52 protein-coding genes and 1 pseudogene (2 of these 53 cut by a window edge) are annotated in these 57,268 nt (G+C 60.9%); 32 read left to right on the forward strand and 21 right to left on the reverse strand.

What is annotated here, in order from left to right:
- Window positions 1-319: the 3' portion of a PaaI family thioesterase gene (locus HU743_RS11345; protein WP_186648684.1), read on the forward strand. The gene continues 95 nt to the left of window position 1, outside the view; 319 of the gene's 414 nt are visible here — the last part of the coding sequence; its start codon lies off the left edge, out of view; the stop codon is at window positions 317-319.
- A 72-nt stretch (window positions 320-391) separates the two neighbouring features.
- On the opposite strand, the gene HU743_RS11350 is transcribed toward HU743_RS11345, so the two are convergent.
- From HU743_RS11350 to HU743_RS11380, 7 genes and pseudogenes are all read right to left on the reverse strand, one after another.
- Window positions 392-1,045, reverse strand: coding sequence for a DUF2931 family protein (locus tag HU743_RS11350; protein WP_186648685.1), 654 nt, complete (start codon window positions 1,043-1,045; stop codon window positions 392-394).
- A pseudogene (locus tag HU743_RS11355) lies at window positions 1,045-2,584 on the reverse strand (DUF2235 domain-containing protein). The gene HU743_RS11350 and the pseudogene HU743_RS11355 overlap by 1 nt, the downstream one beginning before the upstream one ends.
- A gap of 138 nt (window positions 2,585-2,722) precedes the next feature.
- Window positions 2,723-3,082: a DUF6124 family protein gene (locus tag HU743_RS11360; RefSeq protein ID WP_186648686.1), complete on the reverse strand. Its 360-nt coding sequence runs from the start codon at window positions 3,080-3,082 to the stop codon at window positions 2,723-2,725.
- A gap of 503 nt (window positions 3,083-3,585) precedes the next feature.
- Window positions 3,586-4,284: an arsenical resistance protein ArsH gene (arsH, locus tag HU743_RS11365; protein WP_186648688.1), complete on the reverse strand. Its 699-nt coding sequence runs from the start codon at window positions 4,282-4,284 to the stop codon at window positions 3,586-3,588.
- A gap of 9 nt (window positions 4,285-4,293) precedes the next feature.
- Complete coding sequence (locus HU743_RS11370) at window positions 4,294-4,764, reverse strand: arsenate reductase ArsC (RefSeq protein ID WP_186621398.1); 471 nt, start codon at window positions 4,762-4,764, stop codon at window positions 4,294-4,296.
- Window positions 4,765-4,790: 26 nt separating this feature from the next.
- Window positions 4,791-5,138 (reverse strand): metalloregulator ArsR/SmtB family transcription factor, encoded by a 348-nt coding sequence (locus HU743_RS11375; protein WP_186648690.1) that lies wholly within the window; start codon window positions 5,136-5,138, stop codon window positions 4,791-4,793.
- Between the two features lie 186 nt (window positions 5,139-5,324).
- Entirely contained in the window at window positions 5,325-6,209 is an 885-nt protein-coding gene (locus HU743_RS11380; RefSeq protein ID WP_186547830.1) for a LysR family transcriptional regulator, read from the reverse strand.
- A 132-nt stretch (window positions 6,210-6,341) separates the two neighbouring features.
- Here HU743_RS11380 and HU743_RS11385 point away from each other — a divergent pair, with 132 nt between their 5' ends.
- Both HU743_RS11385 and HU743_RS11390 read left to right on the forward strand, forming a co-directional pair.
- Complete coding sequence (locus HU743_RS11385) at window positions 6,342-8,006, forward strand: GMC family oxidoreductase N-terminal domain-containing protein (RefSeq protein WP_186648691.1); 1,665 nt, start codon at window positions 6,342-6,344, stop codon at window positions 8,004-8,006.
- Between the two features lie 132 nt (window positions 8,007-8,138).
- On the forward strand, window positions 8,139-9,761 hold the full coding sequence (locus HU743_RS11390) for an MFS transporter (protein WP_186547835.1): 1,623 nt from the start codon (window positions 8,139-8,141) through the stop codon (window positions 9,759-9,761).
- A gap of 56 nt (window positions 9,762-9,817) precedes the next feature.
- On the opposite strand, the gene HU743_RS11395 is transcribed toward HU743_RS11390, so the two are convergent.
- Window positions 9,818-10,186 carry a DUF427 domain-containing protein gene (locus HU743_RS11395; RefSeq protein WP_186648692.1) on the reverse strand — a complete coding sequence of 123 codons (369 nt, stop codon included), beginning with the start codon at window positions 10,184-10,186 and terminating at the stop codon, window positions 9,818-9,820.
- 186 nt (window positions 10,187-10,372) lie between these two features.
- Between HU743_RS11395 and HU743_RS11400 the strand changes: the two genes are divergently transcribed.
- Entirely contained in the window at window positions 10,373-12,316 is a 1,944-nt protein-coding gene (locus HU743_RS11400; RefSeq protein ID WP_186648693.1) for a DNA topoisomerase III, read from the forward strand.
- 542 nt (window positions 12,317-12,858) lie between these two features.
- Entirely contained in the window at window positions 12,859-13,188 is a 330-nt protein-coding gene (locus HU743_RS11405; RefSeq protein WP_186648694.1) for a hypothetical protein, read from the forward strand.
- Between the two features lie 190 nt (window positions 13,189-13,378).
- Here HU743_RS11405 and cynR read toward each other — a convergent pair whose 3' ends face one another.
- Complete coding sequence (gene cynR, locus HU743_RS11410) at window positions 13,379-14,251, reverse strand: transcriptional regulator CynR (protein ID WP_186648695.1); 873 nt, start codon at window positions 14,249-14,251, stop codon at window positions 13,379-13,381.
- Window positions 14,252-14,371: 120 nt separating this feature from the next.
- On the opposite strand from cynR, the gene cynS reads away from it, so the two are divergent.
- Window positions 14,372-14,839 (forward strand): cyanase, encoded by a 468-nt coding sequence (cynS, locus tag HU743_RS11415; RefSeq protein ID WP_186648696.1) that lies wholly within the window; start codon window positions 14,372-14,374, stop codon window positions 14,837-14,839.
- A gap of 64 nt (window positions 14,840-14,903) precedes the next feature.
- Window positions 14,904-15,563, forward strand: coding sequence for a carbonic anhydrase (locus tag HU743_RS11420; protein WP_186623488.1), 660 nt, complete (start codon window positions 14,904-14,906; stop codon window positions 15,561-15,563).
- Window positions 15,564-15,668: 105 nt separating this feature from the next.
- Here HU743_RS11420 and HU743_RS11425 read toward each other — a convergent pair whose 3' ends face one another.
- From HU743_RS11425 to ppk2, 3 genes are all read right to left on the reverse strand, one after another.
- Complete coding sequence (locus tag HU743_RS11425; protein ID WP_186648698.1) at window positions 15,669-17,171, reverse strand: aldehyde dehydrogenase family protein; 1,503 nt, start codon at window positions 17,169-17,171, stop codon at window positions 15,669-15,671.
- Window positions 17,172-17,348: 177 nt separating this feature from the next.
- Entirely contained in the window at window positions 17,349-18,257 is a 909-nt protein-coding gene (glsB, locus tag HU743_RS11430; RefSeq protein ID WP_186547856.1) for a glutaminase B, read from the reverse strand.
- Between the two features lie 159 nt (window positions 18,258-18,416).
- Window positions 18,417-19,232, reverse strand: coding sequence for a polyphosphate kinase 2 (gene ppk2, locus HU743_RS11435; RefSeq protein WP_186648700.1), 816 nt, complete (start codon window positions 19,230-19,232; stop codon window positions 18,417-18,419).
- 188 nt (window positions 19,233-19,420) lie between these two features.
- On the opposite strand from ppk2, the gene HU743_RS11440 reads away from it, so the two are divergent.
- From HU743_RS11440 to HU743_RS11455, 4 genes are all read left to right on the forward strand, one after another.
- Window positions 19,421-21,547, forward strand: coding sequence for a TonB-dependent receptor (locus tag HU743_RS11440; RefSeq protein WP_186648701.1), 2,127 nt, complete (start codon window positions 19,421-19,423; stop codon window positions 21,545-21,547).
- A gap of 69 nt (window positions 21,548-21,616) precedes the next feature.
- A complete protein-coding gene (locus HU743_RS11445; protein ID WP_186648703.1) occupies window positions 21,617-22,669 on the forward strand; it encodes an alpha/beta fold hydrolase in 1,053 nt (350 codons plus the stop codon).
- A gap of 90 nt (window positions 22,670-22,759) precedes the next feature.
- Window positions 22,760-23,266: a peptide-methionine (S)-S-oxide reductase MsrA gene (gene msrA / locus HU743_RS11450; protein ID WP_186547864.1), complete on the forward strand. Its 507-nt coding sequence runs from the start codon at window positions 22,760-22,762 to the stop codon at window positions 23,264-23,266.
- A 139-nt stretch (window positions 23,267-23,405) separates the two neighbouring features.
- Window positions 23,406-25,790 (forward strand): DUF3772 domain-containing protein, encoded by a 2,385-nt coding sequence (locus HU743_RS11455; protein WP_186648705.1) that lies wholly within the window; start codon window positions 23,406-23,408, stop codon window positions 25,788-25,790.
- A gap of 54 nt (window positions 25,791-25,844) precedes the next feature.
- Here HU743_RS11455 and HU743_RS11460 read toward each other — a convergent pair whose 3' ends face one another.
- Complete coding sequence (locus HU743_RS11460) at window positions 25,845-26,855, reverse strand: LacI family DNA-binding transcriptional regulator (protein ID WP_186648706.1); 1,011 nt, start codon at window positions 26,853-26,855, stop codon at window positions 25,845-25,847.
- A 179-nt stretch (window positions 26,856-27,034) separates the two neighbouring features.
- On the opposite strand from HU743_RS11460, the gene HU743_RS11465 reads away from it, so the two are divergent.
- Genes HU743_RS11465 through HU743_RS11475 form a run of 3 tightly spaced genes read left to right on the forward strand, consistent with a single transcriptional unit; the run spans window position 27,035 to window position 30,578 of the window.
- Window positions 27,035-28,228 carry a Gfo/Idh/MocA family oxidoreductase gene (locus HU743_RS11465; protein ID WP_186648707.1) on the forward strand — a complete coding sequence of 398 codons (1,194 nt, stop codon included), beginning with the start codon at window positions 27,035-27,037 and terminating at the stop codon, window positions 28,226-28,228.
- The gene (locus HU743_RS11470) at window positions 28,215-29,297 is read left to right on the forward strand and encodes a sugar phosphate isomerase/epimerase family protein (protein WP_186648708.1); all 1,083 of its coding nucleotides are present in this window, start codon (window positions 28,215-28,217) and stop codon (window positions 29,295-29,297) included. Before HU743_RS11465 ends, HU743_RS11470 begins: the two co-directional genes overlap by 14 nt.
- A 42-nt stretch (window positions 29,298-29,339) precedes the next feature.
- On the forward strand, window positions 29,340-30,578 hold the full coding sequence (locus HU743_RS11475; RefSeq protein ID WP_186648709.1) for a nucleoside permease: 1,239 nt from the start codon (window positions 29,340-29,342) through the stop codon (window positions 30,576-30,578).
- 79 nt (window positions 30,579-30,657) lie between these two features.
- Here the strand turns inward: HU743_RS11475 and HU743_RS11480 are convergent, their stop codons facing one another.
- The gene (locus tag HU743_RS11480) at window positions 30,658-30,954 is read right to left on the reverse strand and encodes a hypothetical protein (RefSeq protein WP_186547875.1); all 297 of its coding nucleotides are present in this window, start codon (window positions 30,952-30,954) and stop codon (window positions 30,658-30,660) included.
- A gap of 1,029 nt (window positions 30,955-31,983) precedes the next feature.
- Between HU743_RS11480 and HU743_RS11485 the strand changes: the two genes are divergently transcribed.
- Together HU743_RS11485 and HU743_RS11490 are read left to right on the forward strand one after the other, a co-directional pair.
- Window positions 31,984-32,820 (forward strand): AraC family transcriptional regulator, encoded by an 837-nt coding sequence (locus HU743_RS11485; RefSeq protein WP_186648713.1) that lies wholly within the window; start codon window positions 31,984-31,986, stop codon window positions 32,818-32,820.
- A 54-nt stretch (window positions 32,821-32,874) separates the two neighbouring features.
- The gene (locus HU743_RS11490) at window positions 32,875-33,471 is read left to right on the forward strand and encodes a LysE family translocator (protein ID WP_186648714.1); all 597 of its coding nucleotides are present in this window, start codon (window positions 32,875-32,877) and stop codon (window positions 33,469-33,471) included.
- On the opposite strand, the gene HU743_RS11495 is transcribed toward HU743_RS11490, so the two are convergent.
- Window positions 33,468-34,238, reverse strand: a complete 771-nt coding sequence (locus HU743_RS11495; protein ID WP_186547881.1) for an AraC family transcriptional regulator — start codon at window positions 34,236-34,238, stop codon at window positions 33,468-33,470. The two genes, HU743_RS11490 and HU743_RS11495, sit on opposite strands and share 4 nt — an antisense overlap.
- A 220-nt stretch (window positions 34,239-34,458) precedes the next feature.
- Here HU743_RS11495 and HU743_RS11500 point away from each other — a divergent pair, with 220 nt between their 5' ends.
- The 7 genes from HU743_RS11500 to HU743_RS11530 all read left to right on the forward strand — a co-directional run bounded on the left by HU743_RS11500 (window position 34,459) and on the right by HU743_RS11530 (window position 42,922).
- Window positions 34,459-36,081: an APC family permease gene (locus tag HU743_RS11500; protein WP_186648715.1), complete on the forward strand. Its 1,623-nt coding sequence runs from the start codon at window positions 34,459-34,461 to the stop codon at window positions 36,079-36,081.
- A gap of 22 nt (window positions 36,082-36,103) precedes the next feature.
- The gene (locus HU743_RS11505; RefSeq protein ID WP_186648716.1) at window positions 36,104-37,030 is read left to right on the forward strand and encodes a 4-hydroxyproline epimerase; all 927 of its coding nucleotides are present in this window, start codon (window positions 36,104-36,106) and stop codon (window positions 37,028-37,030) included.
- A gap of 54 nt (window positions 37,031-37,084) precedes the next feature.
- Window positions 37,085-38,032, forward strand: coding sequence for a dihydrodipicolinate synthase family protein (locus HU743_RS11510; protein ID WP_186648717.1), 948 nt, complete (start codon window positions 37,085-37,087; stop codon window positions 38,030-38,032).
- 62 nt (window positions 38,033-38,094) lie between these two features.
- Window positions 38,095-39,687 (forward strand): aldehyde dehydrogenase (NADP(+)), encoded by a 1,593-nt coding sequence (locus HU743_RS11515; protein ID WP_186648718.1) that lies wholly within the window; start codon window positions 38,095-38,097, stop codon window positions 39,685-39,687.
- Window positions 39,677-40,942: an FAD-dependent oxidoreductase gene (locus HU743_RS11520; RefSeq protein ID WP_186648720.1), complete on the forward strand. Its 1,266-nt coding sequence runs from the start codon at window positions 39,677-39,679 to the stop codon at window positions 40,940-40,942. Before HU743_RS11515 ends, HU743_RS11520 begins: the two co-directional genes overlap by 11 nt.
- A 105-nt stretch (window positions 40,943-41,047) precedes the next feature.
- Window positions 41,048-42,097, forward strand: coding sequence for an NAD(P)-dependent alcohol dehydrogenase (locus tag HU743_RS11525; RefSeq protein WP_186648722.1), 1,050 nt, complete (start codon window positions 41,048-41,050; stop codon window positions 42,095-42,097).
- A gap of 126 nt (window positions 42,098-42,223) precedes the next feature.
- Window positions 42,224-42,922, forward strand: a complete 699-nt coding sequence (locus HU743_RS11530) for a tRNA (adenine(22)-N(1))-methyltransferase TrmK (RefSeq protein WP_346656521.1) — start codon at window positions 42,224-42,226, stop codon at window positions 42,920-42,922.
- A gap of 234 nt (window positions 42,923-43,156) precedes the next feature.
- Here HU743_RS11530 and ycaC read toward each other — a convergent pair whose 3' ends face one another.
- Window positions 43,157-43,786 (reverse strand): isochorismate family cysteine hydrolase YcaC, encoded by a 630-nt coding sequence (gene ycaC, locus HU743_RS11535; RefSeq protein ID WP_186648724.1) that lies wholly within the window; start codon window positions 43,784-43,786, stop codon window positions 43,157-43,159.
- Between the two features lie 646 nt (window positions 43,787-44,432).
- Between ycaC and HU743_RS11540 the strand changes: the two genes are divergently transcribed.
- The 6 genes from HU743_RS11540 (at window position 44,433) to HU743_RS11565 (ending at window position 50,501) form a co-directional block, all read left to right on the forward strand.
- Complete coding sequence (locus HU743_RS11540; protein ID WP_186648725.1) at window positions 44,433-44,642, forward strand: 4-oxalocrotonate tautomerase family protein; 210 nt, start codon at window positions 44,433-44,435, stop codon at window positions 44,640-44,642.
- Between the two features lie 26 nt (window positions 44,643-44,668).
- Window positions 44,669-45,379 (forward strand): SDR family NAD(P)-dependent oxidoreductase, encoded by a 711-nt coding sequence (locus HU743_RS11545; RefSeq protein WP_186648726.1) that lies wholly within the window; start codon window positions 44,669-44,671, stop codon window positions 45,377-45,379.
- A gap of 94 nt (window positions 45,380-45,473) precedes the next feature.
- Window positions 45,474-46,403 (forward strand): LysR family transcriptional regulator, encoded by a 930-nt coding sequence (locus HU743_RS11550; RefSeq protein ID WP_186632663.1) that lies wholly within the window; start codon window positions 45,474-45,476, stop codon window positions 46,401-46,403.
- Between the two features lie 90 nt (window positions 46,404-46,493).
- Window positions 46,494-47,000, forward strand: a complete 507-nt coding sequence (locus HU743_RS11555; RefSeq protein WP_186648727.1) for a sigma-70 family RNA polymerase sigma factor — start codon at window positions 46,494-46,496, stop codon at window positions 46,998-47,000.
- Window positions 46,997-47,965 carry a FecR domain-containing protein gene (locus HU743_RS11560; RefSeq protein WP_186648728.1) on the forward strand — a complete coding sequence of 323 codons (969 nt, stop codon included), beginning with the start codon at window positions 46,997-46,999 and terminating at the stop codon, window positions 47,963-47,965. The genes HU743_RS11555 and HU743_RS11560 overlap by 4 nt, the downstream gene beginning before the upstream one ends.
- 100 nt (window positions 47,966-48,065) lie before the next feature.
- On the forward strand, window positions 48,066-50,501 hold the full coding sequence (locus HU743_RS11565; RefSeq protein WP_186648729.1) for a TonB-dependent siderophore receptor: 2,436 nt from the start codon (window positions 48,066-48,068) through the stop codon (window positions 50,499-50,501).
- Window positions 50,502-50,525: 24 nt separating this feature from the next.
- On the opposite strand, the gene HU743_RS11570 is transcribed toward HU743_RS11565, so the two are convergent.
- A complete protein-coding gene (locus tag HU743_RS11570; RefSeq protein WP_186648730.1) occupies window positions 50,526-51,443 on the reverse strand; it encodes an AraC family transcriptional regulator in 918 nt (305 codons plus the stop codon).
- A 161-nt stretch (window positions 51,444-51,604) separates the two neighbouring features.
- A complete protein-coding gene (locus HU743_RS11575; RefSeq protein WP_186648731.1) occupies window positions 51,605-52,369 on the reverse strand; it encodes an SDR family oxidoreductase in 765 nt (254 codons plus the stop codon).
- 259 nt (window positions 52,370-52,628) lie between these two features.
- Here HU743_RS11575 and HU743_RS11580 point away from each other — a divergent pair, with 259 nt between their 5' ends.
- Window positions 52,629-53,510, forward strand: a complete 882-nt coding sequence (locus HU743_RS11580) for an AraC family transcriptional regulator (protein WP_186648746.1) — start codon at window positions 52,629-52,631, stop codon at window positions 53,508-53,510.
- Between the two features lie 115 nt (window positions 53,511-53,625).
- Window positions 53,626-54,363, forward strand: a complete 738-nt coding sequence (locus HU743_RS11585) for an SDR family oxidoreductase (RefSeq protein ID WP_186648733.1) — start codon at window positions 53,626-53,628, stop codon at window positions 54,361-54,363.
- Between the two features lie 805 nt (window positions 54,364-55,168).
- Here the strand turns inward: HU743_RS11585 and HU743_RS11590 are convergent.
- Window positions 55,169-55,864, reverse strand: a complete 696-nt coding sequence (locus tag HU743_RS11590; protein WP_186547921.1) for a B3/4 domain-containing protein — start codon at window positions 55,862-55,864, stop codon at window positions 55,169-55,171.
- 46 nt (window positions 55,865-55,910) lie between these two features.
- Between HU743_RS11590 and HU743_RS11595 the strand changes: the two genes are divergently transcribed.
- Window positions 55,911-56,537: an XRE family transcriptional regulator gene (locus tag HU743_RS11595; RefSeq protein ID WP_186648734.1), complete on the forward strand. Its 627-nt coding sequence runs from the start codon at window positions 55,911-55,913 to the stop codon at window positions 56,535-56,537.
- A 160-nt stretch (window positions 56,538-56,697) separates the two neighbouring features.
- Here the strand turns inward: HU743_RS11595 and HU743_RS27360 are convergent, their stop codons facing one another.
- Both HU743_RS27360 and HU743_RS11600 read right to left on the reverse strand, forming a co-directional pair.
- Window positions 56,698-56,826 (reverse strand): hypothetical protein, encoded by a 129-nt coding sequence (locus tag HU743_RS27360; protein WP_264082156.1) that lies wholly within the window; start codon window positions 56,824-56,826, stop codon window positions 56,698-56,700.
- Window positions 56,827-57,016: 190 nt separating this feature from the next.
- Window positions 57,017-57,268, reverse strand: partial view of a Gfo/Idh/MocA family oxidoreductase gene (locus HU743_RS11600; protein WP_186648735.1) — the end only. 675 nt of this gene lie beyond the right edge of the window; the window shows 252 of its 927 coding nt (coding positions 676-927); its start codon lies off the right edge, out of view — the gene reads right to left on this strand; the stop codon is at window positions 57,017-57,019.

A 57,268-nucleotide genomic window follows, 5' to 3' on the forward strand; every position in this document is an offset into this window, starting at 1 on the left:
GTTGCAATTGGAGCTGGGATTGCTGACCGACTCACGACATGCCAATGGCCGGGGCACCTTGCATGGCGGTGTACTGGCGACATTAGCGGATGTCGGTATGGGCTACGCCATGGCCTTTTCCAGCGACCCTCCGCAGCCATTGATCACGGCGAGCATGACGCTTGATTATCTTGGCGCAGTACAAATCGATGAGTGGCTGGTGGTGCGTCTTGAGTTTTCCAAAAAAGGACGTCAACTGGCGTTTGCCGCCGTCAGTTTGCATGTCGGCGAGCGAACAGTTGCGCGCGCCAGTGCGGTGTTTGCTGTGCCCGTGAGTTGAAAGGATTGTTCATCAAGGTGCTTGTGATTGATGAGCACGACGATGTCAGAATCATTTCCCTGCTGCAGAGGGCTACCAACTTCCGTAGGGGATACCGAATTTGTCGATGTACCGCTTGGACTTTTCACTGACCGGATATGCATATCGCCCTTGAGTTTCGCCCTGACTTGGCCCCAACGGTTCGATTTCGGCCTGAGCTCTGGCGACTTTCACCGGATGATGACAGGAGTCTCTTACCCAGACCTGGACGACACCACCGGGAGCCAGGCCCAAGTAAACCGAAGATATGTAGGTAGCTCTTTTCTCCGGAGTTTTCGAGCAGCGTTGGCTGACTGAGGTCACCATTAATTGTCGGGCCTCTTCGGGTATATCGATCCAAACACTATAGGTCTGGGGCTCTACGATGGATTGCCACCGAACGAAGATTCGTTTAGGAAGATCAGCGCCTACCACCGCTTTCGCGGAGCTGCCCAAGCCGTGCCAGCCTCGCGCAGATTCTGTTCCGTCCTCTGGTTGCCCGCCTGAGGCGGATCCTTCGCCGGTGTGCAGGAGCGTCTTTCCTTTGATGTCTTCGACAGAGGTGTCCTCAACCCAGACTTTCATGTAGCGAGGCTCGGTAAAGCCAAGTTCCCACCATGGCGATTTGGGATCGTTTTTTGCCGAAAGCGGGTCGGCATAACAACCAGCCACAAACAATGTGCAAAGTAAGGTTGCGAATAATTTCATTACCAAAGCGTCCAGTCAGGTACGTGCGGGTGTTTTACTCGTATTGCATCTGCCGTAGGAGCGTTGATATATACCGCGCGCAATCCGCCGCCATCTCTTCGTCCAAGTGGGTGGTTCCAGTTGGCGGAAGTATGAATGTACTTGAGTTTGAGCATTTGCTCCTCTTGCAGCGTGGTGCTGTAGTCGCCAGAGACAAATCGATCGCACAAGGGTCTCAGCTCCGCCGGAATGGCAAACGCGGGAGTCTCAGGAATATCATTGAAACGCACTCCCTTGGTCTTTGCCTGTTGATGCATCACGCGCAGGCAAACTCTTGCCAGCATTCCGCTCACCGGTCGTTTTAGCTGCACGGCGGCATAGACCCTCTTTACGCGTGGGCCTAATCGATCCTGTGGATTGATCGGCATAATGAGTGCGGGTGGTGTCACGATCTCCAACATTTCAGAGGGCCAGCCTTTGCTTAGCCACTGACTCCTCACCTTCATCGCATCCTGGTAGATCGATGTTGTGACGACGTCAGTATTCATGGACACCTCCAGAGTTTGCATCGGACTGATGAGCACGCACTCTTCAGCGTCATCCAAGTAACCGCCTCCTATGTCGGAATGCACTCCGGGCAGGACAATTTCTGGATGATCCACCCCCACGCGATTGAGAGCGAAGTTAGCTCTGCATTCGTCACGCGCGACCAGCTGGACAACATTAGTAAAAAAACGTCGGTCGAGGTAAAGCCTGATACCTGTTGCGACAGCGCTTTTGATGTTGCCCAAATTGGACCAGCCAGCAATTGACGGAACCGTGTCGAACAGACCGATGAAGCCCATATTGATGTCGCGTTGGTATTGATCAATGAAGGACGAACTGAAGAGATCAGAATTGCTGCGCAAGATTTCGCCCAAAGGGCCTTGTTTGCCACGCACGATTTCATTGGCAAAGTGCCTGGCGGCTGCCGCGCCACGGCTGAAACCGAAGGTGTCGAAGGTCAACGAGATAATTTCACTACCCGGATTTTCGTTTAACACTTCATTGATACGTTGTTCGATGAATACAAACGAAGATTGAACGCGCCCGGCGACGCCTGTCTGGCCACGCCCGGCGCCAGCTCCCAAGGCGCTGTCTTTTTCGCCTGATCGGGTGCCGATGCCTTCGACGTACACCATACGAAATGCCTGCTTTCGCAGCCCCTCGCCTTCAGCTACTTCAGGAGCGTCATACAAATCACTGAGTCTTTTTACATTACTCACGTCATTACCGTAACTGCTATCCGGATCGCTCATATACGGCTTGCAGCTGGCATCAATGTCTTTGGGAGCAATCGGATGCTGCGCACCACACAACAACCCCGCAGCCGAGTTATTCGCATTATTGCCGGTCCCATCAAAGAACACCCCAATCCTCAGCGCGATGCCAATTTTCTCAGGCGCGCGCGGGTTCTCTCCCATGTTTCTCATACTCCGCCCAACGCTGGGCATGAATATCGACGGGTTTGGCTTCTTCGTAGCGGTAGTTTTTCGGCGGGTTTGGAACGTAACCACTCAATCCTTGATTCCTTGTTCTGATCCTTGAAGAACGGCGCGAAGGGTGACAGCCGGGGCCGGGTGGTGCAAGCCGTGGCTGTGTGCCAGCCGTGGCAGCGGCGTGGGTTGCGACGAGGGTTCGCCCTCGTCGCGTTAGCGGTTATTTGGCGATTACGACGTTATCCAGTGCCTGATTCACGGCGATTTCGCCAAGCATCACGACCTGGGCGATGCCCAGCAGGGTTTTGCGGCGCGGGTTGTCGAGCAGCGCGGCGAAGTCGTAGAGCATGGTGGTGGCCGAGCCGAGTGATTCACTGGCGTTGGCGAGCAGTGATTCGGTGTCGTATTGCGGGTTGGCGAGGAACATCGGTTCCGGGGCGCTGGTGCTGGCGAGGATGTCTGCGGGGCCGAGGTGATGGTCGAGGGCGCGTTCGGCGGCTTCGTGAAGTTTTTTTGAATCGAGGGATTCGTAGGGGGATGCCGGATCTGTTTCTGGCGGGTTGGGCGTGACTTTGAACATGGTGAAACTCCTAGTTAATAAAAAGGAGCCTTCACATTCGCTACCAAACGAAGGTGGCGGCCATACGCGGGTTGGTAGACCGGTAACTAGGACCCGGCACACCCGAAGGTGTCCTGCGCATGGCCACCATTAAGCGACGACCTGAAGCAGGTCTGCGAACAATGCGCGATGCGACTAGTTATGGCGGGCTACCAAACCCGATCACTGTTTTTCAGCGACCGACAGACGATAGAACCCGCGCCCTAGACGCACAAGCCGGCGGATTCTGGCTTAGTCGTAGGTAACGGCGCAAGGCGTTGTAGCCCGTTGCTGATTACTGGCGCGCCGTTTAAACATGATGGGTGTTTTCTGTTTATCTGGCAGTGAATGGGCTGACGCATTCGCGAGCAAGCTCGCTCCCACCGGGGATCGCGGGCTGGTCTGAGATTGCAGGTGTCAGGACTGGCATCTTCGCGAGCAGGCTCGCTCCCACAGGGGAACCGAGCCTGGCTGTGGTCTGGCAGTCAAATCGACCGCTGATTGACCCGCGCCATCAACTGCTCGGCACTTTCCTTGCGCTCGGAATAGCGATCTACCAGATGCGCCTGTTGCCCTCGCAGCAACACGGTGAACTTCACCAGCTCTTCCATCACATCCACCACGCGGTCATAGAACGGCGACGGCTTCATCCGCCCCGCTTCGTCGAATTCCATGTAGGCCTTGGGCACCGAGGACTGGTTGGGGATGGTGAACATGCGCATCCAGCGGCCCAGCACGCGCAGCTGGTTGACCACGTTGAACGACTGCGAGCCGCCGCAGACTTGCATCACCGCGAGGGTTTTGCCCTGGGTCGGGCGTACGGCGCCGAGTTCCAGCGGGACCCAGTCGATCTGCGCCTTGAACACCGCCGACATGGCGCCGTGGCGTTCCGGCGCGCACCACACCTGCCCCTCTGACCACAGCACCAGATTGCGCAGTTCCTGGACTTTCGGGTGGTCGACGGGGGCGTCGTCGGGCAGGGGCAGACCGGACGGGTTGAAGATACGGGTTTCGGCGCCGAAGTGCTCAAGCAGGCGGGCGCTCTCCTCGACCAGCAAACGGCTGAATGAGCGTTCGCGGGTCGAGCCGTACAGCAGCAGGATGCGCGGTTTGTGTTCGCCCGGTGCCGATGGCTGGGTCGCGTCGAACAGGGTTGCGTCGAGGTTGGGCAAAGCGTCTGACATGGGGCCTCCTTAAAGCGTGCCGATGCGGTCGAGTTCGACCTTCAGTTGTTCGCGGCTGAGCGAGTGAAAAGGCAGATCGAGGAAGGCCTGGCAGCGTTGGCCGATGCGCATCAAGGTGGCGTGGAATGCTGCCTCGATTGCGGCCTCGTCACCGATGACATCAGACGGATCTTCGAGGCCCCAGTGCGCTTTCAGAGCCGGGCCGAAGTACACCGGGCAAGTCTCGCCAGCCGCTTTATCGCAGACGGTGATGACGATATCCGGCGGATTGTTTTCGAAGGCGTCGTTGCCTTTGCTGTGCAGACCGTCGATGGCGATGCCGTTCTTTTGCAGCGTCAACAAACTGCGCGGCAGGACTTGGCCTTTGGGAAAACTGCCGGCACTCACCGCGGTGAACCCGGCGGGCGCCAGGTGATTGAACATGGCTTCGGAAAGAATGCTGCGGCAGCTGTTGGCCGTGCACATGAACAGAACTCGCATCGATGCGCTCCGTAAAAGTTAAAGATTCAGCAACAGGCGCGTTCGCGCACGGGACGGCCATCCATGTGTTGCAGGCGCGCGGCATTGTCCTTGAGCCAATCACCGTTGGCCTTTGATGTCACCCGCAGGATCTCGCCGATCCACGCCGGCAGCTGCGGGTTGAGCCGGTAATAGACCCACTGGCCCTGACGGCGGTCGAGCAGCAAACCGTTGCTGCGCAATAGCGCGAGGTGGCGGCTGATTTTCGGCTGGCTGTCGTCGAGTGCACACATCAGCTCGCAGACGCACAGTTCGCCTTGCTCGGCGATCAGCAGAATCGCCCGGGCGCGGGTTTCGTCGGCGAGGCTTTTGAAGACTTCGGTGGGGGTGATCATGGGGATCGGCTTGCAATATGCGGGAAAACGAATATACGGATATCCATATATTAATCAACCTGAAATGCGATCCCCTGTAGGAGTGAGCCTGCTCGCGATAGCGGTGTATCAGTCAATATTTACGTGACTGATACACCGCTATCGCGAGCAGGCTCACTCCTACAGGGGGGATTTCGGTGTATCCGGTTAACCGCGTAACAGGCCCTGCTCCGCTTCGCACAGTCCCACCACATAATCCCAGACCACCCGCAGCCGTACCGACTTGTGCAGTTCGCGCCGCGTGCTGATCCAGTAACTGCGCTCGATGCTCTCGTCCGGCAGCAAAGGCACCAGATCCGGGTCAGACGCGGCCATGTAGCACGGCAATACTGCGATCCCCAATCCCGAGCGCGCCGCTTCCTGCTGGGCGATGACGCTGGTGCTGTGAAACACCACGCGCGGGCTGCGGCAGAAACTGTTGAGGAACATCAGCTCCTGACTGAACAGCAGATCATCCACATAACCGATCCATGCATGCCGCGCGAGATCTTCGCGGCTTTGCAGCGGCGGCGCCTGATCGAGATAGGCCCGACTGGCGTACAGCGCCAGGCGATAGTCGGTGAGTTTGCGCGTGACCAGCATGTCGGCGGCGGGACGCTCAAGGTGAATGCTGATCTCGGCTTCGCGGTTGAGGATGCTGACAAACCGCGGCACGGCGACCAGTTCCACCTCAAGCCCAGGGTAGCGCTCGAACAGGCCAATCATGCGGCTGGCAAGGAACTTGATGCCCAGCCCTTCAGTCACCCCGACGCGAATCTTGCCCAGTGGCGCCGTCGACTGGGTGATCTCTTCCTGCGCCAGCAACGCGACGTTTTCCATCGCTTCGGCATGTTTGAGCAGCGCCTCCCCCGCCGGGGTCATTTCGTAGCCTTGCGCATGCTGGACGAACAGTGCGGTGCCAAGGCTTTTTTCGATGGCCTCGATATGCCGGGCGACGGTGGCGTGCGTGGTATTGAGGCGACGCGCTGCCGTCAGCAAGCGACCGCTGCGTTGCAGTTCGAGAAAAAACCTCAGGTCGTTCCAGTCGAACATGGCGTGTCCTCGTCGGCTATCGTCTGGGAGCGCTGTTTGAAAACGCACAGCGGCTGCGCAAAAACTAACATTCTTTTGACGAAAGCTAACAACTAGAGTGTCCGACAATAAAAACAAAAACGAGGTCAGGGCATGCAGACGTCCCTCGATGATTACGACTACATCGTAGTCGGCGCCGGCCCCGCCGGCTGTTTGCTGGCCAATCGGCTGTCCGCAGATGCACGGCAGCGCGTGTTGCTGCTCGAAGCCGGCGGGCGCGACAACTATGCGTGGATCCACATCCCGGTGGGTTACCTGTTCTGCATCGGTAATCCACGCACCGACTGGTGCTTCAAAACCGAAGAACAACCGGGCCTCAATGGTCGCGCCTTGAGCTATCCACGCGGCAAGGTGCTCGGCGGCTGCTCATCGATCAACGGCATGATCTACATGCGCGGCCAGGCCAGCGACTACGACGGTTGGGCCGCTGCGGGCAATCCGGGCTGGGCCTGGAAGGACGTGCTGCCGCTGTTCAAACAGAGCGAAAATCACTTTGCCGGCGCCGCTGAGTTTCACGGCGCCAATGGCGAGTGGCGCGTGGAACAACAGCGCCTGTCGTGGCCGATTCTCGATGCGTTTCGCAGCGCTGCCGAACAAAGCGGCATCGCCAGCCTCGATGACTTCAATCAGGGCGACAACGAAGGCTGCGGCTACTTTCAGGTCAATCAGAAGGCTGGGGTGCGCTGGAATGCGGCGAAGGCATTCTTGAAACCCGTGCGTAGCCGGTCGAACCTGACCGTGCTGACGGGGGTTGAGGTTGATCGTGTTCTGTTGGAGAACGGCCGTGCTTCGAACGTCAGCGCTCGTCACGAAGGCCAGATCAAGCAGTTCAAGGCGCGCAAGGAGATTGTCCTGTGCGCCGGTTCCGTCGGCTCGCCGAGCATTTTGCAACGCTCGGGGATTGGCCCTCGGCCGCTGCTCGAACGCCTCGGCATCGGCGTAATCCATGAGTTACCGGGGGTGGGCAGCAACCTGCAGGATCACTTGCAACTGCGCCTGATCTACAAGCTGGAAAACGCGCGTACGTTGAACCAGATTGCCGGCAGCGTGTGGGGCAAAATGGGCATGGGCCTGCGTTATCTGTACGACCGCAGCGGGCCGCTGTCGATGGCGCCAAGTCAGTTGGGTGCGTTCGCCCGTTCCGGACCGGAGCAGTCATCGGCGAACCTGCAATATCACGTGCAGCCGCTGTCACTGGAGCGCTTTGGCGAGCCGCTGCACAGCTTTCCGGCGTTCACCGCGTCAGTGTGCGACCTGCGGCCGAAGAGTCGCGGGCGCATTGAAATCCGTTCGGCGAATCCTCAAGACGCGCCGCTGATTCAACCCAACTACCTCAGCCACCCCGAAGACTTGCGCGTAGCGGCCGATGCGATTCGCCTGACTCGCCGCATCGTCAGCGCCCCAGCCCTGCAACCGTTCAAACCGGTCGAGTATCTGCCGGGTGACAGCCTGCAAAGCGACGCACAATTGCAGGAAGCGGCGGCAAAAATCGGTACGACGATTTTTCATCCGGTCGGCACCTGCCGTATGGGCAATGACGGTGACGCAGTGGTTGACGCACAGCTACGCGTTCATGGCGTGCCCGGTTTGCGCATTGCCGATGCCTCGATCATGCCCACCATCACCTCGGGCAACACGTGTTCGCCTACGCTGATGATTGCCGAGAAGGCGGCACAACTGATCTTCAAACCTAATGCTGTAAACACTGTACCTGTGGGAGCGAGCTTGCTCGCGAAAGCGGTAGATCATTCAACATAGACATTGACTGACAGGACGCCTTCGCGAGCAAGCTCGCTCCCACAAAGATTTGCATCCCGTTCAAGGCATCGCATCACCCGGACACGCAACACCAGTGGAACAACAAAAACAATCACTGTGAGGGATACCGACATGTCAGAACACGCTCAGCCGCTGGACGCTGCAGGCAGCGCCGAGACCAGCAACGCGACGCAGAAAGTCATCTTCGCTTCATCACTCGGGACGGTGTTCGAGTGGTATGACTTCTTCCTCTACGGCGCCCTCGCGGCGGTGATCAGCAAGCAGTTCTTCGCCGGGGTCAACGACACCACGGCGTTCATCTTTGCGCTGATGGCCTTCGCCGCAGGTTTTATCGTGCGGCCATTCGGCGCGCTGGTGTTCGGCCGGTTGGGCGACATGATCGGGCGCAAATACACGTTTCTCGCGACGATCATTCTGATGGGCGTGGCGACGTTCTGCGTCGGCCTGCTACCGACTTACGCCAGCATCGGCATCGCCGCGCCCATCATTCTGGTGGTGCTGCGCATGCTCCAGGGCCTGGCCCTCGGCGGCGAATACGGCGGCGCGGCGACCTACGTGGCCGAGCACGCGCCGATCGGCAAACGCGGCTTCCACACCAGCTGGATTCAATCCACCGCCACCCTCGGCCTGTTGCTGTCGCTGCTGGTGGTGCTCGGTTGCCGCTACTTCACCGGCGATCAGTTTGAAGTCTGGGGCTGGCGCATTCCGTTCCTGCTGTCGATTGTGCTGCTGGGCATTTCCACCTGGATTCGCCTGAGCCTGCACGAGTCGCCGGCCTACCTGAAAATGAAGGAAGAAGGCAAAACCTCGAAGGCGCCGATCCGTGAATCCTTCGGCAAATGGGAAAACCTCAAGGTCGTGCTGATCGCCCTGTTCAGTATCAACGCCGGGCAAGCGGTGACCTTTTACGCGGCGCAATTTTACGTGCTGTTCTTCCTCACTCAATTCCTGAAAATGGACCCGGCGGTGGCCAACAGTCTGCTGATCGTCAGCGTGGTGATCGGTGCGCCGTTCTTCATCTTCTTCGGCTGGCTGTCGGACAAGGTCGGGCGTAAACCGGTGCTGATGCTCGGCCTGCTGCTGGCAACCGTGCTGTACTTTCCAATCTTCAAATCCCTGGCCCACTACGCCAACCCGGCGATCGACCTGGCCAGCCGCCAGGCACCCATCACCGTGCTGGCGGACCCGGCCACCTGCACCTTCCAGTTCGACCCGGTGGGCAAAGCCAAATTCGACAGTCCGTGCGACAAGGTCAAAACCTTCCTGGTCAAGCAAGGCCTGCCCTACTCCAGCGTCGCTGCGCCTGCGGGTAGCGGCGTGCAAGTGAGTGTCGGCGACGTGAAACTGGACGGTTTCGATGAGGCGGCACTGCGCGGCGCGATCACCCTGGCCGGCTATCCACAACAAGCCGATATGCAGCAGATCAACAAACCGATGATCGTCGCCCTCATCGTCGCGCTGATCATCATTTCGGCCATGTGCTACGGCCCGCTCGCGGCACTGATGGTCGAACTGTTCCCGACCCGCATCCGCTACACCTCGATGTCGCTGCCGTATCACATCGGCAATGGCTGGTTCGGCGGGTTCCTGCCGACCGTGTCGTTTGCCTTGGTGGTGTACACCGGCGATATCTTCTATGGGTTGTGGTACCCGGTGCTGATTACGGGGGTGAGCCTGGTGGTGGGGATGATCTGTTTGCGTGAGACGAAGAATATCGATCTCGACAAGAACTGAATCGGCCATAACGCAAATCTGTGGCGAGGGAGCAAGCTCCCTCGCCACAGTGATATTTAGACCTCTGCGTTGATCACTTCGAATTTCACCTGATCCGGGTAAAACGCCACGTAGTCGCGGATCGGCGCGACTGACACTTTCGGATGTTCATACGTCCACACCGCATTCGCGGCTTCATGCCCCGGCACTTGTAGCGTGAAATAATTGGCGTCGCCCTTGTACGGGCAATAGCTGGTGTGATCCGTGCGGGCGAAGTACTTTTCCTCGATGTCTTCGCGGGGGACGTAATAAACCGGCGGATAATTGGCTTCGTTGAGGATCAGCACGTGGGCGGATGCGGCAATCTGGATGCCATGGAATTTTACCAGCAGGCAACCAGTGAGTTGTTCGAGGCTGATGACAGGGTTGAGTCCGGCGCTTTTCATCGGGGGTTCTCCTGGATACGGCGAAGAGACCGATTCAGGTATAGCTGATGCGTCGGCGTCTGGCTGGGTTTACAGCCGAACGGCTCACCGCGGCCGCTGCTGTATATCCATACAGATAAAAGTTGCCCCCAGCGCGAAGTCCGGCCATTCTGTGCCCTCCCCGGACAACGATTGACGATGGTGGCTATGCGGCTGTACCTCTGTGAAAAACCCTCCCAGGCCAAAGACATTGCGGCCGTGCTCGGCGCGAGACGCCGGGGCGACGGCTGCTGGCTGGGAACGGACGTCACAGTAACCTGGTGCATCGGCCACTTGCTCGAAACCGCGCCGCCGGATGCCTATGACGCACGCTACAAACGCTGGGTGCTGGCGGATCTGCCGATCATTCCCGACAAGTGGAAAATGACCGTCAAGCCGCGCACCGCCAGTCAGTACAAAGCGGTCAAGCGCCTGCTCGGCGAGGCCAGCGAACTGATCATCGCCACCGACGCCGACCGTGAGGGCGAGATGATCGCCCGGGAGCTGGTCGAACACTGCCGTTATCGCGGGCCGATCCGCCGCTTGTGGCTGTCGGCGCTGGATGAGGCGTCGATTCGCAAGGCCCTGGCCGCGCTGAAACCGGGCGCCGAAACGTTCAGCCTGTATCACTCGGCGCTGGGGCGTTCGCGGGCGGACTGGCTGATCGGCATGAACATGAGTCGCCTGTTCACCTTGCTTGGCCGCCAGTCCGGCTATCAAGGCGTGTTGCCAGTGGGCCGGGTGCAGACGCCTACCCTGCGGCTGGTGGTCGATCGCGATCGCAGCATCGCCGATTTCGTACCGGTGCCGTTCTGGGCGATCGATGTGGAGTTGTCGCACAACGGCACGCGCTTTACCGCGCAGTGGCAAGCGCCGGCGGATGTTTGTGATGATCAGGATCGCTGCCTGAATCAGGCGTTGGCTCAACAGGCCGCGGCGGCCATGAAAAGCGCTGACAGCGCACGGGTGGTCAAGCTGAAAACCGAGCGCTTGCGCGAAGTGGCGCCGCTGCCCTTCGACCTCGGCACGTTGCAGGAAGTCTGCTCGAAGAAACTCGGCCTCGGCGCCCAGGAAACCCTCGACATCGCCCAGGCCCTCTACGAAACCTACAAAGTCATCACCTACCCGCGCAGTGATTGCGGCTTTCTGCCGCTGAGTCAGCACAGCGAGGCTCCGGCCATTCTCGCGGCGCTGCGTCAGGCTGATCCGGGCCTTGAAGCCTTGCAGGGGTATCTTGAACCGCAGCGTCGCTCGCGTGCCTGGAACGACGCCAAGGTCAGCGCTCACCACGGTATCATCCCCACTGCCGCGGCGAAAAACCTTGAACGCCTGACCGGCAAGCACCGTGCGGTCTATACATTGATTCGCGCGCGCTATCTGGCGCAGTTCCTGCCCAACCACGAATTCGATCGCACTCAGGCTGATTTCGATTGCAACGGGCAGGCGCTGCGCGCTGTGGGCAAGCAGATCATCGAACCGGGCTGGAAGCGCGCACTCCCCGAAGCCCTGGCACCGGCCAAGGGCCGCGAAGCAACGGCGCCGCAAACCTTGCCAGCCTTGAGCCAAGGCGTCGAATGCGCGGTTGAAAAGGTCAATCTCAAGGATCTATGGACGCAACCGCCCAAGCCCTACACCGAGGGCGACCTGATCAAGGCGATGAAGAACGTCGCCAGGCTGGTCGAAGATCCGCTGCTCAAACAGAAACTCAAGGACACCACCGGCATCGGCACCGAGGCCACTCGCGCATCGATCATCCAGGGCTTGCTCGACCGTGGTTATCTTCTAAAAAACGGCAAGGCACTGGCGGCGACGCCCGCCGCTTTCAGCCTGATCGATGCGGTGCCCCGCGCCATTGCCGATCCCGGCACCACGGCGATCTGGGAGCAGGCGCTGGACATGGTGCAGAGCGGTGAAATGAGTCTGGAAGAGTTCGTCACCAAACAGGCCGCGTGGATGAGCAAGCAAGTCACCCGCTGCTCCGGCCTGAGCCTGACCATCAGCGGCCCGCCTCCCGCCGGCAAGGCCGCAGCGCCATGGAAGAAAAAACGCAAGGCGACGGCAGGTAAAACCCCCGCCACGCGTAAACGCGCGGCTCGGCCGGCGACCCGATAAATCCCTCGCGGTTCCCGCTTCCCGGTGGCGAAACAGATCTTTTCTCATTCCAAAACAGCTTTGTCGGACAATATGTAGTGCTTGAAAATAATCACTACAAAACCGTTGACGGCGTCGTTTTGCTTTTGCATGATGAAGACGTTCCCCGATCGGGAGCGCTGGTAACACGCTTGAGCAAACTCGTCTGACCGCCGAGTTGTTTTTTCCGGATACACGCTGCCCACAAGGCAGATTGAAGAAGCTGACCTGGCCTGAACGTCCAGTACAAGGACGAGAAGCGCTGGCGAAAATTCTCAAGACGCTTGTGGTCGACACTGGATATGTCGTCAAGGAGCCTCCCGGTTTTCGCTGCTTCTCCTCGTTGTGACGCTATTGCGTAGCAGTTATTCAACACGACTACATGCAACAGATGCACGACCCCGTTCTTCAAACGGGCGAACGCTGACGTCCTGGTTTCGGTGCCAGGGATCAACTAACCGATGGGCTACCTGTATTAGCGAATCAACTTTGAAAGATCACCAGACTGGTCAAGGGGCATAACAATGAATCTGAACAATCAACCTACCGTCGAAGAACTGGCTCGTATGTTCGCTGCGCAGAAAGACAGCCACGACAGCCATATTCTTTGGATCAGCAAGTCGGGCCAGGTACATATCGACTGCCTGTCGCCCCACGCTGGCGAAGAAGAATTCGACCGCAACAACCAGAACCTGCTGGCCCGCCTGAAGATGTACCGCCGCGGCCACGGTTATGTCGGCAAGAAGGCTGCGGCCGACAAGGACTTCATCGGTAATGTGCTGCAAACGCTGAAACAGGCGTGGGGCTCGATGCAGAACAACAGTGAAGTTCGGGTGATTGATCGGTTTTATTGAGTTGTAACTTTGATAATGAAAGGCCTGCTTCTGAAGAGGAGCAGGCCTTTTTTTACATCTAGAGTTCAGCACATCTCTCTGTAGGAGTGAGCCTGCTCGCGATAGCGGTGTGTCAGTTATATAGCCATGTCTGAATAACCGCTATCGCGAGCAGGCTCACTCCTACAGGGGATAGCGTCGCCTGGTCGTTTTATAGCTTTAGCACCAGCTCCACAAACGCCAGCGCCGCCGCACTGTGATAATTATTGCGCCGGCGCAATAACGCAGCGCCCCGCTGCGGCGCCTCGCCTTCAACCGCGAGCCTGCGCAAGGCGCGATCTTGCGTTGCAATCGCCTGCGGTAACATCGTCGCCATCGGCGAGCAACGCACCACCTCAAGCAGCGTACTCACCGAATTCACCTCAATCCGCACCTTCGGCGTGATGCCGTTCTGGCGGAAATATTCATCCACCGATAACCGCGTGATGAAGTCCGGCGCCAGCAAGGCAAAATCAAGCTGTGCGATATCGTTCGGTGTCAGTACAGAGCGGCAGTCATACCGCGGATGCCCACGCCCGACCATGATCCCCAGCGTCTCGGTAAACGCCGGGATGCACTCAATGTCGGCGTTGCGCACCGGCGTAAAGGCAATCGCCACATCCAGCGAGTCATCCGCCAGCCCGGCCTCGATGTCGTCCATCGACAACTCGAAGATCTGCAAGTGAATCCCCGGAAACTGCGCTGCATAGTCGCGCACCAGAGGCCCGACCAGGTACGCCATGAACGTCGGCGTCATCGCCAGACGCAGCGTGCCGCGAGACAAGTCTTTCACATCGTGCAGTGCGCGCTGCCCCGCCTGCAATTCCATCAGCACTCGCCGCGCGCATTCGATGTAGGCCGCGCCAGCATCCGTCGGTTTGACCGTGCGTGATGTGCGATCAAACAGACTCACGCCCAAGGTCTCTTCCAGTTGCCGAATCTGCTGCGACAGCGTCGGCTGCGACACGTGCAGCGCTTCGGCCGCGCGAGTGAAGCCGCCGTGATCGGCAACGGCCAGCAGATAACGCAAATGTCGCAGCAGCATGGGAAACACCATCTATAGGCAAGGCTTATGCGAAGCATTGTATATCGGTCTTGGACGCTATGGATCAATCAGCCGAACATGGTTGCCACACAGCAAGCCTACCCTGAAAGGAGTGACACCATGCAACAGTCCCACGCCTACAACGACAACAGCCTGGCCCTGACCACCCGCGTTCTTGACGCCAAAGCGAAGAAAGATCTGTCGTGGCAGGATCTGACCGATGGCACAGGTCTGAGCCTCGCTTACGTCACCGCCGCCCTCCTCGGCCAGCACCCGTTGCCGGACCACGCCGCTCAGGTAGTGGGTGACAAGCTTGATCTGACCGCCGCCGATGTCGCCGCCCTGCAAATCATTCCCCTGCGTGGCAGCCTCAGCGGTGTGCCGACCGATCCGACCATCTACCGTTTCCACGAGATGATCCAGATCTACGGCACCACGCTCAAAGCGCTGGTGCATGAGCAGTTCGGCGACGGCATCATCAGCGCCATCAACTTCAAACTCGACATCAAGAAAGTCGAAGACCCGGAAGGCGGTTCCCGCGCCGTGGTCACCCTCGATGGCAAATTCCTGCCGCTGCGTCCGTTCTGATCCGCACCGGCCCGCATGCCTGGGGTATGCGGGCCCACCGATCTGCATTGAAGAGGACACACCCATGAAAGCCCTGATCGATGGTTTCCTGAAATTTCAGAAAGAAGCCTTTCCGCAACGCAGCGCACTGTTCAAACACCTGGCGACTACCCAGCAGCCCGGCACGCTGTTCATTACCTGTTCCGACAGTCGCGTGGTGCCGGAACTGCTGACCCAGCAAGAACCCGGTGAGCTGTTCGTGATCCGCAACGCTGGCAATATCGTGCCGTCCTACAGCCCGCATCCGGGTGGGGTGTCGGCGACCGTGGAATATGCGGTAGCGGTGCTGGGGGTGACCGACATTGTGATTTGCGGCCACTCGGACTGCGGCGCGATGACGGCGATTGCCCAGTGCAAGTGCATGGATCACCTGCCCGCCGTCAGCGGCTGGCTGCAACACGCCGAGTCGGCGAAGGTGATGAATGAAGCGCGCGCGCATGGCAGCGATGCGGCGAAGCTGAGTTCGATGGTGCGCGAGAATGTGATCGCCCAACTGGCGAATATCCAGACCCACCCGAGCGTGCGCCTGGCCCAGGAACAAGGCCGACTGAACCTGCATGGCTGGGTGTATGACATCGAGACCGGCTCGATCGACGCGCTGTCTGCGGATCGCCGCACGTTTGTAGCGCTGGCCGAGCAACCCGAGACTTGTGCGATCAGCGCGCAAACCAGCAACGCCGCCTGACACCTCTGTGGCGAGGGAGCTTGCTCCCGCCTGGGCGCGCAGCGGTCCTTGGTTTTTCAGGTCTGCTGCGCAGCCCAGCGGGAGCAAGCTCCCTCGCCACAGGGGTCAGCGTTTTACCGTGAGATCAGCCTGACTCATGCGGCTGCGCACGGTAAACACGCCATCGCCCGACAGAATCGCACTGCGCGCAAACAACCGCCCGCTCTCCCAATTCGAAAGCCCCAGTTCCGGCTTGTTCAGGGCGTATTGCCCATCGACCCAACGGGTGATGCCGTTGCCTACAAACGGCGCATTCACCGCGTTGTAGAAGCGCTCCTGAACCGCCGCATCCTCACTGATCAACGACACCGTAAATTGCGGGCTGTAACAGTTGAACAAGGCAATCGCCTGAGCCAGGTCGTCGACAATCATCAGGCTGACTTCCGGGGTTTCTTCCCATTCCCACTCACGGCCCAGTTGTGCCTCCGCCAGAGGTTCGGCCAATGCTTCGGTCTGATAGCCCTCGGCGCGATAAACCTCGACCGTTGCGTTCTGCCATTCGGCCGGCAGGCAATGTTCGCTGCCTTCGACGATGTGCAACTTGCAGCCCTGACCGCGAGCAGTCCCTGCGTCCTTCAACGCAGCGAGGAATAGCGGCACCAGCTCGGCCGCACGGTCGCGCTGGATCAGGCAGACATTCAGCGTGTTACAAACCTTGCGATCCAGCGAGTTGCGCACCACCGCCGCAAAGCGTGTGGCGTCGGCGTCACGGTCGGCGATCAGCCACGCGCCACCGGTGCCGTGCAGGCTCACCGCAGTGCCGGCCTGCTGGGCGATGCTGCCCAATTGACTGACCGCACGCCCCGACCCGCGCGCCACAGCCAGTGACAGACGGCGGTCGGCGAACATCGCCCAACCGGCCGCATGGTTGACGCTCTCCACCAGCGACACCGCGCCCGCCGGCAGGCCGGCATCGGCCAGCGCCGGGTTCAGTGCGTGGGTAACAATAGCCTGCGCGGTGCCCAGCGCATCGCTGCCGATACGCAATACGGCGGTGTTGCCCGTGCGCAGCACGCCAGCGGCGTCGGCAAACACGTTCGGCCGGCCCTCAAAAACAAACGCGACGATGCCCAGCGGCGAGACCACTTGCTCGACTTTCCAGCCGTCGTGCTCGACGCTGCTGATGACCTTGCCGCGCGTCGGCGACGCGTCACGCCAGGCGCGCAGGCCGGCGATCATGTCGCGGCGCATGCGGTCATCGGCGAGCAAGCGGGTGGTGGAGCGGCCACGGCCCCTGGCGCGCTCGATGTCGGCAAGATTGGCAGCTTCGATCTGCGCCCAGCCGTCAGGGCTTTCGAGACGCTCGGCGAACCGGTCGAAAAACTGGCTGATGGCTTCATCGGACACCGCCGACAACGCGGTGAAAGCTGCCGCCGCCCGCTCGATCGCCACCGACGCGGCCTGTTGATCCGCCACGGGGATCAGCAATAACGCGCCACTGACCTGCTCGACCAGCAAATGGTCACCGGGCTGAAACCGCGCCGCCAGTTCGGGGCTGACCACGGTGACGCGGTTACCGGCGAAAGGGATCGGCGTGCCAGCGACTAGACGTTCGAGCGCAAGAGACATGAAACGGATTCACCATGCAGGGGGCGGCCGGAAAATGTATAGAACGCGATCCGCCAAAGCAACAGTGAACCCTGTGGGAGCGAGCCTGCTCGCGATAGCGGTATGTCAGACGAGATGATGCCGACTGGTCCAGCGCTATCGCGAGCAGGCTCACTCCTACAGGGAGCATTGCGTGTATCAGAACACCGACCAGCCAATCCGCGAGCTGAGCAGTTCCAGCGCCGCCATGCCTGCCAGCGAATTGCCGGCCGCATTCAATTCCGGCGACCACACGCACACCGTGAACTGCCCCGGCACCACCGCAACAATCCCGCCGCCGACGCCGCTCTTGCCCGGCAAGCCGACGCGATAGGCGAAGTTGCCCGCTTCGTCGTACAAACCGCTGGTGGCCATGATCGAGTTGACCTGCTGGGTCTGCCGGCGCGTGAGGATCTGCTCGCCGCTGTGTTTGCAAAAACCATCGTTGGCCAGGAAACAAAACGCCCGGGCCAGATCGATGCAATTCATGCGCAGCGCGCAATGGCTGAAGTAGCTGCGCAGCACCGCCTCGACGTCGTTATGAAAATTGCCGAACGATTGCATCAGATAAGCCATCGCCGCATTGCGCGCACGGTGCTGGTATTCGGAGTCGGCCACTTTGCCGTCGATCATGATTTGCGGATTGCCGGAAAGACGTCTGACGAAATCACGCATCGACAGCGTCGGGGCGGCGAAGCGCGACTGGTTGATGTCGCAGATCACCAGCGCACCGGCATTGATAAACGGATTGCGCGGCCGACCACGCTCGAACTCCAGTTGCACCAGCGAGTTGAACGGCTGCCCGGACGGCTCATGCCCGAGGCGCTCCCAGATCGCCTCGCCAGAGTGGTCGATGGCCTGCACCAGGCTGAACACCTTGGAAATGCTTTGCACCGAGAACGGCGTATCCGCGTCGCCGGCGCAGTACATTTCGCCGTCATTGCCATACACGGCGATGCCCAGCTGATTGGCCGGCACAGTGCCGAGGGCAGGAATATAGTCAGCCACCTTGCCCTGCCCGATGAGGGGCCGGACAGCGTCAAGAATCTCGTTCAACAGCGCTTGCATGCCGGGTTCCGAAGTCTCGCCCCATGGGATCGCGGGGACACTGGGGCTAGACGCTGCGCCCGCCGGTCGCATCACACCGGCAAGCGCTACGCGGCCTGTTCCAGGCTGAAGTGAACCGCCGACACCCCGGGACAGCGCCATGCTAGCTGACGCCGCGCCTCAAAACTGTTGAGCAACGCGTTTATACGGATAGTCCGGTTCACGGTACTTGCCCGGTTTCTGCCGTTTCGGCAGTTCGACTTTCTCGCGCTTGACCTCTTTATAAGGTATGCGACTAAGCAGGTCGGTGATGATGTTCAGCCGCGCCCGGCGCTTGTCGTTGGAATCGGCCACCAGCCAAGGCGCCCGGTCGGTATCGGTGTACTTGAACATCTCGTCCCGCGCACGGGAGTAGTCGTACCAGCGGCTGTAGGATTTCAGATCCATTGGCGTCAGCTTCCAGATCTTGCGGCCGTCGTTGATTCGCGCTTCGAGCCGGCGGGTCTGCTCTTCGGGGCTGACCTCCAGCCAATACTTGAGCAGGATCACGCCCGAATCGACGATGGCGTTCTCCACCCAGGGAATCGATTTGAGAAACTTGTCAGCCTGTTCATCGGTGCAAAAGCCCATGACACGCTCGACACCGGCGCGGTTGTACCAGCTGCGATCGAAGATCACCACTTCCCCGCCCGCCGGCAAATGTGGCAGGTAACGCTGCACGTGCATCTGGCTTTTTTCCCGATCGGTCGGTGCCGGCAGCGCCACGACCCGGAACACTCGCGGACTCACACGTTCGGTAATTGCCTTGATCGTCCCACCCTTGCCGGCGCCGTCGCGCCCTTCAAAGACGATACACACCTTGACGCCTTCGGCGATGACCCACTCCTGCAGCTTGACCAGTTCAACGTGCAGCTTGCGCAGCTGTTCGAGGTAGTCCTTGTTTTTCAAGCGGGGACTCTCCGCCGCCTTCACAGGTTTTTGCTTATCTTTCGCCATGCAACAGCCCTCACGAAATCAACAGCGCAACGAAATTGTTTATTGACCGGACCCGTCTGATCCGTGAGGTTAGTTCAAGCCTTGCCGTTTGCCATTGCCGGGCGAAAAGGCCCCTTCGCCATGTGTTTCCTTCGTACTTTGCAACGTCGCACTGTTCATTGCCCGTTCCTGTCTGCTGGAGTTTCTCGATGCCGTCGTTCAAATCCGTGCCCACCGCCCTGCTCGGCCTCGCCCTGGCCTGCCCGGCACTGGCCGAGACTCAAGGTCTGGAGCTGGGGCAAGTGCTGATTTCGGCGGATGAACGCAACGCCACCGAGGCCTCCGTCGACGAGGCCAGGGGGCGACTGGAACAGGTGCCCGGCGCGACCAATGTGGTCGACATGCGCCAGCCGTTGCAGGGCCGCGTGGCGAGCAATCAGGATGTGCTGGCCTATCAGCCAGGCGTCTATGCGCAGTCTTCCGGTAATGAAGGCGTGAAGATTTCCGTCCGAGGCTCCGGCATCAACCGCGCGCCGGGCGCCCACGCTTCGGGGCTGTACACCCAGCTCGACGGCTTGCCGCTGAGCGGCCCCGGCGGCACGCCTTACGAACTACTCGAGCCGCTGTGGGTCGAGCACGTCGAAGTGCTGCGTGGGGCCAACGGTTTCGATCGCGGCTCACTCGCCTTGGGCGGCGCCATCGACTACGTCAGCCACACCGGCTACACCGCGTCAAAGTTGCAAGTGCGCTACGCCACCGGCAGCCATGGTTATCAGCAGCGTCAGGTCAGCTCCGGGCAAGTGCTGGGCGACTTCGACTATTACGTGTCACTGACCAACGCCAACGCCGATGGCTATCAGGACCACACCGCCAGCGACAGCAAGGGTGTGATCGCCAACTTCGGCTATCGCTTCAACCCGAACCTGGAAACGCGCTTCTATATCCGCTACCGGGAAACCGACAATGACCTCGCCGGCCGCGTGACCAAGCATTCCATCGAACACAGCCCACGGGCGGCCAACCCGGCCTATGTCGCGCGCGACGACAGCCGCAAGCAACCGGGCAGCACCTTCATCGGCAACAAGACCACGTTCTACATCGACGACGATTCGAGCATTCAGACCGGCCTCGTCTACCACGATTACCCCATGGATCTGCGCGAAGGCCCGAATCGGCTGAAGGTGGCCTACACCGATGTCAGCGGCACCTTCGACTACAAGCGTCGCGACACTCTGTTCGGCATGGAAAGCCGCAGCAACGCCGGCCTGCGGGTGACCAAACACCTGCCCAACGACGGCGCCAGCGAATTCGTGCGCATCCCCACCGGCAATACCGCCGCCCATGTGCCGGGCACACGCATGCGCAACTTCACGTACCAAGGCTCGGACACCGTCCTGCACGTTGGCAACGATCTGGAAATCGCTGACGACCTCTGGCTGACCACCGGCCTCGCCGCCATCTACACCCGCCGCGAAAGCGCCGTGACCTACCCGCAGGGCGGCGGCAAAACCAGCCTCGGCGACTGGGACTATGCACCGCGTATCGGCCTGCGCTACCAGATCACCCCGCAGGTGCAAGTGTTCGGGAACCTCAGCCGCTCCGTCGAAGCGCCGCACCCTTGGTCGCTGATCTACAGTTCGAACGTGCGTTTCCCCGCGGGTAACGGCGCCGCGACCGGCGCCCAGCGCGACCCGATCGAGCTGCAAAACCAGACCGCGACCACCCTGGAACTCGGCGGTCGTGGCGACAGCAAACTGGGTGAATGGAGCCTGGCGTGGTACTACGCCCAGGTCCGCCACGAACTGCTCTCGGTCCTGCCAGACGCCAATGCCGTCACACCTTACGAACTCAATGCCAGCCCGACCGTGCACCAAGGCATCGAAGCCAGCCTCAACAGCCAGCTCTGGCGCGCCGCTGATGGCCGCCGACTGAGCTTGCGTCAGGCCTATACCTTCAGCGACTTCCATTATCGCGACGACGATCGCTTCGGCGACAACCGGCTGCCGGGCCTGCCGATGCATTACTACCAGGGCGAGTTGCGTTACGACTGGCCGCAGGGCTTCTTTGCCGCCGTGAATACGCAGTGGGTGTCAAAGGTCGCCGTCGATTATGCAAACAGCTATTACGCCGACCCCTACGCCCTCTTCGGCGCCACGCTGGGCTACAACGCGCCAAAGGGCGATTGGCAAGGCTGGGTGGACATGCGCAACCTGACCAGCAAGCGTTATGCCGCGACAGTGACGCCGGGCTATGACGACAAGGGGATGGATGCCGCGCGATCGACGCCGGGCGAAGGGATGGGCGTTTACGTCGGGGTTTCATGGAGTTTGTTGTAAGGCTACTCTGCGGGCGGCTTAGAGCCGGTGCTAATCTGTTGCGCTTTATTCATCAAGGACGATAACCCCATGAAAAAAACTTGCGGCGCGCTGCTTCTCGTCTTGCTGACAACTCAGGCTGTCGCTGGCGTCAGTGCGATCGGCTTCCACTCCTCCACCCTGCCCGACCCGCACAACGAACGCCCGCTGGCCATGGTCGTCTGGTACCCGGGCGCCACGACCGCCGCGGCGCAGTTGATTGCCGACGATGTGGTATTTGCCGGCACGCCAGCCGTTCGCGATGCACCCGCCACTGCGGGCGAGCACCCGTTGCTCGTGCTCTCCCACGGATACCGAGGCAACTGGACCAATCAGGCCTGGCTGGCAAGCGCGTTGGCGCACCAGGGCTATATCGTCGCTGCGGTGAACCACCCCGGCACCACGACCCATGACCGCAATCCGCAGGCGGCGGCGCAGTTGGCCCAGCGCACTGTCGACCTGAGCCGGGTGATTGATGCGGTCACGGCTCAACCCGATAGATTTGGCATCGTCGCCACACACCGAATCGCTGTCGCAGGCCATTCCCTCGGCGGCTGGACCGCGATGGAAATCGCCGGCGCCCGCTTCGACCCGCAACTGTTTGCCCGGGACTGCGCTGCTCATCCGCAGCTTTCCAGTTGCAGCGTCTATCAACAGATCAACCCGGTCAGTACGCCAGCCGCGGAGGCCGCACTGGCGGGTGACTTGCGCGACAAGCGCATCACCGCGGTGGTATCGCTGGACCTGGGCCTGTCACGCGGGATGACCAACGAAAGCCTTGCCGCATTGCCAGTACCAGCGCTGGTGATTGCCGCAGGGGCGCCGTCACAGGATCTGCCAGCGGCGCTGGAATCTGCCGACCTGGTCAGACGCCTGCCCAAGGCATCCACGCGTTATGTCGAGATTGGCGATGCCAGCCATTTCAGCTTCATGTCGCTTTGCAAACCGGGCGGGGTGGACTTGCTCGAAGAGGACAGTCCGGGCGATGGCATCATTTGCCGCGATGGCGAAAATGCGCGACCGCGTGCAGTGATTCAGCAGCAGGTCACCGCGCTGATCGCCGACTTCCTGACGCAGAACGCGAACAACCCGCACACCCCTTGATCAGATTCTCTTCGCCCATGACCTTGGAATCGGCCGACCCGCCCACATAACGCTTAGTATCCCCATCGTCTCCGAGAGGAAGGACACACCATGACCACCCAAACCGAAACTGCCATTCTCGCCGGCGGCTGCTTCTGGGGCATGCAGGATCTGTTGCGCCGTTACCCCGGTGTGCTTAAAACCCGTGTCGGTTACACCGGCGGCGATGTGCCAAATGCGACGTACCGCAATCACGGCAATCATGCTGAAGCCATCGAGATCGAGTTTGACCCGGCGGTGATCAGTTACCGGCAGATTCTCGAGTTCTTCTTCCAGATTCACGATCCGAGCACTCCCAACCGACAGGGCAACGACCTCGGCCCGAGTTATCGCTCGGCTATTTATTACCTCAACGACGAGCAACGCGCTATTGCCGAAGACACCGCTGCCGACGTCGACGCATCGAAACTGTGGCCCGGCCGGGTGGTGACCGAAATCGAAGCGGCCGGCCCGTTCTGGGAAGCAGAACCGGAGCATCAGGATTACCTGGAGCGGATTCCGAATGGCTATACCTGCCACTTTATCCGGCCGAACTGGAAACTGCCGAAGCGCGGGTGACCTGGGGGTTTCGCGCGCCAAACCTGACGATCGTGTGGGAGCTGGCTTGCCAGCGAAGGCGTCAGTGAAACTTTTCCGCCTCATTCGGCCCGATCACCTAACCTCATAGGCTGTGTGATCCATTCGAGCCGCCCCGCCCATGCGCCACCCATTGAAGCCGCTGTTTTTCATCGCCCTGCTGCTGTTCCTGCCGAGCGGCTCTGCGCTGTGGGCGGCCGATCTGCCGGCGCCGTCCGTCAGCAGCGCAGCGCCGCTGCCGGTGATTTCGCAAAGTGATCTGCAAGCCCTGCAGCAACGTCTTGACGGGCTTAAACAGCAAATCTCCGCCGCGAATAATTACAACCAGCTCGAAGGGCCGCAAGATCGCGTGCAGGCCTTCATTCTCGACGTCGATCGATTGTCGGCGGCGTTGTTGCCGCAGCAGGCGCAACTGGCGGTGCAGTTGGGTGTGCTGGGGGCAGCCCCAGGAACGGAAGTGGCGGCCGAGCAGGCCGATATCGTTGCGCAGCGCGCAGCGCTGGCGGAGCAGAAGAGCAAAGTCGACGGGACGCTGAAGAACCTGGCGACGCTGAAGCAGAGCGCGGCGGATCTGATTACGCAGATTGCCGGGATTCGCCGCACGCTGCTGGAAAGCGAGCTGACCTTGAGCACCCGCAGCGTGCTGAGTCCGCACTTCTGGTCGCCGCTGGTAAATCCGACGCTGGACGACCGCCAGCGGCTGAGTTTTTTTGTCGATCAGGTGCGCACCACGGGCGCTACTGTCTGGGCCCCGGGGCAACGTTTTTTCACCTGCGTGCTGGTGCTGCTCGCGTTGCTCGTCTGGACATCCGGCCGAAGCCTGGCTGATCGCTGGCTGACCTGGGTGTGTATCCATCGCGTGCCGGAGGGACGTCTGCGCCGCAGTGCGCTGGCCTTTGCCTCGGCGATGGCAACCATCGTCACCACCGCGATTGCCCTGCAATTACTGTTCTACGCGTGTACCCGCCATGCGCCCTTGCCGCCGATGTTGGAGACGTTTTCCGAGGAGTTCGAAAAGGTCGTGTATGCCTGCGTACTGATCACCGGACTCAGCCGCGCACTGCTGTCGACCCAGCATCCGTCCTGGCGTCTGCCAGCGATTGCCGATCAGGTGGCGCTTGCCCTGCAACCCTACCCGCGCATTCTCGCCTGCACGCTGCTGGTGCTGGTGACGCTGGTGCAGGTCAGCAACGCCACGGGCATGAGCAGCCAGATCGTGATCGCCGGACGCGGGGTGATCTCGCTGGTGATGCTGGTGATTTTCACCACACTGCTGCTGCGTGTCGGCCGCGTGCGCAAGGCGCTGTTGGCGGCCAACGACCTGTCGGCTGCACACAGTACGTTCGCCGGTGTGATCTACACCGTCGCCAGCGTTTCGATGTTTATCTCGGCCATTGCGCTGCTGGCCGGCTACGTGTCGCTGGCACGCTTCATCAGTTATGAACTGGTGTGGGCGTACATCGTGCTGTCAGGTTTTTATTTACTGATCCAGTTGGTCAAGGACGCCTGCGAACATCTGTTTTCGCCCCGGCATGCCAGCGGCAAGGCGCTCAAGCAGTTGCTCGGCATGGGCGACCGGCGCCTGGAGCAGATTGCAATCCTGCTCTCCGGGGTCAGCCGCGCGGGGCTGCTGCTGATGGCGGTGATCGCGCTGTTTGTCGGCGGCATCGGCACCACGCTGGGGCAGTTGGCAACCAACATCATGGCGATCCTCGGCGGCGCCGGACTGCGCAAGCTGAACATCGTCCCTGGTCATCTGCTCAACGCCCTGCTGGCGCTGATGATCGGCATTTGGCTGATTCGCGCATTGCGCCGCTGGCTCGACAACGAGTTCCTGCCCAAGACCGACATGGACCCGGGCATGTGCGCATCACTGAGCACGCTGTTTTCCAATATCGGCTATGCCTTCGTGATTCTGCTGACCCTGTCATCACTGGGGGTGCAGTGGACCAACCTGGCATGGATCGTCAGCGCGCTGTCAGTGGGGATCGGGTTTGGCCTGCAGGAAATCGTCAAAAACTTCGTCTCAGGGCTGATTCTGCTGACCGAACGCCCGGTGAAAGTCGGCGATCTGATCAGCATCAGCGGCGTCGAGGGCGACATTCGCCGGATCAACGTGCGCGCCACGGAAATCCAGCTCAGCGACCGCTCGATCGTCATCGTGCCCAACTCGCAACTGATCTCGCAAAACCTGCGCAACGTCACTCTCGGTGGCAGTGCTCAAGGCGTAGCGTCGCTGGAACTGGTATTCCCGCTGGACATCGATCCCGAGGCTGTCAAGGACCTGCTGCTGGACACCTACCGCGAAAACGAAACCATCCTCGACAAACCGGCGCCGTTCGTGCGTTTCAGCAAGTTGTCAGCGGAGGGCATTACCTTGACCGTGACCGGCTACGTCAGCAGCCCGCGAATTGTCGGGGTGACCAAAAGCGATTTGTTGTTCGAGATACTACGGCGCCTGGGCGTGGCCGGGATTGCCTTGGCAACGCCGCCCGCGGCGGGTTGATCGAGTTTCCCATACCGTTCACTCGCAACCCCGCCCGGCCGAGTCGCTGCCCCGCTACCGAGCCGCCCCGCCGAATGGCGCCGTGCTGCTGCGCGGGGTCAGGGTAAACGGCAAGACCACATGCCGGGTCGCCAGTGCTTGCTTCTCGATCAGCGCAATCAGCATCTCGACGGCTTTCTCGCCGAAGGCCTCGGCCGGTTGCGAAATGGTGGTCAACGGCGGATCGCAGTATGCCGCCATCGGAATGTCATCGAAGCCGACCAGCGACATGTCCTCAGGAACGCGCAGCCCCGCCTGGCGGATGCGCTTCAGTGCACCGATGGCCATTTCGTCGTTTTCGCAAAACAGCGCACTGGGCCGATCGGCCAGTGCGAGCATTTTCGCAGCCCCGGCAAATCCGGCGTCGAGGCTGAAATTGCCATGGCAGACCAGCGTTTCGTCGAAAGCGATGGCGGCTTCGGCCAGCGCCGCCGCGTACCCTGCCAGTCGGTCACGGGTCAGCGGACTGTTTTTCGAGCCCTTGATCAAGCCGATACGCCGGTGCCCAAGGGCAAGCAGGTGTTCGGTCATGGCTTTGGCAGCGGCGAAGTTGTCCAGGCTGATCGTTGGATGACGTCCGCCGTGGATGACTTCGCAGGCGTTGACGATGGGTGGCAGATCGGCGTCGACTGCGACGTTTTCGAATGGATCAAAAGCGCGCAGCTGGATCACGCCGTCAGCCTGATAGGCATACACCAGCTCGGCGAATTGTCGTTCCAGCGCTTCGCGACCCTGAGTATCGCAGAGCAGCAATCGATAACCGGCGGCCTGGGCCGCTTGCTGCGCGCCGCTGATCACCCGGGCGAAAAAGGTGTTGGCGATGGTCGGCACCAGAATCACCAGGTTGCCGGTACGCCGCGAGCGAAACTGCACCGCCATCAGGTTCGGCCGATAACCCGCCTGCTCCACCGCAGCCAAAACGCGTTCACGGGTGGGCGCCAATACGCGCTCGGGCGATTTCAATGTCCTCGACACGGTCGCCACCGAAACGCCAGCCAGTCGAGCCACTTCGCGAATATTGGACAAAATCACCTCGTTGTTTCACGCCGATCAGGCGCGGAGCTTACCGCACGCGACGCCTGACCGAAACGCAGTTGCTGATTGAGCGCGATTTGACACCCGGCCATTTCAAGCCTAGATTTCGACCACGATGTAACCGGTTACATCACTCATCAAACTCAGACCCAGCGACCGAGACGACCACCATGCACACTGCCGCGAAAAAAATAAGAATGGGGTTTGTCGGAGGCGGTGAAGGTTCATTCATCGCCCGCGCCCACCGTCAGGCCGCCGGCCTCGATGGGCGCTATGAACTGGTCTGCGGTGCCTTCAGCCGCGACCGGCAGAATAATCAGCGCACAGGTGCCACGCTGGGCCTGGCCGCCGACCGCTGCTATGACGACTGGCAAAACCTGCTCACCCGCGAGGCTGCGCTTCCGGCTGAGCAACGCATGCAGTTGCTGGTCATCGTCACGCCCAATCATCTCCACGCACCGATTGCCAGCCAGGCATTGAGCGACGGTTTCCATGTATTCAGCGAGAAGCCCGCCGCGCTGAATCTGGCGCAGGTGCAAGGGCTGCATTCAGTGGTCGCCAGCAGCAAGCGAATCTACGCGCTGGCACACACCTATCTGGGCTATGCGATGGTCTGGCAAGCACGAGAGATGGTCGCCAGTGGTGTCATCGGTCGCGTGCGCAAAGTCTTCGTCGAATACCCACAGGGCTGGCTCAGCACCGACGTCGCCGGGCAAGGCAACAAGCAGGCCGGCTGGCGCGACGACCCGGCGCAATCCGGGATCGGCGGCTGCATCGGCGACATCGGCACCCATGCGTTTTCTCTGGCGGAATTCGTTGCCGGGCAGTCGATTCAGTTCATCAGCGCGATGCTCGGCTCGCATGTCGCGGGCCGGCAACTGGACGACGACGTGGCGATGCTGTTCAAAATGACCGAGGGCGCCAGCGGCGTCTTGCTCGCCAGTCAGGTGTGCGCGGGCGAAGAAAACCCGCTGAAGATTCGCGTCTATGGCGACAAGGGCGGGCTGGAATGGCGTCAGGAAGAGCCGGCCAGTTTGATTCACCGTCCGTTGAACGAGCCGATGCGCATTCTGCGTTCAGGCGTCGGCCAGCCATGGCTGTGTGCTGATGCAAGCCGGCGCATGCGCCTGCCCGCCGGGCATCCTGAAGGCTACCTCGAAGCCATGGCCAACCTGTACGGCGACCTCGCCGAGGCGATTCTTGGTAGCACCGAAGACCATCAGGCGCCGGGCGTCCCGGGCATCGAGACCGGCCTGCGCGGCATGGCCTTCATCGAAACCGCCATCGCCAATCACCTCGGCAACGAAAAGTGGAGCGAGATCCCGGGCCAACTGACAGGAGTTGCGGACCATGAACACGGTTAAGCAAAACGCTACAGGAATGAAAGGCCCGGGGATTTTCCTCGCGCAGTTCATCGCTGACGAGGCGCCCTTCGACACGCTCGGCAACATCGCCGAGTGGGCGGCTTCGCAAGGCTACAAGGCCATTCAATTACCGACCCTCGGCACTCGCTTCATCGATCTGCAGCGCGCCGCTGACAGTCAGGATTACTGCGACGAGCTCATCGCCGTCTGCGCCCGCGCAGGTGTGGTCATCAGTGAGTTGTCGACGCACCTGCAAGGGCAACTGGTGGCGGTGCACCCGGCCTTCGACAGCCTGTTCGATGACTTCGCCCCGCCCGCACTGCGCGGCAAACCGGGTGAGCGCACCGAGTGGGCCATCGAACAGTTGAAACTCGCCGCGCGCGCCAGCCAGCGTCTCGGACTCACCGCCCACGCAACCTTTTCCGGCGCCCTGCTCTGGCCTTACGTCTATCCGTGGCCGCAGCGTCCGGCGGGTTTGGTCGAGCAGGGTTTCGCCGAACTCGGCAAGCGCTGGCTGCCGATTCTCGACTGCTTCGAAGAAGCCGGCGTCGATCTGTGCTACGAAATCCACCCCGGCGAAGACCTGCATGACGGTGCGTCTTTTGAACAGTTTCTCGACGCGGTGAATCATCACCCGCGTGCCGCAATCCTTTACGACCCGAGCCATCTGTTACTTCAGCAAATGGATTACCTGGGGTTCATTGATCGCTACCACGCACGCATTCGCATGTTTCACGTCAAGGACGCCGAGTTCCGCCCCGACGCGCGCTCCGGCGTTTACGGGGGTTATCAGGGCTGGGTCGAACGCCCCGGACGCTTCCGCTCTTTGGGCGACGGCCAGATCGATTTCAAGTCGATCTTCAGCAAACTGTGCCAATACGACTTCGACGGCTGGGCAGTGCTGGAGTGGGAATGCTGCCTGAAAGACGCCGCGCAAGGTGCGGCCGAAGGCGCGGCGTTTATCCAGCAGCACATGATCCGCAAGACTGCCAAGGCCTTCGACGATTTCGCCGGGGTCAGCGCTGATGCGGCTTCCAACCGGCGCTTGCTCGGGCTGGCCGACGACTGATTCATCCGCGTTACCGACATAAAAACAATACGGTGATCTGAAATGAACGTAATGAATGCGCGACTCAGCGTGATGATGTTTTTGCAGTTCTTTATCTGGGGTGGCTGGTTCGTCACCCTCGGCACGTTTCTGGCGACCACGCTCGCCGCCAGCGGCGGGCAGATCGGCATGGCGTTCGCCACGCAATCATGGGGTGCGATCCTGGCGCCGTTTGTCATCGGCCTGATTGCCGACCGATTTTTCAATGCCGAACGCATTTTGGCGGTGCTGCATCTGCTCGGTGCGGTGTTGCTTTATCAGCTTTATCGCGCGGCTGATTTCAGTACCTTTTACCCGTACGTACTGAGCTACATGATGGTCTACATGCCGACACTGGCGCTGGTCAACGCCGTGGCGTTCCGCCAGATCAAAGACCCGGCACTGGAATTTTCGCGCATCCGCGTATGGGGCACGGTGGGCTGGATTGTTGCCGGCGTGGTGATCAGCTTCGGGTTTGCCTGGGACTCCCAGCAAAGCATCGCAACGGGTGGCTTGCGCAATACGTTTCTGATGTCAGCCGTCGCTTCGTTGCTGTTGGGGATTTATAGCTTCAGCCTGCCGAGCACGGCACCGCTGAAAAGCGCAGCAGGCGCATCTAGCCTCAAGCAGATGCTGGGGGTCGATGCGCTGGGTTTGCTCAAGGACCGCAGCTATCTGGTGTTTTTCCTCGCCTCGATCCTGATCTGCATTCCGCTGGCGTTTTATTACCAGAATGCCAATCCGTTTCTGGCCGAGATCGGCGTGACCAATCCGACGGCGAAGATGGCCATCGGTCAGGTCTCGGAAGTGCTGTTCATGCTACTGCTGCCGCTGTTTATCCATCGATTCGGCATCAAGATCGCCCTGTTGGTCGGCATGGCGGCCTGGGCGTTGCGTTACGTGCTGTTCGCCTTCGGCAACAACGACGATCAGGCATTTATGCTGCTGGTTGGCATCGCGCTACACGGCGTCTGCTATGACTTCTTCTTCGTTTCCGGGCAGATCTACACCGATGCCAAGGCGCCGGAGCGCTTCCGCAGCTCCGCACAAGGTTTGATTACCTTGGCCACTTACGGTTTGGGGATGTTGATTGGTTTCTGGATTGCGGGACGGATTACCGATCACTTCACGTCAGGCGCGGGTCACGACTGGAGAAGCATCTGGCTATTCCCCGCCGGTTTTTCCGTGGCGGTGCTGCTGTGTTTCTGGGCGACATTCAAGGGCCGCGATCGCGACAACGCTGTGCTGCCGACGGCGGTTTAAGCGAGGGTCATGATGCGCGAGCAAAACGAATGCCGCCGATGTCTGAGGCGGCATTCGCGATCGATGCTCATTGTTACGCTCAAGCGGTGCGACGTTCGAGCAGACGATCAGCACCGCCTTCGGCGACCCGATTGCCTTGCAGATGATCGGAACCGTCAGAGGCGACGGCATCGCTGAACAGCGGGTCGGTTTCGGTCGCCGCGACGGCGTCGCTGAACAGACGATCGGTTTCAGTGGCGGCGACGGCGTCGCTGAACAGGCGGTCGGTTTCGGTGGCGGCGACAGCGTCGCTGAACAGTGGGTCGGTTTCGGTGGCGGCAAAAGCATTCAGTGCAAAAACCGAGAAAGCGATACCGAGGATAGTCTGGCGTTTCATGATGATGTGCTCCGAGTTGCAGTGGTGGGGTATGGAGCCGATCTTACGCCGCGCTGGGGATATGAGAACTTCATTGACTTAATGGTTGTTATTGACGCAATCAATGATTGCTGCGTGCATTAGAAGCGCTTTGATTGACCGACACGCTAATGCTTACGTGTCCAAGCGAAACGCCTTACACCGTCGAGACCAGAAAACTTACAAATCCTATTTCTGACAGTTTTTTTAAACAAAAAAAGACCCGAATCGGTCGAAACCGAAACGGGTCTTCCCCACCAAAACGACCTCTATTTCAGGTCGTCAAAGTGGTCTCGCAGGAACTCGTAAAAGCGCAGGGCTTTCAACAATCTCCATACAAGGCTCAGCGTACGCAGCAAAAGCTTCATACGTTTTGGCCTCCAGGGCTGGCGGCCAAACCTCCAGCAAACTTACCGGACCACGCGTGCCTTCAGCCGACTGGTTAGAGTGGCTGGTGAGGCGGCCGGTTGAAATCCCTTCGAGACATCATTCCGGCGCGGGTGCGAATCCGCGTCGAAGGGCGTAAAACCTTTTGAGCCCCCAGCCAAACCTCCCCGCCGCTCTATCAGTTGAGCGCGGGCATATTAACCTGAAAACTACAGGGCAAAAGCGCCGCTAACGCCATTATTCATCAAACGCCGCCATACCTTTGTTAAATGTTATTTCTGCCAGACTACGTTCAACAAACATAAACATGTAAATACTTCGCAGGGCTGAAGGCGCGCTTGTTTCGAACGTCTGTTCAACCGTTGCAAGGAACGGTAAAACTCCATACCATGGCAATCCTGGTTAGGGTGGCTGGTGAAGCACATGGCTTCGACCGCAAATCGAGGCTTACTAAAAAACCGCCCCGCGAAGGCGGTTTTTTTTCGTCTGCGTTTTCTCGTCCCGCCCGACCAAGACACCTTCTCTGACTTGCCCCCTCCTCACCTGCACAAATCTTCTAAACACCCACCTCCCCCAAGCGGTATTTTAAGAGCGCTTCTGCTCAACCGCCCTTGGAGTGCCCCGATGGATAAACGCAACTGGATCTCCCTCTCCCAGGATATCGATACCGGGATCGAGTCGATTCGTGCGCATTTCCGTGGGCATGCCTACGATCCGCACTGGCATGACAGTTTTCTCGTCGGGGTCACCGAGCAGGGTGTGCAGCAATTCAATTGCCGGCGTGTGCGCCACCGCAGCACGCCGGGCCATGTGTTCCTGCTCGAACCGGGTGAAATCCACGATGGCCATGCGCCGACCGAGGACGGCTTTACCTACTCGATGCTGTACCTCGATCCACACTGGCTGGAACGGGAACTGCACGCGCTGTTTGAAAATGCGCCCGCCGACAGCCACCCGGGTTTTGCCGACACGCTGAGCCACGACCCGCGCCTGTCGACGGCGATTGTGCAAGCCTTCCACGCGTTGCACGAAGGCGATTTGCGCATCGTCCGCCAGACCGCCATCGATGACCTGCTGGCGTCCCTTACCCGCCACCTCGACTGGCGCAAGCGTCAGGACTTCGACCCGCGCCTGCCATTGGTTGCGCAAGTCGCGCGCGATTATCTGCACGCGCACACTTATGAAGACATCGGCCTCGACGACCTCGCCCGGGTCTGTGGCGTGGACCGCTTTCGCCTGACCCGCGCGTTCAAGGCCGCTTTCGGCCTGGCGCCCCATGCCTACTTGATCCAGTTGCGCCTGGCCAAGGCGCGGCAGTTACTGGCGCGCGGCGAAACGCCGGCGCAGGTCGCCAGCGTGCTCGGTTTTGCCGACCAGAGTCATCTGGGCCGCTGGTTCCGCCGCGCCTATCAACTGACCCCCGCGGACTACCGCAAACGCTGCTCAAATCTTCCAGACTGACGCCCACCCGCTGACGATCATGGTGTCCTGTTTTGACTTTCAGGAATCTGCACCATGGCCTCGTTACTGCCCTTTCTGCTGTTTGCTTTCGTCGCGTCGATCACACCGGGGCCGACCAATATTCTGGTGTTGACCCACAGCGCGCGGCGCGGACTGATCGCCACGTTACCGATCATTTTCGGCGCCTGCGCGGCGGCGGCGTTGATCGTGCTGGTGGTCGGGCTGGGCGCTGGCGAAACCCTGTTGCGTTTTCCGCGGGTGCAGCAAGCGATGGCCTGGGGCGGCGTGCTCTGGCTGAGCTGGCTGGCGTGGCAGATCTTTCGCAGTACGCCGCCATCACTGGACCCTTCTGCCGCGCAAGAACAAGGCCTCAGCGTGTTCAGCGCGGCCATGCTGCAATTGGTCAACCCCAAGGTGTGGATGATGGCCGTGGCGGTGGTCAGTGTGTTTGTCGGCGGCGGTGACAAAACGCTGCGGCTGCTGGTGTTGTCGCTGGCGTTTCTGCTGGTGTCGTTGCCGTGCATGACGCTCTGGGCGTTGCTCGGTGTGGGCAGCGCGCGGTTGCTCAGCTCAGCGCAGGCGTTCAAGCGCATGAACGCGGTTTTGGCCGTTCTCCTGCTGCTCTCCGCTTGGCTGGCCGTGTTGGTCTAATGCCCGGTGGCGTGGCGATACTCGCGCGGCGTAAAGCCGGTCGACGCCTTGAACTGACGGGTAAAAGCGCTGTGATCGGTGTAACCGCATTGCAGCGCAACGTCCGTAATCGGCAAGTCGCTGTGCAGCAATCGATGCGCGTGTTCCAGACGAACCTTCTGGATCATTTGCCGTGGCGTCAGGTGAAATACCCGTTTGCAGTAGCGCTCCAGCTGCGCCACGGAAATACCGGCGATCCGTGTCAGTTCACCGAGGGTCACGCGCCGGTTGAAGTGAGCGCGAATATGCGCGTCGACAGCGGCCAGTCGCTCGAACGCCGGATGGGTTTCAGTGGCTGATTGCAGATCCACCGAAATCCCCGCCAAGCCGATGATCACTCCATCACGGTTATAGATCGGTCGTTTGTGGGTCAAACACCAACCCGGTTCGCGACTGCCGTACAAATGCAGTTCGAGCTGATCCTCCAGCACAAAACCTTCCTCCAGCACTTTGCGATCCTGCTCGGTATAGCCCGGCCCCAACTGCGCCGGGAACACTTGTGCGCTGGTCTTGCCGAGCAACGGACGCAAGTCCTTCAGGCCACAGCGCTGCACCAGCGTGCGGTTGGCCAGCACATAGCGCGCTTGCAAATCCTTGATGAAAATCGCCGCGTTGGGGATCACATCGAGTATCGGCAACAGCGGCGCGACGCTGATGATCATCTCTTCGAGGGTCTGCGGCCGCAGGCCGTCAGCACCTTGGCACAGGATCGAGAATCCAGGCTGCATCTAAACCATCCCCCTTGCGATGAACCGCCGGAAAAGCGTCCGCGAGCAGATTGCAGCAACGTCGGCGCGCTGTCGAGGCCGCGCATTCGTCGCGGCGATTGTGCTGATTTCGTCATCGATCGCTGCGCAAAACATCAATCGCCGTCATGTCGATCGGTTCAAAGTCTGGCTGTCCCGGTGACACAACTGCCTATCCAATAACTCACAAGAAGGCGATGCCATGTCAGGCCAAGGCAAGTTCAAAAAACAGCTTTCACTGATCGACCTCACATTTATCGGACTGGGAGCGATCTTCGGGTCCGGCTGGCTGTTCGCGGCCAGCCATGTGTCCGCCATCGCCGGGCCAGCGGGGATTTTCTCCTGGCTGCTGGGCGGTTTCGCCGTGCTGCTGCTGGGCATTGTGTATTGCGAATTGGGCGCGGCATTGCCCCGTGCCGGCGGTGTGGTGCGCTACCCGGTGTATTCCCATGGGCCGTTGCTCGGTTATCTGATGGGGTTCATCACCCTGATTGCCTTTTCCAGTCTGGTGGCGATCGAAGTGGTTGCCTCGCGCCAATACGCGGCGGCGTGGTTTCCCGACCTGACCAAGGCCGGCAGCAACGATCCGACGATCCTCGGCTGGCTGGTGCAGTTCGGCCTGCTCTGTGTGTTTTTCTTTCTCAACTATCGCAGCGTGAAGACCTTCGCCAAAGCCAACAACCTGGTGAGCGTCTTCAAGTTCATCGTGCCGTTGCTGGTGATCGGCGTGCTGTTCACCTTCTTCAAACCCGAGAACTTCCAGGTGCAGGGCTTCGCCCCGTTCGGTCTGTCAGGCGTCGAGATGGCGGTCTCGGCCGGCGGGATTATCTTTGCCTACCTGGGCCTGACGCCGATCATTTCGGTGGCCAGCGAGGTGAAAAATCCGCAGCGCACCATTCCCATCGCGCTGATTCTTTCGGTGCTGTTGTCGACCTTGATTTACGTGCTGCTGCAAATGGCGTTTCTCGGCAGCATCCCCACCGAAATGCTCGCCAACGGCTGGGCCGGCATCAGCAAGGAATTCGCCCTGCCTTATCGCGACATCGCCCTGGCGCTCGGTGTGGGCTGGCTGGCGTGGTTGGTGGTTGCCGACGCGGTGATCTCGCCGAGCGGCTGCGGCAACATTTACATGAACGCTACGCCGCGCGTGATCTACGGCTGGGCACAGACCGGGACGTTTTTCAAAGTCTTCACCCGCATCGACGAAAAGTCCGGCATTCCGCGCCCAGCGCTGTGGCTGACCTTCGCCCTGTCGGTGTTCTGGACCCTGCCATTTCCGTCGTGGGAAGCGCTGATTAATGTGGTCTCCGCAGCGCTGGTATTGAGCTATGCGGTAGCGCCGGTGTCGGTCGCCGCGCTGCGTCGCAATGCGCCGGATATGCCGCGCCCGTTCCGGGTCAAGGGCATGGGCGTGCTCGGACCGGTGTCGTTCATCATCGCCGCGCTGATCGTCTATTGGTCGGGCTGGAACACCGTGTCGTGGCTGCTTGGCCTGCAAATCCTGATGTTTGTGTTGTATCTGCTCTGCGGCCGTTTCGTGCCGACCGCTCACCTGAATCTGGCGCGTCAGGTGCGTTCGTCGGCGTGGCTGATCGCCTTCTACGCCGTGACCATCGTGCTGTCGAAACTCGGCACCTTCGGCGGACTGGGCATCCTCGCTCATCCGTTCGACACGATCGTCGTCGCCGCTTGCGCCACCGGGATTTATTACTGGGGCGCGGCGACCGGTGTGCCAGCGCACCTCTTGCGTCTGGACGAGGACGAGGAAAGCGAAGCCGCCATGCCCTCCGCCACCGTCAATGCACGCCCTGCCGGCGCCTACTGAATTCACCCAAGGGGACATGTTCATGAAACGAGTACACGTGATTGATTCCCACACCGGCGGCGAACCGACGCGCCTGGTGATGAGCGGCTTCCCCGAGCTGCCCGGCAACAACATGGCCGAGCAGCGCGATGCCCTGCGCAACCAGCACGATCAGTGGCGCCGCGCCTGTCTGCTGGAGCCGCGCGGCAACGACGTGTTGGTCGGCGCGCTGTATTGCGCGCCAGTGTCGCCGGACGCCACGTGCGGGGTGATTTTCTTCAACAACGCCGGCTATCTGGGCATGTGCGGCCACGGCACCATAGGCCTGATCAATTCATTGCACTATCTGGGACGGATCGCGCCGGGGGTGCACAAGATCGACACACCGGTCGGCCAGGTCAGCGCCACCTTGCACGACGATGGCTCGGTCACTCTGGGCAACGTGCCCGCCTGGCGTTATCGCAAACAAGTCCCGGTGGACGTTCCGGGATTTGGCCGCGTGGTCGGAGATATCGCCTATGGCGGCAACTGGTTTTACCTGGTCTCCGAGCATGGCCAGACCTTGCACATGGACAATGTCGAACACCTGACGGCTTACACCTGGGCGATGCTCAAAGCGCTGGAAGACCAGGGCATTCATGGCGAAGACGGCGCGGTCATCGACCACATCGAACTGTTCGCCGACGACGCCAGCGCCGATAGCCGCAACTTCGTCATGTGCCCCGGCAAAGCCTACGACCGCTCACCGTGCGGCACCGGCACCAGCGCCAAACTCGCATGCCTGGCCGCCGACGACAAACTGCAACCCGGCGCGCCGTGGGTACAGGCGAGCATCACCGGTAGCCAGTTCGAAGGCCGCTTTGAATGGGAAGGCGAGCGCATTCGCCCGTTCATCACCGGCCGCGCCTACATGACCGCCGACAGCACCTTGCTGATCGACGAAAGCGACCCGTTCGCGTGGGGCATCTGAGCCGCCGCGCCGATCGTTCACCTCGAATAAAACCAAATGCCAAGGAGTTAGAACATGAGCGACAACATTTTCACCGGTTGCATGCCGGCCCTGATGACCCCGTGCACAGCCCAGCGTAAACCCGACTTTGATGCGCTGGTGGCCAAGGGTCGCGAGCTGATCGATACCGGCATGAGCGCCGTGGTTTATTGCGGCTCCATGGGCGACTGGCCGTTGCTCACCGAGGCCGAGCGCCAGGAAGGCGTGGCGCGGCTGGTAGCCGCCGGGGTGCCGACCATCGTCGGCACTGGCGCGGTGAACACCCGTGAGGCAGTGTCTCACGCAGCCCATGCAGCGAAAGTCGGCGCGCAAGGCTTGATGGTCATTCCGCGTGTGCTGTCCCGTGGGGCTTCGGCGACAGCGCAAAAGGCTCACTTTGCCGTCATTCTGCAAGCCGCGCCGAACTTGCCGGCGGTGATCTACAACAGCCCTTACTACGGCTTCGCCACCCGCGCCGATCTGTTTTTCGAACTGCGCCGCGAGTACCCGAACCTGATCGGCTTCAAGGAATTCGGCGGTGCTGCGGATTTGCGTTACGCGGCAGAAAACATCACCTCCAAGGATGACGACGTGACGCTGATGGTCGGCGTCGACACCCAAGTGGTGCACGGTTTCGTCAACTGCAACGCCACCGGCGCCATCACTGGCATCGGCAACGCCCTGCCCCGGGAAGTGCTGCAACTGGTGGCCCTGAGCAAGCAAGCGGCGCAAGGCGATGCCAAGGCACGACGTCAGGCGCGGGAACTGGAATCGGCGCTGGCGGTGCTGTCATCGTTCGATGAAGGTTGTGATCTGGTGCTGTATTACAAGCACCTGATGGTGCTCAACGGGGACAAGGAATACACCCTGCACTTCAACGAGACCGACACGTTGAGCGATTCGCAACGGCGCTACGCCGAGAAGCAGTATTCGCTGTTCCGTCACTGGTACGAAAACTGGTCGGCCGAGCAGAACTTCGCCTGACCGCGACCTGCCGTGGAGCATCACGATTCGCGGCAGGCCCCCTCTTTTCACAGGAAGACACCATGACTTTGACGGGCAATTTGCTGATCGGCCAACAATCGGTGGCGGGCGAACGCCAAGCCGTCTACGGGATCAACCCGGCGACCCACCAGACACTGGAACCGGCCTATGCCGGCGCGTCGGCCGAGCAGGTTGAACAGGCCTGCGCGCTGGCCTGGGCAGCGCAAGACGCCTATCGCGAAACCAGCCTTGCTGCCCGTGCCGAATTTCTTGAATGCATTGCCGGGCACATCGAGCTGCTTGGCGACGAACTGATCGAGCGCGCCCACGCCGAAACCGGCCTGCCCCAGGCACGTCTTCAGGGCGAGCGCGGCCGCACTTGCCAGCAACTGCGCCTGTTCGCCCGAACGGTGCGCGCCGGTGAGTGGCTCGATGTGCGCGTCGACACGGCGCAGCCACAACGCCAGCCGCTGCCGCGCTCGGACCTGCGTCAACGGCAGATTGCACTGGGGCCAGTGGCGGTGTTTGGCGCGAGCAACTTTCCGCTGGCCTTTTCCGTGGCCGGCGGTGATACCGCCTCGGCGCTGGCCGCCGGTTGCCCGGTGATCGTCAAGGCCCACAGCGCGCACCCCGGTACCAGCGAACTGGTGGGCCGCGCGGTCGCCCGAGCGATCAAGGACTGCGCGTTGCCCGAGGGCGTATTTTCATTGCTGTTCGATTCCGGTTACCAAGTGGGCATTGCGCTGGTCAGCGACTGGCGCATCAAAGCCGCAGGCTTCACCGGCTCGCGCACCGGCGGACTGGCATTGATGCAAGCGGCGCAAGCGCGGCTGGAGCCGATTCCGGTGTACGCGGAAATGAGTTCGATCAACCCGGTGCTGCTGTTTCCGGCAGCCTTGCACAATCGGGCGCAGGCGTTGGCCGAAGGGTTTGTCGCATCGCTGACCCTGGGCGCCGGGCAGTTCTGTACCAATCCGGGGTTGCTGATCGCCCAAAAAGGCCCGGCGCTGGATGCGTTTCTCCGCGCGGTGACCGAACTGATTCCCCACAGCGCGGCGCAAACCATGCTGACGCCGGGCATTTTCAGCGCCTATGCAGCGGGCGTGACGGCGTTGCAGGACAATCCCCGCGCGCGCACGGTCGCCGCAGGTCAACGCGGCAGCGGCCCGAACCGGTGTCAGGCCCATGTCTTCATCACCGACGCCGTCGATTTTCTCGCCGATCATCACCTGCACGCCGAAACCTTCGGCGCCGCCTCGCTGGTGGTGCAATGCAGCAATAACCAAGAAATCCGTCAGGTCTGCGAACACTTAGAAGGTCAACTGACCGCGACTTTGCACGTGGATGACGCTGACCTTGCTCTGGCCCGCACATTGCTGCCGACCCTGGAACGCAAGGCCGGGCGCCTGCTGGTCAACGGCTGGCCGACCGGTGTCGAAGTGTGCGATGCCATGGTTCACGGCGGGCCCTATCCGGCAACATCCGATGCGCGGACCACTTCGGTCGGCACTGCCGCGATCCAGCGATTCCTGCGGCCGGTGTGCTATCAGGATTTCCCCGACAAGTTGTTGCCCACGGCGCTGCAAAAAACCAATCCGCTGCACCTGCGGCGCTTGCTCGACGGCCAACGGGAAGACGCAAGCCATGGCGAATAACCCTTCGCACGACATCGCTGTGGTCGGCGCCGGGATCATCGGCGTGGCTTGCGCACTGCGTCTCGCGCAGCAGGGCCTGCACGTGGTGGTCATCGATCAACAGGCGCCCGGCCATGGCGCCTCGTTCGGCAATGCCGGGCATCTGGCGACCGAACAGGTGTTTCCGATTGCCGACGTGTCAATCCTCAAACGCTTGCCGGCCATGCTCATGGACCCGATGGGGCCGCTGCGCCTGGACTGGAAATACCTGCCGCGCGCCTTGCCGTGGTTCACGCGGTTGTTGCTGAACCTACGTCCTGAGCCTTTCCGGAAAACCGTCGCAGGCTTGCGTGCACTCAACGAAAGCAGCCTCGACGCGTGGCAGCAGTTGCTCGCTGATATTCAGCGTCCCGATCTGCTCAAGGTCGACGGTTCGTTGCTGGTCTTCGAACGTGCCGAGTCGCGTCAGGCCATTGAAGTGCTTCAGACGCGTTTGCGTCAGCAACAGGTACCGATCGATTACTGGCGGGCCGAGTCGATACGCGAGACGGCGCCGCAGCTCAGTGAGCGGGTTCAAGGCGGCTTGTTTTTCCCGCGCACCGGGCATTTCCTCGATCCATACCAAGTCGTCGTCGCACTGGTCGAAGCGGCCAGGGCCTGTGGCGTGGGATTCGTCCAGGAGCAGGTTCAGGGCGGTTATGTGCAGGAGCACGGTGTGGCATTGCTTACCGGATCCGGAGAGTTGAAGGCGCGCCGCGTGTTGATCGCTTGTGGCGCTCATTCGGCGAAACTCACCGCCGCATTAACAGGCAAGAACGTGCCGCTGGACACCGAGCGCGGCTATCACCTGATGCTGCCCCGGGAACATCACCGGCTGCCCTTCCCCGTCACCTCGCTGGAACGCAAGTTCATCATGACACCGATGAGCGAAGGCCTGCGCCTCGCGGGTACGGTCGAGTTCGCCGGGCTTGAACGACCCGCAAACATGGCGCGCGCCTGGCAGTTGCAACGTTTGAGTCAAGGTTTGTTTCGCAACGACCTGAACGCTGACGGCGCCACCCCGTGGATGGGCTTTCGCCCATCGCTGCCGGATTCGCTTCCGGTCATCGACCAGGTCTGCAATGGCAAAGTGTTGCTTGCGTTTGGGCATCAGCACCTGGGGCTGACGCAGGCGGCAGTGACGGCGCAGATGGTGGCGCGGCTGGTTTCGCCGACGCTGCCCAACCAACTCATCGACGTGCCAGATAACACGCCTTACGCGCTGGATCGATTCTGACAGCGGTTTCACAGAATCAGGCAAACATTCCACAGAAATGCACAATGGCGCGTTCGAACATAAGGGCCACAATTAACATCCGACAAACCCATGGAGGATGCTCCGATGCTCGTACAAGCCTACGGCGCCCACGCTGGCGACAAACCCCTTGAGCCGATGCAGATCAACCGCCGCGCACCGGCCGCCGACGATGTGCAGATCGACATTGCCTTTTGCGGCATCTGCCATTCGGACTTGCACCAAGTGCGCGCTGAATGGGCCGGCACGCAGTTTCCTTGCGTTCCCGGTCATGAAATCGTCGGTCGCGTGTCAGCCGTCGGCACGCACGTCAAGGACTACAAGGTTGGCGATCTGGTCGGTGTCGGCTGCATCGTCGACAGCTGCAAACATTGTGAGGATTGCGAATCCGGGCTGGAAAACTACTGCGACGGCATGATCGGCACCTACAACTTCCCGACCCCGGACGCACCGGGCTGGACGCTCGGCGGCTATTCGCAAAACATCGTCGTGCACGAGCGTTATGTCTTGCGCATCCGCCATCCCGAGGCGCAACTGGCCGCCGTCGCGCCGCTGCTCTGCGCAGGCATCACCACCTATTCGCCACTGCGCCAGTGGAACGCCGGCCCCGGCAAGAAAGTCGGTGTGGTCGGCATCGGTGGATTGGGCCACATGGGCATCAAACTGGCTCACGCCATGGGCGCCCATGTCGTTGCGTTCACCACCTCCGAGTCCAAGCGTGAAGCGGCCAAGGCACTGGGGGCGGACGAAGTCGTGGTGTCGCGCAATGCCGAGGAAATGGCGGCACACACCAAGAGCTTCGACATGATCCTCAATACAGTTGCAGCACCGCACGATCTCGACGCCTTCCTCGTCCTGCTCAAGCGCGATGGCGCGCTGACGCTGGTCGGTGCGCCCGCCTCGCCGCATCCCTCGCCGAACGTGTTCAACCTGATCATGAAGCGCCGCACCATCGCCGGTTCGATGATCGGCGGCATTCCCGAGACCCAGGAGATGCTCGATTTCTGTGCCGAGCACGGCATCGTTTCCGACATCGAGCTGATCCGCGCCGATCAAATCAACGAGTCCTACGAGCGCATGCTCAAGGGTGATGTGAAATACCGCTTCGTCATCGACAACGCAACGCTCGCGGGCTAAACGCAAACGCCCATCGGCAGCGCCGTGCTGCCGCTGGGCAAGCGATTCCATCGGCGCGATTTGACAGCGCCGGCGTTGCTCGCCAGAGTCGCACCCCTTTTTCCGCCGCCGGTGAAGGGGTTGCCGTTGAACCAACAGACATTGTCCATGCGCCTTGAACGCGTCGCCGCCCACATGCCGCTTGGCGCGCGGCTGGCCGATATCGGCTCGGACCACGCTTACCTGCCGGTGGTCCTGATGCGCCGCGGGATGATTGCCGCGGCAGTGGCTGGCGAGGTCGCTCCGACGCCCTTCCACGCGGCGCAACGCACCGTGAACGACAACGATCTGCGCAGCCACATCAGCGTGCGCCTGGCCGATGGCCTGGCGGCGATCAGACCTGAAGACGCCATCAGCGCCATCACCCTCTGTGGGATGGGTGGCGAGACCATCCGCGACATTTTCAACAGCGGCAAAGCCCGACTCAGCGGCCACGAACGGCTGATTCTGCAACCTAACGGCGGCGAGCAACCGCTGCGTCAATGGCTGATGGATAACGGCTACCGGATCGTTTGCGAAGAGGTGCTGCATGAGGACCGCTTCGACTATGAAATCATTGTTGCCGAGCGTGCCGCCGAGCCGCTGACTTACAGCGCCGAAGAATTGTATTTCGGCCCTGTACAACTGCAGGAGCGCAGCCCGGCGTTTCTACAGAAATGGCGACGCAGGCTGCTTCAGCGACAAAAGACCTTGAGCCAATTTACCCACGCGCAACGAGCATTGCCGCAGGACAAGGTGCAGGCGATCAGCCAAGAGGTGCAGTGGATCAGCGAGTTGCTCGGGTGACTGTGCGGCCGTCTTCGCGAGCAGGCTCGCTCCCACAGTTGAACGTGTTTCGTCAGGAGAAACGCAATTTCCTGTGGGAGTGAGCCTGCTCGCGATGGCGTCGGCACGCGCAACATCTTCATTGGCTGGTCCAGAGCTATCGCGAGCAGGCTCACTCCTACAGTGACTGTGTTTCGTCATCCGGAAAAACAAAAAGCCTGCTGTTAAAAGCAGGCTTTTGCGTTGCTGGTGAAGTTACTTCTGCTGCGTCAGCGCCGAGTAGCTGTTCATCAGGTTGCGATAGTTGGGGATCCGCTGCGACAGCAGGTTGCCCAGCCCTTCGATGTCGTTGCGCCAGTCGCGGTGCAGCTCACAGGCCACCGAGAACCAGTTCATCATCTGCGCACCGGCCTGGGTCATGCGGCTCCACGCGGCTTGCTGCACGGTGTTGTTGAAGGTGCCGGAGGCATCGGTGACCACGAACACATCAAAGCCTTCCGCCAGCGCCGACAGAGTCGGGAACGCTACACACACATCCGTCACGACACCGGCAATGATGATTTGCTTGCGACCGGTAGCCTTGATCGCCTTGACGAAATCTTCGTTGTCCCAAGCGTTGATCTGACCTGGGCGAGCGATGTACGGCGCGTCCGGGAACATCTCTTTCAACTCTGGCACCAGCGGGCCATTCGGGCCTTGTTCGAAGCTGGTGGTGAGGATGGTCGGCAGGTCGAAGAACTTCGCCAGGTCGGCCAGCGCCAGCACGTTGTTCTTGAACTCGTTCGGCGAGAAGTCCTGCACCAGCGAGATCAGACCGGTCTGGTGGTCAACCAGCAGCACGATTGCGTCGTCTTTGTTCAGGCGGTTGTAGGTTGGAGTGGTCATGGTGTGCATCCCTTTTTGATTGTCTGAAGTTGTTGTTGCGTTCAAGTTGGGTACAGATTACTGACGCACAGCAAAGGGATAAATCGGCTGAAAAGCGTTACACCGTCCACTCAAACAGGACAATCGAAAATTGCCTCTTGTAGGAGTGAGCCTGCTCGCGAAGGCGGAGTGTCAGACGACACTGATGCTGGATGTGCCGGCCCTTTCGCGAGCAAGCCCGCTCCCACAGTGGATCTGCACTGAATGGCAGATGTGTGAATGAATGCAAAACCCTGTGGGAGCGGGCTTGCCCGCGAAGACGGAGTGTCAGGCGACATCGATGTTGGATGTGCCGGCCCTTTCGCGAGCAAGCCCTCTCCCACAGTGGATCTACGCTGAGACGCAGATATGCGAGTGAATGCAAAACCCTGTGGGAGCGGGCTTGCCCGCGAAGGCGGAGTGTCAGGCGACATCGATGTTGGATGTGCCGGCCCTTTCGCGAGCAAGCTCACTCCTACAAAGGCAGGCTTGGGGGTGCAGCCCATTAGATACACCACAGTACAAATGATGTACCCCAGCCCCCATTTATCAACTCGTCACAACTTCCTAAAGTTCACTCCAACAGCCACCCGCCATCCCGACGGGTCAGCGATTGGAGCGACTTCCCATGCCTCTCATCAACGTACGCATCACCCGCGACGGCGTCACCGCCGAACAGAAAGCCCAGGTGATCAAGGAATTCACCGAGACCCTGGAGCGCGTGCTCAACAAGGACCCGAAGCTCACGCACATCGTCATCGACGAAGTGGACACCGATAACTGGGGTTATGCCGGCATGACCACCACGCAATACCGCAAAGATTTGTCCGGCCTTTAACCCTTTATGTCCTTGAGGAAACCATCATGAGCACATCCAAAAAAGTCGTTGTCATCACCGGCGCCTCGCAAGGCATTGGTGCAGGTCTGGTTGCAGCATTTCGCGCTCTCGGCCATCAAGTGGTCGCAACCTCGCGTTCGATCAAAGAATCGAGTGACCCGGACGTTCTGACCGTCGCCGGTGACATCGCCGATCCACAAACCGCCGAGCGGGTGATTCGCGCCGCCTTGGCCCGCTTCGGTCGCGTCGATACGCTGATCAACAATGCCGGGATCTTTCTGGCCAAGCCTTTTACCGCCTACAGCCAAGCGGACTATGCACAGGTCGTGGCGACCAACATGAGCGGCTTTTTCTACATCTCGCAATTGGCCGTCGGCGAGATGGAAAAGCACGGCAGCGGCCACATCGTCAGCGTGACCACCAGTCTGGTCGACCATGCAATTGATGGCGTGCCGTCGGTACTCGCCTCGCTGACCAAGGGCGGCATCAACGCGGCGACCAAATCCCTGGCCATCGAGTACGCCAAGCGCGGTATCCGGGTCAACGCGGTGTCACCGGGCATCATCAAAACGCCAATGCATGCCGAGGAAACCCATCAGGCGCTGGGCAGCCTGCACCCGGTCGGGCACATGGGTGAGATTGACGATATCGTGCAAGCGATTCTCTACCTGGACAGCGCAAATTTCGTCACTGGCGAGATCCTCCACGTCGATGGCGGCCAGAGCGCCGGTCATTGATCGAAACCCTGCCATACCGCCGGTGTGTACCGGCGGTATCGTTCGTTGTGGTACACAGAGGATGAACGTCCGTCGATCCTTGGTGCGAGCCGCAATGAAACGCCATTTTGAAGACTTGCAGTTAGGCAGTATCGAACTGTTTTGCCTGGCCGCCGAAGCCGGTAGCTTCACCGCCGCCGCGCAACTGGCCGGGGTCACGCCTGCGGCGGTGAGTCGGTCGATCCTGCGTCTGGAGCAACGCCTGGGTTCGCGATTGTTTGCCCGAACCACCCGCAGCATTCGCTTGACCGACGCCGGCCGCACCTTCTTCGAGCAATGCAGCCAGGCCCTGACCCAACTGGTCGAAGCCCAGCAGGAAGTCATGGGCGCGCAAACCTCGCCGTCAGGGCGATTGCGCATCAGCCTGCCGACCACTTACGGTCATCACCGCATCCTGCCGCTGCTGCCGACATTTCGTGCGTTGTACCCAGAGGTCACGGTCGACGTGCACTTGGGCAATCGCAATATCGACTTCGTCGAAGAAGGCTATGACCTGGCGATCCGCGTGCGCGCACAACCAGACTCGACCCTGATCGCGCGGCTACTGGAAGACGCCAGCCTGGTGGTGGTCGCCTCCCCCGGGTATTTGCAAAAGGCCGGCACCCCGCAGACCCTCGACGAGCTGATCGCGCATGAGTGCATCCAGTTCGAACTGCCCAGCAGTGGCCGGCGGATTTCCTGGCTGTTTCAGGAAAACGGTCGGGATCGTGAAGTGGTTTCGGACGGTGGTTATTCCTGCTCCGACGATGTGCTCGGCGGCGTCACCCTGGCCAAACACGGCGCTGGGCTTTTTCAAACTTACCGGTTTATCGTCGAGCAGGAACTGGCCGATGGCCGCCTGGTTGAAGTGCTGCAGCCGTACGCCGGGCGTTCGCGGCCGTATACCTTGCTCTACCCGCACGGTCGCTATGTGCCGCAGCGGGTGCGGGCGTTTGTCGATTTTCTGTTGGGATTTCGCGATGAATGGGCGGGACGCCGAGGATAACGACCCGTCCGGCGACAGACTGATTGCGCCGTTGCGTGGCTCCCCGGTAGTATTGAGACGGATTCTCACTAACATCTGGAAAGCCCACCAGTGCCATCTTCTCCGTCCAGCAAGCTGGGTTTCTTCTTCAGCGACCATCATCGCTGGCTGCTTCAGCACATCAACCGGCATCTGGGCAATCGTGCCGACGCCGAGGACACCGCCGCCGATACCTTTTGCCAATTGCTGGCCGCGCGGGTCGATCCCGACACCATTACGCAACCGCGCGCTTACCTGTCGACCATCGCGCGCCGGTTGATCTTCGATCGTCACCGGCGGCGCAAACTGCAACTGGCTTACCTCGAGCGCCTGTCCGCCCTGCCCGAGGCACTCGCGCCCTCCCCGGAAGAACAACTGCAACTGATGGAAGCACTGGTCGCCATCGACCGCGCGCTCGACGGATTGCCGAGGTTGGTCAAAGCAACGTTCCTCTATAGCCAGCTGGACGGTATGAGTTACGTCGCGATTGCGCAGAAACTCGGACTGTCGGAGCGTACCGTCAGCCGCTATATGAAACAGGCCCTGCGCCAATGCTACCTGAGCGACGTGCAACCATGAGCAAGCCGCGCCTGGACCCGGTGATTGAGCAAGCCCTGGACTGGATGGTCAAGCTCAACGCCGGCACACCGGATGCCGCGCTACAGGCACGCTTCGACGCCTGGCTGGCACTGAACGACGCTCACGGCCAGGCCTGGAAAAACCTGCAGGAGCGGCTTGGCCCGTCATTAAGCACCGTGCGCGCGCTGGATCGGCGCTTGCCTGGACAGGCCAGCGAAGCCCGACACGTCTTATTGCAACCGCACACTTCGCGGCGCGACGTCTTGCGCGTGTTCGCCGGGCTGGGTTTGGTCGGCGGCGGTCTGTGGCTCGGTGCCCGCAGTCGATTCGGCGAGTCGCTGCTGGCTGACTTGCACACCGGACGCGGCCAGCGTCAGACGTTCGATCTGGCAGACGGTAGTCACCTGAGCCTGAACGCTCAAAGTGCTGTGGACCTGCGTTTCGACGACAGACAGCGACTGGTCATTTTGCGCCATGGCGAACTGGTGATCGATGTCGCACCCGATCCGCAAAGGCCGCTGATCGTGCGCACCGCCCAAGGCGAAATGCGCGCACTGGGCACGCGCTTTCTGGTCGCGCAGGAGCCCGACGCCAGTCGCCTGGTGGTCTTGCAGCATTCGGTCCAGGCGCGGCTCTTCGACGGCACCACGCAGGTAGTCAAAGAGGGCCAGGCAGCGCTGCTCTACCCCGGCAGTCTCAAACTGGCGGGCGACGAACAGCGCAACCGTGTCGAATGGTTGAACGGGCGATTGAGTGTGCTGGACGAATCCCTCGAGCAGGTGGTCGATGCCTTGCGCCCCTACCGTCGCGGTCTCGTGCGTGTGGCACCGGAGATTCGCGGGTTACGCGTACAAGGTGTGTTCCCGCTGGACGACGCCGACCGGTCGTTTGTCGCCTTGACCGAAACCCTGCCGATTCGTGTCGATCACTACGGGCCCTGGCTGACGTTGATCAGCAAAAAGTGACCGGAAATAACGTTTTGATGAAAATCATTCCTGTTCGTGTCCGGTTTTCATTTCTCATCGCACCTATCTCCTGACACTTCCACATAATCAGGAGATTGTTGTGCTCAACACGTGGCCCCGTTCCCTCTGCGTATCCGTCGCCCTCGCTGCTCTGGTGAGCCCTGTACAGGCCCAGGAGCTGAGTTTCAACCTGCCGGCCGGCCCACTCGCGCGCACGCTCAATGCGATTGCCGCCCAGAGCGGGCAGATCATTTCGCTGGAGCCTGCGCTGGTACAAGGCAAGCAAGCGCCCGCGGTGATCGGCCGGATGCCGGCGCAGCAGGCGCTGGAACAGGCGCTGGCAGGTAGCGGCCTGCAACTGCGCATCACCGGGCAAGGTAACTTCAGCGTCGAACCGGTGGCCGCCAGCGATGCGCTGCAATTGGGTGCGACGACTATCGTCGAACGCAGCTACGACGCCACCACCGAACACTCCGGCTCGTACGCCGCACGGGCCGTGACCCTCGGCAAAGGCACACACACGCTCAAGGAAATTCCGCAATCGGTCACGGTGATGACCCGCAAGCAAATGGACGATCAGGACCTCACCGATCTCAAAGACGCGGCCAACAAGACCACCGGCCTGGTGGGCGTTCAGGGTGTCGGCCAAGGCATGATCCTCACCTCGCGCGGCTTTCAGATCGATGACTGGCAATACGACGGCGTGCCGATCCCGCGCAACACCTACGCCTTGGGCAATTGGGCGACCCAGGACCTGATTTTTTTCGACCGCATGGAAGTGCTGCGCGGCGCCTCAGGCCTGTTGCAGGGCGCCGGCAGCCCGGGCGGCGCAATCAATCTGGTGCGCAAGCGCGGGCAAAACGCGCCGACCGTGACCGTCACCGCCAAGGCCGGATCGTGGGACCATTACGGCCTGCAACTGGATGCGGGCGGGCCGCTGAACCAGAGCGGCACGGTGCGCGGGCGTTTCGTCGCCGACGAAGACCAGAGCCAGTCGTTCATCGATTACGAATGGAGCAAAACCCATTCGCTCTACGGCGCGCTCGATATGGACCTGCGCGACGACACGACCCTTGGCCTGGCCGTCAGCCATTCCGATAACGAGTCCCGCCCGATGATCCGCGGCCTGCCCCGCTACAGCGACGGCAAGCCTGTGAGCGTGCCACGCTCGACCTATACCGGCGCACGCTGGAACCATCAAGACATCGAGGTGACAACGCTGTATGCCGATCTGGAGCACCGATTCAACGACGACTGGACCTTCAAGACCGGCGCGGTGCACATGAGCGAAACCAACCAGGGTAGAAACCAGCGGCTGCAAACCAGCGGCAATGGCCTCAAGGCCGACGGCAGCGGCATTCAATACGCCGACTTCGTCACGGATTTCGACGCGAGCAAGCTCGGTCTGGACATGAACCTCATCGGCCACTTCGAAGCGCTGTCCATGGCTCATGAAGTCATGATTGGCGGCAACTACGCCAAATACACCTCCGACGATAAATTCGCCCGTACCTTCAATAACAGCGCCACTGACACGATCTTCGACATTAACCACGACCGCCCGTCCATCAGCTATGAAGGCTTGCTCAATACCCCGGGCGGCCGCGCCACGCCGAGCCAGTACGAGATCAGGCAAAAAGGCCTGTATGGCAGCTGGCGAGTCAAACCGATCGAGCCATTGACGCTGGTTCTCGGGTCACGGGTCAGCGGATATGACTTCAGCTATCAGTCGGCAACCCGGATGGCATTCAGCGATGTCGTCACCCCCGCCCCTGACAGTACCGCCAAGGAAACCGGCGTGGTTACGCCCTACGCCGGCATCGTCTACGACTTGAGTCGCGAATGGGCGGTATATGCCAGCTACACCGATGTGTTCGAACCGCAGACCAATCGCGATGCAGGTGGCCAGACGCTCAAACCGGTGGTCGGCAGCAACTACGAAGTGGGCCTCAAGGGCGAATTGCTTGATGGCCGCGTCAACACCTCGCTGGCGTTGTTCCGTTACGACCAGGAAAACCGTGCGGTCAACGACCTGGCCTCGGGTATGGCCTGCGACGGCTGGTATTGCTCCACCGCCGCCGGCAAGGTGCGCAGCCAGGGCATCGAAGCGGAAATCAGCGGCGAAGTGTTGACGGGCCTGCAACTGTTTGCCGGCTACACCTACAACACCACCCAGTACCTTGACGACCCGGCCAACGAAGGCAAAGTCTTCAGCACCTGGACGCCCAAGCATATGTTGCGGGTATGGGGCGATTACCAATGGAGCGGTGACTGGAACCGTGTCAGCACAGGGCTGGGTTTTACCACCCAGAGCCATACGCTCGGTTATGAACACACCTATGACGTTGCCGGCTACACAGTATGGAGTGCTCGTCTGGGCTACCAGTTGAGCGAAGAAATCGGCCTGGCACTGAACGCCAACAACCTGTTTGACAAGCGCTACTACACCGCCGCTTACAACCAGCTTAACGGCAACAACAACTTCGGCGATCCGCGCAATGTGATGTTTAGCGTGAAGTACACACCGACGTTCTGAATCCGCACCTCAACGTAGCGGTGATCAACCGGTCTGACGCAACCGACTGAGTTCCTTCGACGGCGGGCAACCGAACTGGCGGTTGTACTCGCGGCTGAACTGCGACGCACTTTCGTAGCCGACGCGGTAGCAGGCGCTGGACACGTCCAGCCCTTCGTTGATGATCAGCCGCCGCGCCTCCTGCAAACGCAACTGCTTTTGATACTGCAACGGACTCATGGCCGTCACTGCTTTGAAGCGATGGTGCAGCGCCGAGTTGCTCAGGCTGGCCACCTGCGCCAAGGCGTCGATGCGCAGCGGCTCGGTGAAATGTTTATTCAGCCAGTCGATAGCCCGTGTGACCCGATGGGCCTGTGAATCGCTGACGGCGATTTCATAGAGCAAGTGCCCATGCTGACCACGCAGCAGGCGGTAATACAGCTCGCGCAACGCCATCGGCGCGAGCATGCCGATGTCGCGCGGGTTATCCAGCAGACGCACCAGACGCAGCAGGGTGTCGAGCAGGGTTACATCGATCTTGTCGAGAAACATCCCGCGTCCGGTTTCCTGCGGGATGCCGGTCAGCGGCGATTCGGCAATCAGTTGCGTCAGTTGCGCCGGATCGAAATCCAGCCGCACGCAAAAGTACGGCGCCTCGGGCGAGGCTTCGATCACCCGGCCCGACACCGGCAACGTCACCGACACCACCAGATAATTCAGCGGGTCGTACAGAAAGCGTTCGTCACCCAGCCCGACTTCCTTGCGCCCCTGCACAATCAGGCACAGCGCCGGACGATGCACGACATGGATCAACTCGGACGGTCCATCGAGACGGATCACGTGCAGCGGCGCAATCGCGGTTTCGTAGGTGCCCGGTGCGTCGAAACGCTGGGTCAGCAAGCGCACCAGCTCGGCGCGATACACCGCCGTGTCGTGGAGGATGGAAGCGTCGTGGTTATCCATGCAAAGGGCCTCGAAAGCAGACGATGGTGGGTCAACTGCGGATGAAGATTAGCCAGTTTTACCAAGCGCCGGCTAGATCAAAGATGCTGCAGATTTGCCTGATTCTGCGTAAGAGCCTCGGAAGCGCGACTTCACGCTCCCAAGGCTTTTTGGTGCAGCGATCAGCCCGCCGTCACCGTCATGCCGCCGTCGGCCATGACCACCGAGCCGACCATGAAACTGGCACGCTCGGAGGCGAGAAAAGTCACGATCTCGGCGATTTCCTCCGGTTGTGCCGCACGACCGATGGGCGCCGCCTCGCCGTGTTGCGCGAGGAATCCCGGGCCGTCCTCGACCACGTCATTGAGGATATTGGTCACCACATCGCCGACGCCGATGGCATTCACACGAATACCGTGTTCGATGACTTCCAGCGCCAGCGTGCGGGTCAATTGCGCCAGCGCACCTTTCGAGGCGGTGTAGGCGGCAATGGTCGGGAACGCGAAGTACGAGGCATAGGAGGCGATATTGACGATGGCACCGGACTTGTTCGGGATCATCGCCTTGACCGCTTCGCGGCAGTGCAGGAAGGCTGCCGTGGCGTTGACCGCCTGAATTTTTTCCCAGTCCTCGCGGCTCATGTCGATCACCGCTTTGTTGATGATGATCCCGGCATTGTTGACCAGAATATCCAGCCGCCCAAACTGCTCGACGGCCAGGCCCACCGCGCGTTCGGCGGCGCCATCTTCGGTAATGTCCGCCACCAGCGGTACCAGACCGGGACGGGCCAGTGCTTCGACGGCCGGGTTGCGGTCTTCGGCGATCACCTTGGCGCCGCGGGCATGCAGCATCAGCGCAATCGCCTTGCCGATGCCACTGGCCGCGCCAGTGACCAACGCGACTTTACCGGCGACTTCTTGTGGCAGGGTGTGGTTGATATCAGTCATGGTTTTTTTCCTCGATAGCGAATCGGTGTGGCGCCGATACGGCGCTGTCGTCAACACGGCTTCACTGTCGCGCAATATCCGGTGCCGGGCTTTCGGGTGCTTGCCGGGACTGTCGGAGTTTTGCGCTGGCGTTTGTTTTTCAACCGCCCTGACCTTCAAAAATCTTCCGCAGCCGAAGCTTTTCATGGAGCGTCCTGTGCCCTCTGCCAGTCCTGCAACACCGACAGTCAGCCAACCCGCACGCATCGCTGCCGAAGCCATGCCGGCGCACCTGCCCGGTGTCGCGGAAACGACGACTCCCCGGCCGCAAATCAAGGATGCGGTGGTGCAGTTGTTCCGCCACCAGACTTTGCTTGAGCCGATCCGCGTGCCATGCGTGGCCGAACCGCTGCTGGTTTTGGTATTGGCCGGCACCGCGCGGGTCGAGGAACGTTCATTGGGCGGCGAATGGCAGGCGAGCCGGGTCACGGCGGGCGATTTTTTCCTGACCAACACCCGCGAACCCTACGAAATGCGCTGGCAGACCGAAGGCTGCGAAGTCTTCGAAGTGATGCACCTTTACCTCGGTCTGGGCCTGATCGAACAAGCGGCCCGTGAAGCGTTCGGCGAGCAGGCCGGCGCGGTGACGTTTGTCGATGTGTCCGGCGCGCGTGACGAGCAGGTCAGTTTTATTCTCAATCAGCTGCGCATCGAACTGACCGAGCAGCGCCAGCCCAGCGCACTGTTGGTGCGCAGTCTGGCCCAGGCGTTGGCGATCCATCTGCTGCGTCATTATCTGGACCCGGACAGCAACCCCCGTCGCGACAACGCCCTGCCCGCCTACAAACTGCGCCGGGTGATCGAAGCCATGAACGTGAATCTGGCTGAGGATTTCAGCCTAAGTCATTTAGCCGGCATCGCTGAGCTGAGCGACTACCATTTCAGCCGCACCTTCAAACGCGCCACCGGTTTATCGCCCTCGCAGTACTTCATCCGCCTGCGCATGGGCCGCGCTCGGCATCTGTTGGTAGAGACTGCGCGCAACGTGATCGACATTGGCCTGGAGGTCGGCTATTCCAGCCCCAGCCACTTCTCTCAAGTGTTCCGCCGCGAAGTCGGCGTCACCCCGAGCGCCTACCGCGATGCCCCGCGCAGTGCCTGAAAGCGATGCAGCAGAATTGGGCAAATGCCGTGGAGGAATCGATTAATAAGGCATGAGCCAGGCCGCTTAATCTTCTTTCAAGCCCACTCCCGGGCACACTGAAGAGGATGACATCATGCTGAACATTCAAGACAAAGTGATCGTGATTACCGGCGCCAGCAGCGGCATCGGCGAAGCCACCGCGCGCCTGCTCGCCAGCCGTGGCGCCAAAGTCGTGCTGGGGGCGCGGCGCACCGAGCGCCTGGCAGTGATTGCTAAAGAAATCAACAGCGCCGGTGGCCACGCGCAATTCCGGGCGCTGGATGTCACCGATCAGCAGGATGTGCAGCGCTTTGTCGATTATGCCGTCGGGCACTACGGCCGCGTCGATGTGCTGGTCAACAACGCTGGCGTGATGCCCTTGTCGCGGCTGGACGCGCTGAAGGTCGATGAGTGGAACCGCATGATCGACGTCAACATCCGTGGCGTGCTCCACGGCATCGCCGCCACCCTGCCGTTGATGCAGCGCCAGCGCGCCGGGCAGATCATCAACATCGCCTCGATCGGCGCCTATGCGGTCAGCCCCACCGCTGCGGTGTACTGCGCGACCAAGTACGCGGTCCGGGCCATTTCCGAAGGCTTGCGCCAGGAAGTCGGCGGCGATATCCGTGTGACCGTCATCGCCCCGGGCGTGACCGAATCGGAACTGGCCGACAGTATTTCCGACGAAAGCGGCCGCGCTGAAATGCAGTCCTTCCGCAAGATCGCCATCCCCGCCGAAGCCATCGCCCGGGCGATTGCCTACGCCGTCGAACAACCAGCGGACGTCGACGTCAGCGAACTGATCGTGCGCCCGACGGCTAGCCCTTACTGAGGCCGGGAGTCAATCTGTGGGAGCGGGCTTGCTCGCGAAAGCGGTGGATCAGTCAGCAAAGATGTTGGATGTGCCGCCTTCGCGGGCAAGCCCGCTCCCACAGGGTTTTGTGGCACCACGAAATCATGGTCAACACGGAACATTGTGGGGCTTGCTCGCGAAAGCGGTGGGTCAGTCAATAAAGGCGCTGAATATGCCGCCGCCTTCGCGGGCAAGCCCGCTCCCACAGGGATCCTGCCCCACAAACGAGATCACTGATTAACCCGGACCATTGTAGGAGCGAGCCTGCTCGCGAAAGCGGTGGGTCAGTCAGCAAAGATGTTGGATGTGCTGCCTTCGCGGGCAAGCCCGCTCCCACAGGGATCCTGCCCCACAAACGAGATCAATGATTAACCCGGACCATTGTAGGAGCGAGCTTGCTCGCGAAAGCGGTGGGTCAGTCAGCGAAGATGTTGGATGTGCCGCCGCCTTCGCGGGCAAGCCCACTCCCACAGGTTTTTTTTGGCACCACCAAATCAATGGTCAACACGCAACAGTGTGGGAGCGAGCTTGCTCGCGAAAGCGGTGGATCAGTCAGCAAAGATGTCGGATGTGCCACCGCCTTCGCGGGCAAGCCCACTCCCACAAGGGTTTTGTGGCACCACCAAATCAATGGTCAACACGGACCATTGTAGGAGTGAGCCTGCTCGCGAAAGCGGTGGGTCAGTCAGCAAAGATGTTGAATATGCCGCCACCTTCGCGGGCAAGCCCGCTCCCACGGGGAATCGCGTTGCTGCTGACGAAACGGGTTCGCACGCCGGTTGACCTAACGCGCCCCCGGCCCGATCAGCATGCTTTCGATTTCAGCGCCGGGCATCATCTGCTGCAACCCTTCGATGAGCTTGTCGCCGGCTTCGGTCAGCGCTTCCAGCGGCATGGCCGGCAGGCTTTCGAGGATGAACCACATCTGCTGCGCCTGCGCATCGAGGCGGGTTCGCACGCCCTGGCGCCAGTTCCAGCGCCGGCAGGTCACGCCCTGATCGTCGCGCCAGACCACTTCGCCAGCGTCCGGGAATTCATGCGCGGGCTGGCCTTCTTTCATCGTATCGAACGGCTCGCTGCCATCGGCGACGACCAGGCGCGGCGAGCCGACGTAAGCTTCAGCGTTCTCGCCACCCACGGGAATCGCGTACTCGAGGCTGATGGCGTTGTACAAATCGACCACCGGATCGATGCTCGGCAAGTTGCCGTCACGTAGCACACGCTTGCGCAGCGCTTCGGCCGAACAGGGCGTACGCTGCGGCTTGGCGCCGAACTGGCGGAACACATCGGCCCAGGCCTGCAAGTGCGCAGGCGCCCACGCCGGACCACCGGCGGCGACACTCTGGCAGGCCTGGGCCAGGGCTTCACCCGCCACATAAGCCTGAGTAATCGGCGCGGCCTGCACGACAATACTCAGCGCTCTGAACCCCGGCGCCAGTTGCGCAACAGCCGGATCGATTGACGGCACGACAGACAGCATCCCAGAATCCCCCTCATACCTGAATTTGCGAAGATGCTAGCGATCAATGACCAATAAAGTCAATATATCGACCGAGGCCGGCGCCGATGTCCAGACCGTCAGCGCCGCGGTTTCCCGCACGCTCAAACAGGCGCGCAAACAACAGAGCATCACGCTCGACGAACTGTCGCGGCGCTCCGGCGTGAGCAAAGGCATGGTGGTCGAGATCGAGAAAGGCTCGGCCAATCCGAGCATCGCGACCCTGTGCAAAATCGCGGCGGCGCTGGGGTTGTCCGTGGCGGACTTCGTCAACGTCGCCGATACGCCGTCAGCGCACCTGATCGACAGTCAGGACATTCCGACGCTGTGGACCGGTGAGCTGGGCGGATCGGCGCGACTGCTCGCCGGCACCAGCGGCCCGAACATGCTTGAGCTGTGGCGCTGGGAGCTGTTTCCCGGCGAGTCGTTCTCTTCAGCCGGGCATCCGCATGGCACCACAGAGCTTTTTCATGTCGAGAAAGGCACGCTGCATTTGAAGGTGGGCGATGCTGAACTGATTGTCGGACCTGGGTGTTCGGCGGTAGCGCGGACGGACGTGGCGCATGGGTATGCCAACCGCGGGCGATCGAAACTGGTCTTCACGATGTCGGTGACAGAACTGCATCAGAATACCAGGGAAAACCCTTCACCCTAGCCGCGGCCGGCGGGGAGAAGGAACTGACCGCCCGCTCCCACAGGTCCGTCGGCGCGGCGCACATCCTGATCACCCACCAAAATCCCTGTGGGAGTGAGCCTGCTCACGAAGAGACCGGCTCATTCACCGCAGTGGTAAGCCCAGTGTCCGCAGCGAGCGATCATTCAGGCTTTGGATGCTCGGTTGCCACCGAATTGGTCGCGTCTACATCCGCCATGTCCTCGTCGACGGGTGCTTCATCGTCAGGCGGCAGTGGCACGTCGCTGTTTTCATTTTCATCAGTGTCCATGTCGAAATCTCCGATCTGATTACGGTCTCGCGCGAGGAGCGCGAACGCCTCACTTGAATGGAGGCGCCTGCCGCGCCGGAGTTCGAATTCAATCAGTGCCCGGCGACGAATGCGCTCAAGCTTGCAGGGCCAGCGAAGAGGTATGGCCGGCGAAAGCGTTTACGCCCTCGCCGCCCTCTACCCAACCCTGTCAGTCGTAAAACGGCGCAACCGGTTCGCGGCTGCCGACAAAAAAACTGTCCGCCACAAGGCGCAACGGCTGCAGATCCAGATCGCTGGCCTTGTTGCCGATCAGTTGCTGGAAATGACGGTACACCGCCGCGTACTCGCCTTCTTCCGAGACGGTCTGACGCACCCCGTCGATGCTCAACAGCGCACCACCGTTGTCCAGGCGCAGGACGCCCTCAAGGCAACGAATCTCGATGCTCCAGAGTTCGTCGTG

The sequence above is a fragment of the Pseudomonas sp. SWRI99 genome (assembly GCF_014270125.1).
Classification (GTDB): Bacteria; Pseudomonadota; Gammaproteobacteria; order Pseudomonadales; family Pseudomonadaceae; genus Aquipseudomonas; species Aquipseudomonas hamedanensis.

Bases quoted from the DNA above. Each gene is read 5' to 3' on its own strand.
- HU743_RS11350 (WP_186648685.1), bottom strand. From the start codon at position 1,045: ATGAAATTATTCGCAACCTTACTTTGCACATTGTTTGTGGCTGGTTGT.
- HU743_RS11360 (WP_186648686.1), bottom strand. From the start codon at position 3,082: ATGTTCAAAGTCACGCCCAACCCGCCAGAAACAGATCCGGCATCCCCC.
- arsH (WP_186648688.1), bottom strand. From the start codon at position 4,284: ATGTCAGACGCTTTGCCCAACCTCGACGCAACCCTGTTCGACGCGACC.
- HU743_RS11370 (WP_186621398.1), bottom strand. From the start codon at position 4,764: ATGCGAGTTCTGTTCATGTGCACGGCCAACAGCTGCCGCAGCATTCTT.
- HU743_RS11375 (WP_186648690.1), bottom strand. From the start codon at position 5,138: ATGATCACCCCCACCGAAGTCTTCAAAAGCCTCGCCGACGAAACCCGC.
- HU743_RS11380 (WP_186547830.1), bottom strand. From the start codon at position 6,209: ATGTTCGACTGGAACGACCTGAGGTTTTTTCTCGAACTGCAACGCAGC.
- HU743_RS11385 (WP_186648691.1), top strand. From the start codon at position 6,342: ATGCAGACGTCCCTCGATGATTACGACTACATCGTAGTCGGCGCCGGC.
- HU743_RS11390 (WP_186547835.1), top strand. From the start codon at position 8,139: ATGTCAGAACACGCTCAGCCGCTGGACGCTGCAGGCAGCGCCGAGACC.
- HU743_RS11395 (WP_186648692.1), bottom strand. From the start codon at position 10,186: ATGAAAAGCGCCGGACTCAACCCTGTCATCAGCCTCGAACAACTCACT.
- HU743_RS11400 (WP_186648693.1), top strand. From the start codon at position 10,373: ATGCGGCTGTACCTCTGTGAAAAACCCTCCCAGGCCAAAGACATTGCG.
- HU743_RS11405 (WP_186648694.1), top strand. From the start codon at position 12,859: ATGAATCTGAACAATCAACCTACCGTCGAAGAACTGGCTCGTATGTTC.
- cynR (WP_186648695.1), bottom strand. From the start codon at position 14,251: ATGCTGCTGCGACATTTGCGTTATCTGCTGGCCGTTGCCGATCACGGC.
- cynS (WP_186648696.1), top strand. From the start codon at position 14,372: ATGCAACAGTCCCACGCCTACAACGACAACAGCCTGGCCCTGACCACC.
- HU743_RS11420 (WP_186623488.1), top strand. From the start codon at position 14,904: ATGAAAGCCCTGATCGATGGTTTCCTGAAATTTCAGAAAGAAGCCTTT.
- HU743_RS11425 (WP_186648698.1), bottom strand. From the start codon at position 17,171: ATGTCTCTTGCGCTCGAACGTCTAGTCGCTGGCACGCCGATCCCTTTC.
- glsB (WP_186547856.1), bottom strand. From the start codon at position 18,257: ATGCAAGCGCTGTTGAACGAGATTCTTGACGCTGTCCGGCCCCTCATC.
- ppk2 (WP_186648700.1), bottom strand. From the start codon at position 19,232: ATGGCGAAAGATAAGCAAAAACCTGTGAAGGCGGCGGAGAGTCCCCGC.
- HU743_RS11440 (WP_186648701.1), top strand. From the start codon at position 19,421: ATGCCGTCGTTCAAATCCGTGCCCACCGCCCTGCTCGGCCTCGCCCTG.
- HU743_RS11445 (WP_186648703.1), top strand. From the start codon at position 21,617: ATGAAAAAAACTTGCGGCGCGCTGCTTCTCGTCTTGCTGACAACTCAG.
- msrA (WP_186547864.1), top strand. From the start codon at position 22,760: ATGACCACCCAAACCGAAACTGCCATTCTCGCCGGCGGCTGCTTCTGG.
- HU743_RS11455 (WP_186648705.1), top strand. From the start codon at position 23,406: ATGCGCCACCCATTGAAGCCGCTGTTTTTCATCGCCCTGCTGCTGTTC.
- HU743_RS11465 (WP_186648707.1), top strand. From the start codon at position 27,035: ATGCACACTGCCGCGAAAAAAATAAGAATGGGGTTTGTCGGAGGCGGT.
- HU743_RS11470 (WP_186648708.1), top strand. From the start codon at position 28,215: ATGAACACGGTTAAGCAAAACGCTACAGGAATGAAAGGCCCGGGGATT.
- HU743_RS11475 (WP_186648709.1), top strand. From the start codon at position 29,340: ATGAACGTAATGAATGCGCGACTCAGCGTGATGATGTTTTTGCAGTTC.
- HU743_RS11480 (WP_186547875.1), bottom strand. From the start codon at position 30,954: ATGAAACGCCAGACTATCCTCGGTATCGCTTTCTCGGTTTTTGCACTG.
- HU743_RS11485 (WP_186648713.1), top strand. From the start codon at position 31,984: ATGGATAAACGCAACTGGATCTCCCTCTCCCAGGATATCGATACCGGG.
- HU743_RS11490 (WP_186648714.1), top strand. From the start codon at position 32,875: ATGGCCTCGTTACTGCCCTTTCTGCTGTTTGCTTTCGTCGCGTCGATC.
- HU743_RS11495 (WP_186547881.1), bottom strand. From the start codon at position 34,238: ATGCAGCCTGGATTCTCGATCCTGTGCCAAGGTGCTGACGGCCTGCGG.
- HU743_RS11500 (WP_186648715.1), top strand. From the start codon at position 34,459: ATGTCAGGCCAAGGCAAGTTCAAAAAACAGCTTTCACTGATCGACCTC.
- HU743_RS11505 (WP_186648716.1), top strand. From the start codon at position 36,104: ATGAAACGAGTACACGTGATTGATTCCCACACCGGCGGCGAACCGACG.
- HU743_RS11510 (WP_186648717.1), top strand. From the start codon at position 37,085: ATGAGCGACAACATTTTCACCGGTTGCATGCCGGCCCTGATGACCCCG.
- HU743_RS11515 (WP_186648718.1), top strand. From the start codon at position 38,095: ATGACTTTGACGGGCAATTTGCTGATCGGCCAACAATCGGTGGCGGGC.
- HU743_RS11520 (WP_186648720.1), top strand. From the start codon at position 39,677: ATGGCGAATAACCCTTCGCACGACATCGCTGTGGTCGGCGCCGGGATC.
- HU743_RS11525 (WP_186648722.1), top strand. From the start codon at position 41,048: ATGCTCGTACAAGCCTACGGCGCCCACGCTGGCGACAAACCCCTTGAG.
- ycaC (WP_186648724.1), bottom strand. From the start codon at position 43,786: ATGACCACTCCAACCTACAACCGCCTGAACAAAGACGACGCAATCGTG.
- HU743_RS11540 (WP_186648725.1), top strand. From the start codon at position 44,433: ATGCCTCTCATCAACGTACGCATCACCCGCGACGGCGTCACCGCCGAA.
- HU743_RS11545 (WP_186648726.1), top strand. From the start codon at position 44,669: ATGAGCACATCCAAAAAAGTCGTTGTCATCACCGGCGCCTCGCAAGGC.
- HU743_RS11550 (WP_186632663.1), top strand. From the start codon at position 45,474: ATGAAACGCCATTTTGAAGACTTGCAGTTAGGCAGTATCGAACTGTTT.
- HU743_RS11560 (WP_186648728.1), top strand. From the start codon at position 46,997: ATGAGCAAGCCGCGCCTGGACCCGGTGATTGAGCAAGCCCTGGACTGG.
- HU743_RS11570 (WP_186648730.1), bottom strand. From the start codon at position 51,443: ATGGATAACCACGACGCTTCCATCCTCCACGACACGGCGGTGTATCGC.
- HU743_RS11575 (WP_186648731.1), bottom strand. From the start codon at position 52,369: ATGACTGATATCAACCACACCCTGCCACAAGAAGTCGCCGGTAAAGTC.
- HU743_RS11580 (WP_186648746.1), top strand. From the start codon at position 52,629: ATGCCGGCGCACCTGCCCGGTGTCGCGGAAACGACGACTCCCCGGCCG.
- HU743_RS11585 (WP_186648733.1), top strand. From the start codon at position 53,626: ATGCTGAACATTCAAGACAAAGTGATCGTGATTACCGGCGCCAGCAGC.
- HU743_RS11590 (WP_186547921.1), bottom strand. From the start codon at position 55,864: ATGCTGTCTGTCGTGCCGTCAATCGATCCGGCTGTTGCGCAACTGGCG.
- HU743_RS11595 (WP_186648734.1), top strand. From the start codon at position 55,911: ATGACCAATAAAGTCAATATATCGACCGAGGCCGGCGCCGATGTCCAG.
- HU743_RS27360 (WP_264082156.1), bottom strand. From the start codon at position 56,826: ATGGACACTGATGAAAATGAAAACAGCGACGTGCCACTGCCGCCTGAC.